The organism is Variovorax sp. 160MFSha2.1, assembly GCF_048305075.1.
Lineage (GTDB): Bacteria > Pseudomonadota > Gammaproteobacteria > Burkholderiales > Burkholderiaceae_C > Variovorax > Variovorax guangxiensis.
On record NZ_CP157624.1, the window covers coordinates 2444133 to 2500299 of the forward strand.

General features: G+C 67.1%; 49 protein-coding genes and 1 pseudogene (2 of these 50 only partly in view). 27 read left to right on the forward strand and 23 right to left on the reverse strand.

What is annotated here, in order from left to right; all coding sequences use genetic code 11:
- A protein-coding gene (locus ABL838_RS10895; RefSeq protein ID WP_418125307.1) for a MurR/RpiR family transcriptional regulator crosses the window boundary here: on the reverse strand, positions 1-19 show its beginning. 860 nt of this gene lie to the left of the window's left edge; the window shows 19 of its 879 coding nt (coding positions 1-19); the start codon lies at positions 17-19; its stop codon lies off the left edge, out of view.
- A gap of 121 nt (positions 20-140) precedes the next feature.
- Here ABL838_RS10895 and ABL838_RS10900 point away from each other — a divergent pair, with 121 nt between their 5' ends.
- The 3 genes from ABL838_RS10900 to ABL838_RS10910 are packed head-to-tail and all read left to right on the forward strand — an operon-like array spanning position 141 to position 3126.
- Complete coding sequence (locus ABL838_RS10900; protein ID WP_418125308.1) at positions 141-1487, forward strand: aspartate aminotransferase family protein; 1347 nt, start codon at positions 141-143, stop codon at positions 1485-1487.
- Between the two features lie 58 nt (positions 1488-1545).
- On the forward strand, positions 1546-2448 hold the full coding sequence (locus tag ABL838_RS10905; protein ID WP_126024232.1) for an amino acid ABC transporter substrate-binding protein: 903 nt from the start codon (positions 1546-1548) through the stop codon (positions 2446-2448).
- Positions 2449-2466: 18 nt separating this feature from the next.
- Entirely contained in the window at positions 2467-3126 is a 660-nt protein-coding gene (locus tag ABL838_RS10910) for an aspartate/glutamate racemase family protein (protein ID WP_418125309.1), read from the forward strand.
- Here ABL838_RS10910 and ABL838_RS10915 read toward each other — a convergent pair.
- Positions 3118-3999, reverse strand: coding sequence for a hypothetical protein (locus ABL838_RS10915; protein WP_418125310.1), 882 nt, complete (start codon positions 3997-3999; stop codon positions 3118-3120). The genes ABL838_RS10910 and ABL838_RS10915 overlap by 9 nt on opposite strands.
- A gap of 147 nt (positions 4000-4146) precedes the next feature.
- On the opposite strand from ABL838_RS10915, the gene ABL838_RS10920 reads away from it, so the two are divergent.
- On the forward strand, positions 4147-4974 hold the full coding sequence (locus ABL838_RS10920; protein WP_126024235.1) for an undecaprenyl-diphosphate phosphatase: 828 nt from the start codon (positions 4147-4149) through the stop codon (positions 4972-4974).
- Between the two features lie 15 nt (positions 4975-4989).
- On the opposite strand, the gene ABL838_RS10925 is transcribed toward ABL838_RS10920, so the two are convergent.
- The gene (locus ABL838_RS10925; RefSeq protein WP_418125311.1) at positions 4990-5808 is read right to left on the reverse strand and encodes an IclR family transcriptional regulator; all 819 of its coding nucleotides are present in this window, start codon (positions 5806-5808) and stop codon (positions 4990-4992) included.
- 114 nt (positions 5809-5922) lie between these two features.
- Between ABL838_RS10925 and ABL838_RS10930 the strand changes: the two genes are divergently transcribed.
- Both ABL838_RS10930 and ABL838_RS10935 read left to right on the forward strand, forming a co-directional pair.
- Positions 5923-6897: a Bug family tripartite tricarboxylate transporter substrate binding protein gene (locus ABL838_RS10930; protein ID WP_418125312.1), complete on the forward strand. Its 975-nt coding sequence runs from the start codon at positions 5923-5925 to the stop codon at positions 6895-6897.
- Positions 6898-6908: 11 nt separating this feature from the next.
- Entirely contained in the window at positions 6909-9257 is a 2349-nt protein-coding gene (locus tag ABL838_RS10935) for a cytochrome P450/oxidoreductase (protein WP_418125313.1), read from the forward strand.
- Positions 9258-9261: 4 nt separating this feature from the next.
- On the opposite strand, the gene ABL838_RS10940 is transcribed toward ABL838_RS10935, so the two are convergent.
- The 6 genes from ABL838_RS10940 to ABL838_RS10965 all read right to left on the reverse strand — a co-directional run bounded on the left by ABL838_RS10940 (position 9262) and on the right by ABL838_RS10965 (position 15101).
- Positions 9262-11166 (reverse strand): ATP-binding protein, encoded by a 1905-nt coding sequence (locus tag ABL838_RS10940; protein ID WP_418125314.1) that lies wholly within the window; start codon positions 11164-11166, stop codon positions 9262-9264.
- A complete protein-coding gene (locus tag ABL838_RS10945) occupies positions 11076-11783 on the reverse strand; it encodes a response regulator (protein ID WP_418125315.1) in 708 nt (235 codons plus the stop codon). The genes ABL838_RS10940 and ABL838_RS10945 overlap by 91 nt, the downstream gene beginning before the upstream one ends.
- Positions 11784-11853: 70 nt before the next feature.
- Positions 11854-12450: a GNAT family N-acetyltransferase gene (locus tag ABL838_RS10950; RefSeq protein ID WP_418125316.1), complete on the reverse strand. Its 597-nt coding sequence runs from the start codon at positions 12448-12450 to the stop codon at positions 11854-11856.
- 62 nt (positions 12451-12512) lie between these two features.
- On the reverse strand, positions 12513-13316 hold the full coding sequence (locus ABL838_RS10955) for an SDR family NAD(P)-dependent oxidoreductase (protein WP_418125317.1): 804 nt from the start codon (positions 13314-13316) through the stop codon (positions 12513-12515).
- 97 nt (positions 13317-13413) lie between these two features.
- On the reverse strand, positions 13414-13794 hold the full coding sequence (locus tag ABL838_RS10960; protein WP_126024243.1) for a YciI family protein: 381 nt from the start codon (positions 13792-13794) through the stop codon (positions 13414-13416).
- A gap of 53 nt (positions 13795-13847) precedes the next feature.
- Positions 13848-15101: an RNA polymerase sigma factor gene (locus tag ABL838_RS10965; RefSeq protein WP_418125318.1), complete on the reverse strand. Its 1254-nt coding sequence runs from the start codon at positions 15099-15101 to the stop codon at positions 13848-13850.
- A gap of 120 nt (positions 15102-15221) precedes the next feature.
- On the opposite strand from ABL838_RS10965, the gene ABL838_RS10970 reads away from it, so the two are divergent.
- Complete coding sequence (locus tag ABL838_RS10970; protein ID WP_418125319.1) at positions 15222-16694, forward strand: amidase; 1473 nt, start codon at positions 15222-15224, stop codon at positions 16692-16694.
- 22 nt (positions 16695-16716) lie between these two features.
- Here the strand turns inward: ABL838_RS10970 and ABL838_RS10975 are convergent, their stop codons facing one another.
- The 4 genes from ABL838_RS10975 to ABL838_RS10990 all read right to left on the reverse strand — a co-directional run bounded on the left by ABL838_RS10975 (position 16717) and on the right by ABL838_RS10990 (position 21430).
- A complete protein-coding gene (locus ABL838_RS10975) occupies positions 16717-17517 on the reverse strand; it encodes an alpha/beta fold hydrolase (protein ID WP_418125320.1) in 801 nt (266 codons plus the stop codon).
- Positions 17518-17607: 90 nt separating this feature from the next.
- A complete protein-coding gene (locus ABL838_RS10980; RefSeq protein ID WP_126024247.1) occupies positions 17608-18447 on the reverse strand; it encodes a proteasome-type protease in 840 nt (279 codons plus the stop codon).
- A 34-nt stretch (positions 18448-18481) separates the two neighbouring features.
- Positions 18482-21112 (reverse strand): DNA mismatch repair protein MutS, encoded by a 2631-nt coding sequence (gene mutS / locus ABL838_RS10985; RefSeq protein WP_418125321.1) that lies wholly within the window; start codon positions 21110-21112, stop codon positions 18482-18484.
- Positions 21113-21205: 93 nt separating this feature from the next.
- A complete protein-coding gene (locus ABL838_RS10990) occupies positions 21206-21430 on the reverse strand; it encodes an XRE family transcriptional regulator (RefSeq protein ID WP_126024249.1) in 225 nt (74 codons plus the stop codon).
- A gap of 188 nt (positions 21431-21618) precedes the next feature.
- Between ABL838_RS10990 and ABL838_RS10995 the strand changes: the two genes are divergently transcribed.
- The 3 genes from ABL838_RS10995 to ABL838_RS11005 are packed head-to-tail and all read left to right on the forward strand — an operon-like array spanning position 21619 to position 23722.
- Entirely contained in the window at positions 21619-22668 is a 1050-nt protein-coding gene (locus ABL838_RS10995) for an SAM-dependent methyltransferase (RefSeq protein WP_418125323.1), read from the forward strand.
- The gene (locus ABL838_RS11000) at positions 22668-23294 is read left to right on the forward strand and encodes a DUF6134 family protein (RefSeq protein ID WP_418125324.1); all 627 of its coding nucleotides are present in this window, start codon (positions 22668-22670) and stop codon (positions 23292-23294) included. The genes ABL838_RS10995 and ABL838_RS11000 overlap by 1 nt, the downstream gene beginning before the upstream one ends.
- Positions 23291-23722, forward strand: a complete 432-nt coding sequence (locus tag ABL838_RS11005; RefSeq protein ID WP_369658718.1) for a DUF2177 family protein — start codon at positions 23291-23293, stop codon at positions 23720-23722. The genes ABL838_RS11000 and ABL838_RS11005 overlap by 4 nt, the downstream gene beginning before the upstream one ends.
- Here the strand turns inward: ABL838_RS11005 and ABL838_RS11010 are convergent.
- Both ABL838_RS11010 and ABL838_RS11015 read right to left on the reverse strand, forming a co-directional pair.
- Positions 23685-24344: a ChrR family anti-sigma-E factor gene (locus tag ABL838_RS11010; protein ID WP_418125325.1), complete on the reverse strand. Its 660-nt coding sequence runs from the start codon at positions 24342-24344 to the stop codon at positions 23685-23687. The genes ABL838_RS11005 and ABL838_RS11010 overlap by 38 nt on opposite strands.
- On the reverse strand, positions 24344-24916 hold the full coding sequence (locus tag ABL838_RS11015; RefSeq protein WP_240650761.1) for a sigma-70 family RNA polymerase sigma factor: 573 nt from the start codon (positions 24914-24916) through the stop codon (positions 24344-24346). The genes ABL838_RS11010 and ABL838_RS11015 overlap by 1 nt, the downstream gene beginning before the upstream one ends.
- A gap of 187 nt (positions 24917-25103) precedes the next feature.
- Between ABL838_RS11015 and ABL838_RS11020 the strand changes: the two genes are divergently transcribed.
- Genes ABL838_RS11020 through ABL838_RS11030 form a run of 3 tightly spaced genes read left to right on the forward strand, consistent with a single transcriptional unit; the run spans position 25104 to position 28515 of the window.
- Positions 25104-26516: an NAD(P)/FAD-dependent oxidoreductase gene (locus ABL838_RS11020; protein WP_418125326.1), complete on the forward strand. Its 1413-nt coding sequence runs from the start codon at positions 25104-25106 to the stop codon at positions 26514-26516.
- On the forward strand, positions 26513-27301 hold the full coding sequence (locus ABL838_RS11025) for a DUF1365 domain-containing protein (RefSeq protein WP_418125327.1): 789 nt from the start codon (positions 26513-26515) through the stop codon (positions 27299-27301). Before ABL838_RS11020 ends, ABL838_RS11025 begins: the two co-directional genes overlap by 4 nt.
- Positions 27298-28515 (forward strand): class I SAM-dependent methyltransferase, encoded by a 1218-nt coding sequence (locus ABL838_RS11030; protein ID WP_418125328.1) that lies wholly within the window; start codon positions 27298-27300, stop codon positions 28513-28515. Before ABL838_RS11025 ends, ABL838_RS11030 begins: the two co-directional genes overlap by 4 nt.
- A gap of 34 nt (positions 28516-28549) precedes the next feature.
- Here ABL838_RS11030 and ABL838_RS11035 read toward each other — a convergent pair whose 3' ends face one another.
- Complete coding sequence (locus ABL838_RS11035; protein WP_418125329.1) at positions 28550-30136, reverse strand: cryptochrome/photolyase family protein; 1587 nt, start codon at positions 30134-30136, stop codon at positions 28550-28552.
- 161 nt (positions 30137-30297) lie between these two features.
- Between ABL838_RS11035 and ABL838_RS11040 the strand changes: the two genes are divergently transcribed.
- A complete protein-coding gene (locus tag ABL838_RS11040; protein WP_418125330.1) occupies positions 30298-30852 on the forward strand; it encodes a DUF2878 domain-containing protein in 555 nt (184 codons plus the stop codon).
- Positions 30853-30889: 37 nt separating this feature from the next.
- On the opposite strand, the gene ABL838_RS11045 is transcribed toward ABL838_RS11040, so the two are convergent.
- Positions 30890-32407, reverse strand: a complete 1518-nt coding sequence (locus tag ABL838_RS11045; RefSeq protein ID WP_418125331.1) for a sensor domain-containing diguanylate cyclase — start codon at positions 32405-32407, stop codon at positions 30890-30892.
- 232 nt (positions 32408-32639) lie between these two features.
- Between ABL838_RS11045 and corA the strand changes: the two genes are divergently transcribed.
- From corA to ABL838_RS11060, 3 genes are all read left to right on the forward strand, one after another.
- Complete coding sequence (corA, locus tag ABL838_RS11050; protein WP_418125332.1) at positions 32640-33617, forward strand: magnesium/cobalt transporter CorA; 978 nt, start codon at positions 32640-32642, stop codon at positions 33615-33617.
- 72 nt (positions 33618-33689) lie between these two features.
- On the forward strand, positions 33690-34163 hold the full coding sequence (locus tag ABL838_RS11055) for a MarR family winged helix-turn-helix transcriptional regulator (RefSeq protein ID WP_418125333.1): 474 nt from the start codon (positions 33690-33692) through the stop codon (positions 34161-34163).
- Complete coding sequence (locus ABL838_RS11060) at positions 34160-35692, forward strand: DHA2 family efflux MFS transporter permease subunit (protein WP_418125334.1); 1533 nt, start codon at positions 34160-34162, stop codon at positions 35690-35692. The genes ABL838_RS11055 and ABL838_RS11060 overlap by 4 nt, the downstream gene beginning before the upstream one ends.
- A gap of 47 nt (positions 35693-35739) precedes the next feature.
- Here ABL838_RS11060 and ABL838_RS11065 read toward each other — a convergent pair whose 3' ends face one another.
- Both ABL838_RS11065 and ABL838_RS11070 read right to left on the reverse strand, forming a co-directional pair.
- Positions 35740-36585, reverse strand: a complete 846-nt coding sequence (locus ABL838_RS11065; RefSeq protein WP_418125335.1) for a siderophore-interacting protein — start codon at positions 36583-36585, stop codon at positions 35740-35742.
- 56 nt (positions 36586-36641) lie between these two features.
- Complete coding sequence (locus ABL838_RS11070) at positions 36642-37223, reverse strand: PadR family transcriptional regulator (protein ID WP_418125336.1); 582 nt, start codon at positions 37221-37223, stop codon at positions 36642-36644.
- A gap of 277 nt (positions 37224-37500) precedes the next feature.
- Here ABL838_RS11070 and ABL838_RS11075 point away from each other — a divergent pair, with 277 nt between their 5' ends.
- Positions 37501-38301, forward strand: coding sequence for a DUF1266 domain-containing protein (locus ABL838_RS11075; RefSeq protein WP_418125337.1), 801 nt, complete (start codon positions 37501-37503; stop codon positions 38299-38301).
- Here the strand turns inward: ABL838_RS11075 and ABL838_RS11080 are convergent.
- The 3 genes from ABL838_RS11080 to ABL838_RS11090 form a co-directional block, all read right to left on the reverse strand.
- On the reverse strand, positions 38274-40175 hold the full coding sequence (locus ABL838_RS11080) for an ATP-binding protein (RefSeq protein WP_418125338.1): 1902 nt from the start codon (positions 40173-40175) through the stop codon (positions 38274-38276). The genes ABL838_RS11075 and ABL838_RS11080 overlap by 28 nt on opposite strands.
- Positions 40176-40270: 95 nt before the next feature.
- On the reverse strand, positions 40271-41506 hold the full coding sequence (locus tag ABL838_RS11085; protein WP_418125339.1) for a PrsW family intramembrane metalloprotease: 1236 nt from the start codon (positions 41504-41506) through the stop codon (positions 40271-40273).
- Positions 41503-42063 (reverse strand): hypothetical protein, encoded by a 561-nt coding sequence (locus ABL838_RS11090; RefSeq protein WP_126024268.1) that lies wholly within the window; start codon positions 42061-42063, stop codon positions 41503-41505. The genes ABL838_RS11085 and ABL838_RS11090 overlap by 4 nt, the downstream gene beginning before the upstream one ends.
- 96 nt (positions 42064-42159) lie before the next feature.
- Between ABL838_RS11090 and ABL838_RS11095 the strand changes: the two genes are divergently transcribed.
- From ABL838_RS11095 to ABL838_RS11110, 4 genes are all read left to right on the forward strand, one after another.
- Positions 42160-43074 carry a protein NO VEIN domain-containing protein gene (locus ABL838_RS11095; protein WP_418125340.1) on the forward strand — a complete coding sequence of 305 codons (915 nt, stop codon included), beginning with the start codon at positions 42160-42162 and terminating at the stop codon, positions 43072-43074.
- A 145-nt stretch (positions 43075-43219) separates the two neighbouring features.
- The gene (locus tag ABL838_RS11100; RefSeq protein WP_418125341.1) at positions 43220-44524 is read left to right on the forward strand and encodes a glycosyltransferase; all 1305 of its coding nucleotides are present in this window, start codon (positions 43220-43222) and stop codon (positions 44522-44524) included.
- Positions 44525-44544: 20 nt separating this feature from the next.
- Positions 44545-45498 carry a hypothetical protein gene (locus ABL838_RS11105; RefSeq protein WP_418125342.1) on the forward strand — a complete coding sequence of 318 codons (954 nt, stop codon included), beginning with the start codon at positions 44545-44547 and terminating at the stop codon, positions 45496-45498.
- Positions 45499-45897: 399 nt separating this feature from the next.
- A complete protein-coding gene (locus tag ABL838_RS11110; protein ID WP_418125343.1) occupies positions 45898-47505 on the forward strand; it encodes a beta-propeller fold lactonase family protein in 1608 nt (535 codons plus the stop codon).
- 122 nt (positions 47506-47627) lie between these two features.
- Here ABL838_RS11110 and ABL838_RS11115 read toward each other — a convergent pair whose 3' ends face one another.
- Entirely contained in the window at positions 47628-48098 is a 471-nt protein-coding gene (locus ABL838_RS11115) for a hypothetical protein (RefSeq protein ID WP_418125344.1), read from the reverse strand.
- A 469-nt stretch (positions 48099-48567) separates the two neighbouring features.
- Here ABL838_RS11115 and ABL838_RS11120 point away from each other — a divergent pair, with 469 nt between their 5' ends.
- The 5 genes and pseudogenes from ABL838_RS11120 to ABL838_RS11140 form a co-directional block, all read left to right on the forward strand.
- The gene (locus ABL838_RS11120; RefSeq protein WP_418125345.1) at positions 48568-48867 is read left to right on the forward strand and encodes a hypothetical protein; all 300 of its coding nucleotides are present in this window, start codon (positions 48568-48570) and stop codon (positions 48865-48867) included.
- Positions 48868-49541: 674 nt separating this feature from the next.
- Positions 49542-49721, forward strand: a pseudogene (locus tag ABL838_RS11125) (hypothetical protein); the annotation flags it as partial.
- Positions 49721-52597 (forward strand): SNF2-related protein, encoded by a 2877-nt coding sequence (locus ABL838_RS11130; RefSeq protein ID WP_418125346.1) that lies wholly within the window; start codon positions 49721-49723, stop codon positions 52595-52597. The pseudogene ABL838_RS11125 and the gene ABL838_RS11130, both read left to right, overlap by 1 nt.
- Entirely contained in the window at positions 52594-55680 is a 3087-nt protein-coding gene (locus ABL838_RS11135) for a TrlF family AAA-like ATPase (protein WP_418125347.1), read from the forward strand. The genes ABL838_RS11130 and ABL838_RS11135 overlap by 4 nt, the downstream gene beginning before the upstream one ends.
- A gap of 1 nt (position 55681) precedes the next feature.
- Positions 55682-56167 carry the 5' end (the start) of an AIPR family protein gene (locus ABL838_RS11140; RefSeq protein WP_418125348.1) on the forward strand. The gene runs 1305 nt beyond the window's last position, so the window shows 486 of its 1791 coding nt (coding positions 1-486); the start codon lies at positions 55682-55684; its stop codon lies beyond the right edge, outside the window.

Below are 56167 nucleotides of genomic sequence, written 5' to 3' on the forward strand. Positions count from 1 at the left end.
TCTGCTCTTTGGCGTCCATGACGATGTGTCTCCTTGGCTGAGTTGGAACAAATGTACCGGAGCAGGGAAAACACGGCAGTTGACGGAACAAATGTTCCAAACAATAATTCGCCGGAAACGTTAGTTCCAAACACCCAGCCATGACGCACGTCTTCCACCGCCACCTCCGCCAGACCCCGCCCGTTGCCGCGGGCTCCCACGGCATGTTCATTCGCGACGCCGAGGGCCGCGAGTACCTCGACGCCTCCGGCGGCGCCGCCGTGTCCTCGCTGGGCCACGCGCATCCCGAGGTCATGGCCGCGATGCACGCGCAGATCGACAAGCTGGCCTACGCCCACACCAGCTTCTTCACGAGCGAGGTGGCCGAGCAGCTGGCGGACGAGCTGATCGGCTCCGCCCCCGAGGGCATGAGCCATGTCTACCTGGTGAGCGGCGGTTCCGAGGCGGTGGAGTCGGCGCTGAAGATGGCGCGGCAGTACTTCGTGGAAATCGGCCAGCCGCAGCGCACGCACTTCATCGCGCGCCGACAGAGCTACCACGGCAACACGCTGGGCGCGCTGGCCGTGGGCGGCAACGCATGGCGCCGCGAACCCTTCGCGCCCATCCTGGTGCCGGCCACGCATGTCTCGCCCTGCTATCCGTATCGCGAGCAGCACGCCGACGAGAGCGCCGAGCAGTACGGCCTGCGCCTGGCGGCCGAGCTGGAAGCGGCCATCCTCGCGCAGGGCGCCGACCGCGTGATCGCCTTCGTCGCCGAAACGGTCGGCGGCGCCACGGCCGGCGTGCTCACGCCGGTGCCGGGCTACTTCAAGGCGGTGCGCGCGGTGTGCGACAGGTACGGCGTGCTGCTGATCCTCGACGAGGTGATGTGCGGCATGGGTCGCACCGGTTCGCTGCACGCCTGCGAGCAGGAGGGCGTGGTGCCCGACCTGATGACTGTCGCCAAGGGCCTGGGTGGCGGCTACCAGCCGGTGGGCGCCGTGCTGGCGCAGCGCCGCATCGTCGAGGCGATGTCGAAAGGCAGCGGCTTCTTCCAGCACGGCCACACCTACCTCGGCCACCCGATGGCCTGCGCCGCCGCGCTCGCGGTGCAGCAGGTGATCCGCCGCGACGGCCTGGTCGCCAAGGTGCGCGAGGACGGCCTCGCCTTCGGCCGCATGCTTGCCGACGCGCTGGGCGCGCATCCGCACGTGGGCGACATCCGCGGCCGCGGCTTCTTCTGGGGCATCGAGCTGGTGGCCGACCGCGCGAGCAAGGCGCCGTTCGATCCGGCGCTGAAGGTCAACGCCACCGTCAAGAAGGACGCCATGTCGCGCGGCCTGCTGTGCTACCCCTTCGGCGGCACGGTCGACGGCCGCCAGGGCGACCACGTGCTGCTGGCGCCGCCGTTCATCGCCACCCGGCAGGACCTGCAGGAGATCGCCGCGCGGCTCGCGGCCTCGATCGACGCGGTCACGCGTGCCGCGGCAGCGGCTACGGCGCGCTGAGCGCCACCACTTTCCCGTCCGTTCGTCTTCCCTCCACCATCGCCTCGAGGAGCGTTCCATGCCCAAGCTTCGTCCGCTGTTTTCCTTCGCCGCCGTGCTTGCGGCCGCGCTGATGCCTTTCGCCGCCGCGCAGGCGCAGGAGAACGACACGCTCGCCAAGATCAAGGCCAGCGGCGCCATCACCTTCGGCTACCGGGAGTCGTCCTTCGGCTTCTCTTACCTCGACGGCAACCTCAGGCCGGTGGGCTACAGCCTCGACATCTGCAACCGCATCGTCGAGGCGGTAAAGAGCGAGCTGAAGATGCCGGCCGTCGAGGTCAGGTACCAGGCCGTCACCTCGGCCAACCGCATTCCGCTGGTGCAGAACGGCACGGTCGACATCGAATGCGGCTCCACCACCAACCTCGTCGAGCGGCAGAAGCTGGTGGCCTTCTCGCCGGACATCTTCCGCTACAACGTGCGCATGCTGGTGAAGGCCGATTCGGGTATCAAGGGCATCGCCGACCTGCAGGGCAAGACCGTGGCCACCACAAGCGGCACCACCTCGTTCCGCCTGCTGCGCGAGGCCGACCGGGGCCGCAACCTGGAGGTGACCAATCTCGCGGGCAAGGACCACAGCGACTCCTTCCTGCTGGTGGAAACCGGCCGCGCCCAGGCCTTCGTGCTCGACGACATCCTGCTGGCCGGCCAGATCGCGAACGCGCGCAATCCCAAGGACTTCCTCATCACCGGCGAGAGCCTGCGCACCGAGAACCAGTCGCTGATGTTCCGCAAGGACGACCCGGCCTTCAAGGCGCTGGTCGATCGCGTGGTCTCGGGCATGATGAAGTCGGGCGAGATGGAGAAGCTCTATGCGAAGTGGTTCATGTCGCCCATTCCGCCCAAGGGCATCAACATCAACTACCCGCTGAATGCCGAGACGAAGGACGCCTTCGCCAATCCTTCCTCCAAGGGCATCTGAGCGCCGGCGCCTGAACTCATGACCCGCATCGCCCTGATCCACGCGCTCTCGCACTCCGTCGCGCCCATCAACGAAGCCTTCGCGCGCGACTGGCCCGATGCCGTGCGCATGAACCTGCTCGACGACAGCCTCTCGGCCGACCTGGCGCGCGAGGGCAAGGGGCTCGACGCCGCCATGCACGTGCGCTTCCAGCGCCTCGCGCAGTACGCGGTCGACACCGGCGCGCAGGGCATTCTCTTCACCTGCTCGGCCTTCGGGCCGTGCATCGAGGCGGTGGCGCGGCGGCACGCGGGCATTCCGGTGCTCAAGCCCAACGAGGCCATGATCGACGAGGCAGTGCGAGGGCTGCAGGGCAGGCTGGGCCTCATCGCCACCTTCGCCCCCACGCTGGCGTCGATGCCGCCGGAGTTTCCTTCGGAGGTCGCGCTCGAAACCGCGCTGGCCGAAGGCGCGCTCGATGCATTGAACGCTGGCGATACGCAGCGCCACGACGCGCTCATCGCCGCCCAGGCCGCCGCACTGCGCGAACGGGGCTGCACGCGCATCGCGCTGGCGCAGTTCAGCATGGCACGGGCACGTTCTGCCTGCGAGGCCGCCAGCGGGCTGCCGGTGCTCACCACGGTCGACAGCGCGGTGCGCGCGCTGCGCCGCCGCGCCGGTGGCGGCGCTTCAGCGTAGGCGAGAGAACTCGATCACCGAGAACAGCGCGGTCATCGCGATCTGCGCCGCGTCGCTGCGCCCGAGGGTGCGGGCGAGGCCGGTCTCGCGGTCGGTGGCTTCAAGCCCCTGCGACAGGCGGCGGTAGATGTCCGCCGAGGGCATGCTCGCCGAGGTGCCCAGCGCATCGCAGTAGGTGTCGGCGAGCACGGCCGCGAGCTGCTCGCTCTGCTCGTTCGACAGCTTCATCGGGTCGCCGGTGAAAACCGACGCGATGCAGTGCATCAGGTAGGCCTGTGTTTCGAGCGAGAACGACTGTTGCCGCACGTAGCATTCGACCGCTGCCCAGAAGAGCGGCTCGGAGGTGCGGCGCCAGCTTTCGAGCACCTTGCGCGCCTTGGCCACCAGGTCGGCGTGCGTGTCGCCGGGTTCTGTGGGGCGCAGCGCCAGCCCCTGCAGGGTGAGCGCGGCTTCCGGGCCGGCCGCGCCGAGGATGAAGCTCCAGAACTTCCAGCGCGCATACCACTTCTTGTCGTGCGCGGGGTCCAGCGGTTCGAGCAGCCAGAAATCGATGCTCTGCACCGCGTCGCCGCGCTGTTCGGCCACGTTGCCGTCGCCCAGGTCGAGCGCGGCCATGCCCGACTGCATGCGGTCGGCCTCGATGTGGCCCTGCGCGACGATGCCCGCGCTGGAGCCCGAGAGGTCGATGTCGCGCAGCCGCTGCATCAGCTGCCGCAGTTCGTGGGCCGACGCGCCCGTGGCCTCGGTCACGCGGCGCATCGAGGCGCGCTGCTCGCGTTCCAGGTCGAGGGCGTTCTTGCGGCGGTCTTCGCCGTGATCGTCGAAAGTCGAGGCGTGCTCTTCGAGTCTGTCACCGGGCGTGAACGTTCGCATTACCAATGGCTCCTTAGGCATCCCATGCCTTCGCACACCCTCGACTGTGTGTCAACGCGCCGTGCCTGAACATCACCGGAACAGGGGAGTCTGAGCCCTGGCTGACCAGCCCCCTCGCGATAATGGCCGCACTTGAAAGGAGTACGCGTGGATATTGTTTTGCTGGCCAAGGCCGCCATCATGGGCATCGTCGAGGGGCTCACCGAATTTCTTCCGATCTCTTCGACGGGCCACCTGATCCTTGCGGGCTCGCTGCTCGGCGGCTTCGGCGACAACCGGGGCAAGGTCTTCGAGATCGCCATCCAGACCGGCGCGATCTTCGCGGTGATCCTGGTGTACTGGCAGAAGATCCGCTCGACCGTCGTCGCACTGCCGCGCCAACCCAAGGCCCAGCGCCTGGCGCTGAACATCTTCATCGGCTTCCTGCCCGCGGTGGTGCTGGGCCTGCTGTTCGGCAAGGTCATCAAGGAGCACCTGTTCATCCCGACCGTGGTGGCGAGCACCTTCATCATCGGCGGCTTCATCATCCTCTGGGCCGAGAAGCGGCCGCCCGGATCGGTGCGCGTCGAGCATGTCGACGACATGACGCCGTGGGACGCGCTCAAGGTCGGCCTGGTGCAGTGCTTCGCGATGATCCCGGGCACCAGCCGCAGCGGCTCGACCATCATCGGCGGCATGCTGCTGGGCCTCTCGCGCCAGGCGGCGACCGACTTCTCGTTCTTCCTGGCCATTCCCACGCTGATCGGCGCGGGCCTCTACAGCATCTACAAGGAGCGCGCGGCGCTGTCGATGGCCGACGTGCCGCTCTTCGCGGTGGGGCTGGTGTTCTCGTTCATCAGCGCATGGCTTTGCGTGCGCTGGCTGCTGAAGTACATCAGCAGCCACAGCTTCATTCCCTTCGCCTGGTACCGCATCGCCTTCGGCATCCTGGTGCTGGCCACTGCGTGGACCGGCACGGTGGTCTGGGCCGACTGATCCTGGTTTGATTCTTCAGCCCGCGGCGCCCAGCAGGGCGCTCGCGGCCCTTGCTTCCTGCCGCACCGCCGCGGCGATGGGCCCGTCGATCGACGGGTCGAAGCCGCCCGTGGCGCCCAGCGCGGTGATCACGGCGCAGACCCGTCCCGCATAGTCGTACACCGGCGCCGCCACGGCGCTGATGCCACGCAGGTAGGTGTCCTTCACGCTAGCGCAGCGCGCCTGGCGCACCTCGCGGCGCAGCTCCCCGATCGGGTCCTTCGCGTCGAGCTGCGAGCGCATCTCCGGCGTAGCCTCGCCCAGTTCCTGCTCGGCCAGAGCCAACACGCGCGACTCATCCAGCAGTCCCAGGAAGGCGCGGCCCGTAGCCGACCACAGCATCGACATCACCGAGCCGGCGCGCACGTTCACCGTGACCGGCAGGCCCGGTTCCTCGAAGCGCACGATGGTCGGGCCCTTGTTGCCCATCACCGCCACGAAGCAGGTCACCTCCAGCGATTCGCGCAGGCGGATCAGGCAGGGCTCGGCAGCGCGGATCGGGTCGGCCTGGCGCATGGCGGCCAGGCCGATCTGGATGGCTTCGGTGCCCAGGTAGTAGTGCTGCGAGGCGGCGTCCTGCAGCACGAGGCCCGCTTCCATCAGGCTCGCGAGGTAGCGGTGCACCTTGGCCGGGCTCTCGGCGACGTGCGCCGACAGCGCGGTCAGGCTGCTGCGCCCGCCCAGGTGCGCCAGCCCCTTGAGCACGGACATGCCGGTCTCGGCGGACTGCACCCGCTGGCGGCGTTCGCGCGCTGGGGAGGAGAGAGAGCGATCGGATTCCGGAGGCTGCTTCATGACGGCTGGATGTTAGGTGCTCGACCGGCAGAGCCGGGTAAACCCGCGATCTGAGAATTACGCTATGCGTATGATAATTACGCAATACACAAAATTCCTCACGGAGACTCCCTCATGAAGAAGCACTTCGCCCGCTGCCTCGCGGTTCTTTCGCTGGCTGCCGTCGCCGCCGGCGCCGGCGCACAGCAGGCCTATCCCGCCAAGCCGATCCGCTGGATCGTTCCCTACGCGGCCGGCGGCGGCTCCGACTTCCTGGCGCGCACGGTCGCGCAGACGCTCTCGACCCAGGTCGGGCAGCCAGTGCTGGTGGACAACAAGCCCGGCGGCAACACCGCGCTGGCCGCTTCCGAAACCGTGCGCGCCGCAGCGGACGGCTACACCGTGCTCTCGGCCGACAACGGCACGCTGGTGTTCAACCCCGCGCTCTACAAGTCGCTGAGCTACAACCCCACCAAGGACCTGGCGCCCGTCACGCTGATGGGCAAGTTCCCGATGATCCTGGTCGTCGGCGCCAACTCGGGCTTCAGCTCGGCCAAGGACTTCATCGCCCAGGCCCGCGCCAAGCCGGGCGGCATCAACTACGCCTCGGCCGGCGCGGGCAGCCCGCACCATCTCGCGATGGAACTGCTGAAGGTGGAGGCCAAGCTCTTCATGGTCCACGTGCCGTACCGCGGCGCGGCGCCCGCGCTGGCCGACGTGGTCGGCGGGCAGCTGCCGGCCATGATGGTCGACCTGGCCGCGGGCTCCGGCTTCATCAAGGGCGGCAAGGTCAAGGCGCTGGCCGTGGCCAACCCCACGCGCCTGCCGCAACTGCCTGACGTGCCCACCTTCGCCGAGCTCGGCTACAAGAACGTCGAGGCCGCCGCGCTGGTCGGCGTGGTGGTGCCCTCGGCCACGCCCGCCGATGTGGTGACCACGCTCAACCGCCAGCTCGTCGCCGCCATCAACGAGCCCTCGGTGCGTACGCGCATGGTCGACTTCGGCGTGGAGCCGGTCGGCAACACGCCCGCGCAGTACGCCGCGCTGCTCAGGAGCGAGACCGAGCGCTGGCACAAGCTGATCCGCGACCTGAAGATCACCCTCGACTGAAGCTGTCCGCCATGCCCGATACCGCCACGTCCTCGCGCACTTCCGGCTGCCCCGTCGCGCACGGCCCGCTGTCTTCCGAGCGAACGCCCACCGGCTGCCCGGTGAGCCAGCGCGCCGCCGGCTTCGACCCCTTCGAGGACGGCTACCAGCAGGATCCGCCCGAGTACGTGCGCTGGGCGCGCGAGCAGGAGCCCATCTTCTACAGCCCCAAGCTGGGCTACTGGGTGCTCACGCGCTACGAGGACATCAAGGCGGTGTTCCGCGACAACATCACCTTCAGCCCCTCCATCGCGCTGGAGAAGATCACGCCCACGGGCGAGGAAGCCAACGCGGTGCTCGCCTCCTACGGCTTCGCGCTCAACCGCACGCTGGTCAACGAGGACGAGCCCGCCCACATGCCGCGCCGCCGCGCGCTGATGGACCCGTTCACGCCCGAGGCGCTGAAGCACCACGAGCCCATGGTGCGCGAGCTGGCGCGCGAGTACGTCGACCGCTTCATCGACGACGGCCGCGCCGACCTCGTCGACCAGATGCTGTGGGAGATCCCGCTCACCGTGGCGCTGCACTTCCTCGGCGTGCCCGAGGAAGACATGGACACGCTGCGCAAGTACTCCATCGCGCACACAGTCAACACCTGGGGCCGTCCGAAGCCCGAGGAGCAGGTGGCGGTGGCGCATGCGGTGGGCAACTTCTGGCAGTACGCCGGCAAGGTGCTGGCCAAGATGCGGCAGGACCCGGACGCACCCGGCTGGATGCAGTACGGCATCCGCAAGCAGATGCAGCACCCCGAGGTGGTGACCGACTCGTACCTGCACTCGATGATGATGGCCGGCATCGTCGCCGCGCACGAGACCACCGCCAACGCCACCGCCAACGCGGTGAAGCTGCTGCTGCAGCACCCGCAGGTGTGGCGCGAGCTGTGCGAGGACCCGGGGCTCATCCCCAACGCGGTGGAGGAGTGCCTGCGCCACAACGGCTCGGTGGCCGCGTGGCGCCGCATGGTCACCAAAGACACGCAGGTCGGCGGCGTCGACCTGCCGGCGGGCTCGCGCCTGCTCATCGTCACCTCGTCGGCCAACCACGACGAGGGGCATTTCTCGGATGCCGACCTGTTCGACATCCGCCGCGACAACGCCAGCGACCACCTGACCTTCGGCTACGGCTCGCACCAGTGCATGGGCAAGAACCTGGCGCGCATGGAGATGCAGATATTCCTGGAGGAGTTCACGCGCCGGCTGCCGCACATGCGGCTTTCCGAGCAGCGCTTCACCTACGTGCCGAACACCTCGTTCCGCGGTCCCGAGCACCTGTGGGTGGAATGGGACCCGGCCGCCAACCCCGAGCGCGCGAACCCCGGCCTGCGCGACGTGCGCGTGCCGGTGCGCATCGGCGAGCCCTCGGCGCATGCGATCGCGCGGCCCGTGGTGGTGCAGGGCGTGACGCCGGTGGCCGAGGGCGTCGTCAGGCTGCGCCTGGTGTCGCCCGATGGCAAGCCGCTGCCGCGCTGGACGGCCGGCTCGCACATCGACGTCGAATGCGGCACGCCCGAACTCTCGCGCCAGTATTCGCTGTGCGGCGATCCTGACGACGCGGGCGCCTTCGAGATCGCCGTGCTGCACGAGCCCGAAGGCCGCGGCGGCTCCGCCTGGGTGCATGCGAACGTGAAGGCCGGCGACAGGCTGCGCATACGCGGCCCGCGCAACCACTTCAGGCTCGACGAATCGCTGGAGAAGGCGACCTTCATCGCCGGCGGCATCGGCATCACGCCGGTGAGTGCGATGGCGCGGCGCGCCAAGGCGCTGGGCATGGACTACGAGCTGCACTACAGCGGCCGCAGCCGCCGCAGCATGGCCTTCGTCGATGAGCTGGCTGCGCTGCATGGCGACCGGCTGCATCTGCACGTTGCCGACGAAGGCCGGCGCAACGATTTGCAGGCGCTGCTCGCGCAGCCGGTGCAAGGCGCGCAGGTCTACGCCTGCGGCCCGCTGCGCATGCTGCAGGCGCTGGAGGTGTGCTGCGCCGCATGGCCCGAGGGCGCGCTGCGCGTGGAGCATTTCGAATCCACGCTGGCCACGCTCGACCCGTCGAAGGAACGGGCCTTCGAGGTCGAGCTGAAGGATTCGGGCCTCGTCCTCACCGTGCCGCCCGACCAGACCCTGCTGACCGCGCTGCGCGCCGCCAACGTCGACGTGCAGAGCGATTGCGAGGAGGGGCTGTGCGGCTCCTGCGAGGTGCGCGTGCTCTCCGGCAAGGTCGATCACCGCGACGTGGTGCTCACGCGGGTGGAGCGCGACGCGAACACGAAGATGATGGCCTGCTGCTCGCGCGCCTGCGAAGGGCGGCTGGTGCTCGAACTCTAAGGGCTCAGCCGGCGAGCGGCATCCGCAGCGCCACACGGGTCTCGCCGGGGCGCGACTGCAGGTGCAGCTCGGCGCCAAGGCGGCGGGCCCGCGTGCGCAGGCTGCGCAGCCCCGCGCCGGCCGTCCGGTCATCGACCGCGAAGCCGCGCCCGTCGTCGCGCACGCTGAGCTGGAGCTCGGCGCCCGCGCGCGCCACCGTCACGTCCACGTGGCGGCTCGCGCTGTGCTTGAGCACGTTGGTCAGCGCCTCCTGCAGGAAGCGCATCAGGTCCAGGCTCTGCGAGGGCGGCAATTCCAGCGTTTCGATGCCCGACACCTGCCAGCGGCAGTCGATGCCGTTGGCGTCGAGCAGCTCCGTGCTGCGGTGGCGCATCGGCACCAGCAGCTCGCCGAGCGCGCGGGCGCCGTCGTCGCGGCCGGTGGCGTCGATGATCAGCCGCAGGTCGTCGCGCAGGCGCTTGAGCATGGCGAGCAGCTCCGGCGCGCTGAGGTTCTCGGGCTTGCGCTCCAGCGTCGCGATGCTGCCCACCAGCATGCCGCCGAGCCCGTCGTGCAGGTCGCTCACCAGGTTCACGCGCTCGCCGATGCGTGCGTGCGCCAGCTCCAGCGCGTGCTGCTGGGCCAGCGTGGCGGCGAGCTCGGCCTTGGCTGCGTTCACCTCCTCGATCAGCTCGGTGTTGAAGTTCTCGATGCGACGCAGGCTCTGCGCGAAGCGCGCGGCCTGCGTCAGCGCCATGCCCAGCAGCAGCACGTACGACGACATGTTGGTGTAGTAGACGTTGCTGTCGATCACCTGCGTGAACACCAGCAGGTCGTGCGCGCCCGTCACGGCCGAGATCGCCATGAAGGGCGCGATGGAGCGCACCGGGCTGCCACGATGGCGCCAGCCGTACACCAGGGCGCAGCTGTTCACCACGATGACCGTGAGGCCGCCCACCAGCGTCCAGATGGCCCTGTGCGCCGCCAGCGACGGCTCGGGCGCCAGCCACAGGTCGAGCACACCGGCCGCCGCCACCAGCGCGGCCGCGCCTTCGAGCCGGGGCAGGCGGCGCCCGCAGTAGCGCAGCACGAACAACAGATAGGAGACGCTGAACACCAGCAGCAGCGAGGTGTTGAGCGCCTGCCAGTGATGGTTGGAGCCGAAAGGCCAGGGGCTGGTCGCGATCTGGTTGTAGGCGAAGAGCAGCCACAGCACCGACATCGCCGCGAACCAGCCATAGGCCGTCTCGCGCCGGCGCAGCCACCACCAGGCGGCGAAGAAGGCCGAGACCGCCGCGCTGACCGCGAGGCCCAGTACCTGCAGGTCGTGCCGCACCAGCCGTTCGCGCTCGAAGCGCGACTGCATCGCAGCCGGTTCGCCGATCTCGACCGGCCCCAGCCCCGCCTGGTAGGGCGCCAGCCCCGAGACGCGCACCAGCAGGGTGTTGGTGCCTGGCTTCAGCAGCGGCGGCGCCAGCAGCCAGTAGCGCGGCGTGTTCCAGGCGCGCGTGAGCGGCTCGACCAGGCTTTGGTCGCGCGAGATCGTCGTGCCGTTGAGCGAGACCTCGCCGGCCATGTTCAGGTAGTGCAGCAGCAGGCCGGCTTCACGCGCCTGCTCGGGCTGCTCCCATGTCAGGCGGTACCAGGCCACGCCATCGAAGCCGGGCCAGCGGTTGGCCCAGCTGTCGGGCAGGGCGACGGGCGTCCAGCCTTCGGCGGGCGGGGCGGTGTCGTTCCAGCCGGTGCCGCGCACGGCCTCCACGCGCAGCGCGGGAGCGGCGGTTTCTCCGGCAGCGAAGGCCGGGCAGGCCGCGAGAAGAAGCAGGACGAACGCGCCGCTCAGCGCAGCAAGCCATGCCGTCGCGCTTCGAAGACGGCCTCGGTGCGCGAACTGACGGCCAGCTTGCGGTAGATGTTCTTGGTGTGGCATTCCACGGTCAGTCTGGAAATCGAGAGCGATTCGGCCATGTCGCGGTTGCTCAGGCCCTGCGAGACGAGCTCGAGTATCTTGAGCTCCCGGCGCGTGAGCGCCGCCGGTGCCTCTGCGCAGGCCTGCGCCTGCGCGGGCGCGTCGGCCGGTGGCTGGTGCGATGCGAGCCAGGCGAGGATGTGGCGCGCGATGCTCGGGTCGATGGGCGCGCCGCCCTGTTCGATGCTGCGCAGCGCGATGCCCAGCTCGACGTCGTCGCGCTCCTTCAGCAGGTAGCCGATGGCGCCCGCGCGAAGGGCCGCGAAGATGATTTCCTCGGTGCGCCAGGCCGAGATCACCACCGCCGGTACGCCCGGGTGTTGCGCCTGCAGCCAGCCGATGAGCTCCACCCCGCTGCCGTCGGGCAGGCCGATGTCCACCAGCACCACGCCGTAGCCTCGTTCGCCCAGCAGCTGCCGGGCGCCTGCGACGCTGTCGGTCACCGAGATGCGGCTCTCGTCGCAGCCGAGGGAAGACAGCACATGGCGCAGGCGCTCCTGCGTGGCCGGATCGTCCTCGACGATCAGCGTGGGGCTCAGCGAGACGGGTTCGGCGGCTTCAGCGGGAAGAGAGGACATGCGGCGGAATCTTCGGCCGGCCTGGCGCGGCGGGTGGAACGTATCTGCCTATTTTCCCGTTTGCTGCCGACTACGGCCGAGCCGGCCTGCACATGATCAGGTACGCCGAGTTCGTGACCGGCTCCAGGTGCTCGGCCTCGCCGCGGAAGCCCAGCCGCTCGTAGAAGGCCACGCTGCGCGGCGTGAAGGTTTCCAGGAAGCAGGGCACACCCGCCGCGTCGGCCTCGGCCAGGGTCGGCGCCAGCAGTTGCGCGCCCAGCCCGCGTCCCTGCGCCGAGGGCGAGATGCCGAGGATCGACAGGTACCAGGCATGCGCCGGCACCACGGCCGGCGAGCGCGCGGCCATGAAATCGACGATGCGGCGGTAGTTGCCGTGGCCGCGCGGGCCCAGCGTGGCGGCGAGGTATTCGCCCTTTGCCGCCGACTCGGCCGCGTCGAGCGCATCGGCGCGCGGCAGCAGCCAGGCCGCTGCGCCGAGCCGGGCATCTTCGGCGGCGAGGTAGCGGCCGGTGCGCGCGGCCTCGCCCAGCGAATAGGCGAAGTAGTCGGCGAGCACCGCCTTGCGCGCCGGCATGTCGTCCTCGAAATCGACGGAGATCGCCAGGTAGAACGGATCGACGATCAGGGCGTCGGCCAGCGCGGGCGCTGGCGGGAAGTCGGGCTGCATGCGGAATCGGCTCGGTTCGGGAATGACCCGGGCGATTCTAGGGAGCCCGGTCGGGCCCGGCCTCAGTCCAGCGTGATGCCCCCGCTCAGGTTGAGCACCGCGCCGGTCATCGCGCCGGCGCCTTCCGAGGCCGCGAACAGCGCGGTGGCGGCCATCTGGTCGAGCGAGGGCAGCCGCTCCACCAGCAGCCCGGGCGGCTTGGCCGCGAGCATCTGCTCGACCGTGAGCCCCATGCTTTCCGCCGCCGGGCGGAATACCTCGCGGGCGTGCGAGCCGGCGGTCACCGCCTCGGGAATGGCATGCGAGCGGATGCACACGGTACGGATGTTGAAGGCCGCCATCTCGCCCGCCATGTGGCGCGACAGCGCCTCCACGCCCGCGCAGGCCACCGCATGGCCCAGGTAGCCCGGCCCCGGCATGCGCGAGGCCGGCGTCGACACCGACAGGATCACGCCGCCGCCGCGCTTGGCCATGTGCGGCGCCACGGCCTTCGCCGTGAGGAAGCAGCTCCGGGTGTAGGCCTGCACGGGCAGGAAGAAGTCTTCCAGCGGCAGCTCCGCCAGCGGCGTGCCCTGCACGTGCACGATGCCGATGGCATTGAGCGCGATGTCGATGCCGCCGGCGCGCCCGGCCACTTCGGCGGCGTGGCGGAGCATGGCCTGTTCGTCGAGCGCGTCGACCACGGCAGCCTCGGCATGTCCGCCCTCGGCCTCGATGGAGCGCACCGCCGCGTCGAGCCTGGCGCGGTCGCGCCCCGTGATGAACACCCTGGCGCCTTCACGCGCGAAGGCACGGGCCACCGCCGCACCGATGGCTCCGCTGCCACCGTGAACCACCACGCATTTGTCCTTGAATGTCTGCGACATCGTCTTTTCCTTGGTTTGCCGCCCGCGAAATGCGTGCGTTCCAGCCAAGGACGGGCGGCGGTGGCCCGATCCGACAACGCCGGCAGATTTTTTTACTTCAGACCTGCGGAATGCGCGCAGCAATCACACCTGGGTCGTACCAGGTGATCGGCCTGATCTCGAACACGCCGCCCTCGAAGGCCAGCCGGTGCGCTGCGTGGGTGGCTTCCTCGACCGACTCGCACTCCACGATGTAGATGCCCATGAGCTGCTCCTTCGTCTCGGCGAAGGGCCCGTCGGTGACCAGCGGATGCATGTCGCCCGCGCGGCGCACCGTGGTCGCCACATTGGGCATCAGCCGCAGCACGGTGCCGAGCCGGCCCTGGCCTTGGAGGTCCTCGCGCAGGTCGGTGTGGCGTTCGAGCATTTCCTCTTCGACACCGGGCTCCCAGGCGGCCACCGCGGATTCGGAGCCGTAGATGAGGATGGAATAAAGCATGGTCTTCCTTTTCTTTTCCGTGTTTCGTGGGTGGCGGGCGGGGTGGAATCGGGTCAGCCGGGCCTGCCCAGGCGGTCGAGCATCGCCCGGATGTGCGCGGCCTCCGCGGCGGTACGGGCCATGCCCAGGGCGCGAGCGAAGGCGGCGCGGGCCTCGTCGGGGCGCTGCAACTCCATCAGCAGTGCGCCCCGCAGGCCGTGGAAGTGAAAGTAGCCGTCCAGAGCGCCGGCCAGTGGTTCGGTCAGGGCCAGCGCGACCTGCGGCCCGCGCAGCTTGTGCACTGCCACCGCGCGGTTCAGCGTGACGACGGGAGAGGGCTGCAGTGTTTCGAGCGCTGCGTAGAGGCGGTCGATCTCGGCCCAGTCGGTGTCCCGGGCGCGTGGCGCCTGCGCGTGGGTGGCGGCGATGGCGGCCTGCAACTGGTAAGGGCCGGGCCTGCACTGCCGCAGTGCGCCTTCGACCAGCGCCAGCCCTTCGTCGATGAGCGCGCGGTTCCAGCGTGCGCGGTCCTGGTCCTCGAGCAGTACGACCATGCCGCCCGCATCGAGCCGCGCATCGGCGCGCGCGTGCTGCAGCAGGAGCAGGGCGAGCAGGCCCATCAGCTCGGGCTCGCCCCGGAACAGGCCGAGCAGCAGCCGCGCAAGGCGTATCGCTTCCTCGCACAGTGCGGTGCGCACATGCTCCTCGCCGCCGCTGGCCGAATAGCCTTCGTTGAAGAGCAGGTAGACGGTGGTGCACACGGCCGCCAGCCGCTCGTCGCGCTCGCGCCGGCCCGGCGTGTCGAAGGGAATGCCGGCCGAGGCCACGCGCTTCTTGGCGCGGGTGATGCGCTGCTCCATCGCGGCCTCGCCGACCAGGAAGGCGCGCGCGATCTCGCGCACCGACAGGCCCGAGACGACGCGCAGCGCCAGTGCGATCTGCTGCGTCAGCGGCAGCTCGGGGTGGCAGCAGACGAAGAGCAGGCGCAGCACGTCGTCGCGGTAGTGCGCCTGGTCGTGCTGTTCGACGAGGGCGGCCTCGGTGTCGTCCAGGTCTGAAACGAGCGCGTCGTCCTCCGGCAGCGGCTCGTGCTGGCCGCGCCGGCGCACTTCGTCGAGCGCCGCGTTGCGCCCGACGAAGATCAGCCAGGCCAGCGGGTCGCGCGGCGGGCCGCTTTCGGGCCAGTGGCGCAGGGCGCGCAGGCTGGCTTCCTGGAAGGCTTCCTCGGCCATGTCGAGCTCGCGGAAGTAGCGCAGCAGCGCGGCCACCGCGCGCGGGCGCGAGGCGGTCAGCGTGGTGGCGATCCAGGCGGTGTCGGCGTTGGTCATGCGGTCGCTTGTTTGTCCTTCGTTCCTGCTCACCCAAGGACGCGCCAGTATGCGTCGCGCCGACACGCTCGGCAAAATCGGACGCACTTTCCTCGACGAACAAGAAATGGAGCAATGCGAATGACGCTGGCAATGAGCTGGAGCGAATGGGCCGACCACGACGGAGTCGGCCTGGCCGAACGGGTCCGCAAGGGTGACGTGACGGCGGCGGAGCTGGCCGCGCAGGCGGCCGCGGGCATCGCGAGGCTCGATCCTCAGCTCGACGCGGTCGTCGAAGTCTTCGACGACGTGGTGGCCGATCCGCTGAAGGACGGCATGAACCCCGAGGGCGTCTTCGCCGGCCTGCCCTATCTGATGAAGGACCTGGGCCCCACGTTGAAGGGCCGCCTGCAGGAGTTCGGCTCGATGATGATGCAGGGCCACCGCCCGGCGGCCGACAGCTTCCTCACGCAGCAGCTGCGCAAGGCGGGGCTGAACATCATGGGCCGCAGCACCACGCCGGAGTTCGGCGTGTGCAGCTCGGCGGAGAACGCCTTCCACGTCACGCGCAACCCCTGGGACCTCGAATACACCACCTGCGGCTCGTCGGCCGGCACAGCGGCGATCGTGGCCGCAGGCGTGCTGCCGCTATCGCACGCCACCGACGGCGGCGGCTCCATCCGCATTCCGGCGGGCGTGAACGGCAACATCGGGCTGAAAGTGTCGCGCGGCGTGTTCTCGCTGGCGCCGGGGCTGTCGGATCTTTCGGGGCTGGTGTCGATCCAGGGCTGCCACAGCCGCACCGTGCGCGACACGGCCGCCTTCGTCGATCATTGCCGTGGCGGCGCACCCGGCGAGTTCATGCCCTTCTGGTCGCCGGCCGAGCCGTACAGCGAGCTCATCCAGCGCGATCCGGGGCGGCTGCGCATCGCGCTGTCGCACGAGTGGGGCGACTTCCGCGCCACGCCGCATTTCGTGGCCGAGCTGGAGCGCGCGGGCAAATTCCTGGAGGGTCTGGGCCACCACGTCGAGTGGGCGCTGCCGGAGCTGGACTTCCGCACCGCCTTCGAAGCCCAGACCACCTGCTACATCAGCAACTTCGCGCAGGTCATCGACGGCCACCTGCACCGGCTGGGCCTGGAGCGTCCGCCGGCCGAGCTGCTGGAGCCGATCAACATCAAGATCTGGGAAGCCGGGCTGCACACCTCTTACACCGAGCGCGCGAAGATGCAGGCGGTGTTCAACACCACCTCGCGCGCCTTCGGCGAATTCTTCCAGCGCTGGGACATCATCCTCACGCCCATCACCGCACTGCCCACGCCCAAGGTGGGCACCAGCGAGTACCTCACGACCAGCACGAACCCCTCGGTATACGACTGGTTCGCCAATCTCTGGCAGAACTTCGCGTACACGCCACTGGCCAACCTGTGCGGCATGCCGGGCATCTCGCTGCCGATGGCAGCGCAGGAAAACGGCTTGCCGCTGGGCATCCAGGCGCAGGCGGCTCAGGCCAACGACGGGCTGCTGCTGCAGCTGGCCGCGCAGATCGAGCGGGCGCTGGGCGGCAAGTGGAATGCGGGGCGCCGGCCGGGAGTGCACGTCACGCAGGCGTGACGGGGGCCGCCGGCTTGGCGGCTCAGAGCAGGTTGCGCAGCGCGGCCTCGATGGCCGCTGCGGTGGCCAGCGGCTTTTCCATCGGGAAGAGGTGCGTTCCGTCCAGCATGGCGATGCGGCCGCGGGTGACCTTCTGCGTCATCGCCATGCCCACGCGCTTCATCTCGGCCGACTGGCGCCCGCCGATGAAGGCCGCCTTGCACTTGAGCGGGTGCGCCCGCAGCAGCGCGCCGAGGTTGTGGGGCAGGGTGTTGTAGATGGCGGTCTCGACGTCGCGGTCGAAGCTCAGCGCGCGAGCATCGTCAGCATCGAAGGTGCCGTGGTCGATGTAGTCGTGCAGCACCTGCTCGTCCCACTTCGCGAAGGCCTTCTTGCTGCGGAAGTGCTCGAACACCGCCTCGCGGTGCTCCCAGCTGTTCTTGCGCTTGCGGCTGATGGCGCCGGGCGACACGCTCTTCATGAGCGGCGTGCGCTTGACCACGTTGAGCGTGTTCGCGCGCCAGCCGCCGAGGATGGGCGAGTCGATCAGCAGCACGCCGCGCGCCAGCTCTGGGTGCTGGGCGGCGCACATCAGGCTCAGGAAGCCGCCGAGCGAATGGCCGATCAGGAACACCGGGCCGCCCGCGCGGTCGGCGCGCGCCTTGGCGAAGTCGGCCAGCTGCTGCACCAGGTGCGGCCAGTTGTCGGTGACGGGGTACTTCGGGTCGTGCCCGAATTTCTCGATGGCGTTGACCTCGAAGCCGCGGTTGCGCAGGCTGTCGAGGACGACGCGGTAGGTGCTCGCGGGAAAGCTGTTGCCGTGCGAGAAGACGACGGGGGGCATCACGGCCGTCGCCGGGCCGCCCCAAGGCGGCCGAGCCTCCCCCTCGGGGGGTGGAGAAGCACACGAAGTGGCAAGCCGGGGGGCATCATTTCAGATGAGCTTTTCGTCGGGGGTCGAGATCTTGCGCAGCGGGCTGTGGCGCGTCGCGGGCATCTTCAGCGGGTGCTCGGTATGGCTGTCGTCCCACACCGGGTCCTCGATGCTGTCGAACACCTCGCGCAGCTTCTGGCCCCAGCTGTTGTGCACCATGCGGTAGTAGGGGTTGTCGGCGTCGATGCAGATCACGCGGTCGGTCTCGAGCTTGTTGGCCTCGTAGACCACCATGTCCAGCGGCAGGCCGACCGACAGGTTCGACTTCATGGTCGAATCCATCGACACCAGCGCGCACTTGGCCGCCTCGTCCAGCGGGGTCTCGGGCGTGAGGACGCGGTCGAGCACGGGCTTGCCGTATTTCGACTCGCCGACCTGGAAGTAGGGCGTCTCGGTGGTGGCCTCGATGAAGTTGCCGGCCGCGTAGACCAGGAAGAGGCGCATGCCCTCGCCCTTGACCTGCCCGCCGAAGATGAAGGACACGTTGAAGTCCAGCCCCGCGTGCTTCAGCGCCTCGGCGTCGCGATCGTACACATGGCGCACCGCCGAGCCCAGCACGCGGGCGGCGTCGAACATGCTCCTGGCGTTCCAGATGGTGATGGGGGCGCCCTGGCTGCCGTCCTCGCGGGTTTCGCGCAGTTCCTCGATCTGGAGGATTTCGCGCACCGACTGCGAGATGCTCAGGTTGCCCGACGACAGCAGCACCATGACGCGGTCGCCCGGCTGCTCGTAGACGATCATCTTGCGGAATGTGCTGATGTGGTCCACGCCCGCGTTGGTGCGGGAGTCGGAAAGAAACACCAGGCCGGCGTTGAGTTTGATGCCTACGCAGTAAGTCATGGGTTCAGGTTCATCTGGCATGAACTGTGCCGGGTCATGCGGCGCCGAGTTCACGTTTGTTCAGTTTCTGAAGGGCATACAAGGCATCGAGGGCCTCGCGCGGGCTCATCGTGTCGGGGTCGAGCGCGGCCAGCGCGGATTCTACGGCGCTGGCCATGGGGGTTTCGGCCACCGGAGGCGGAGCGAACAGGTCGACCTGTGCACGAGTTTGCGCATGCTGCGATTCAAGTGCCTCCAGCGCCTGCCGCGCGTGGTTGACCACCGCCGCGGGCATGCCCGCCAGCCGCGCCACCTGGATGCCGTAGCTCTTGCTGGCCGGGCCGGGCTGCATTTCGTGCAGGAAGACGATGTCGCGGCCCGCCTCGGTGGCGCTCACGTGCATGTTCACCGCGCCGTGGTGCGTGGCCGGGAACTCGGTCAGCTCGAAATAGTGCGTGGCGAACAGCGTGAAGGCCTTGCTGCGGTCGTGCAACTGGGCCGCGATGCCGGCGGCCAGCGCCAGCCCGTCGAAGGTGCTGGTGCCGCGGCCGATCTCGTCCATCAGCACCAGCGACTGGGCGGTGGCGCTGTGCAATATCTGCGCGGCCTCGGTCATCTCCAGCATGAAGGTCGACTGCGCGTTGGCCAGGTCGTCCGCCGCGCCGATGCGGGTGTGGATGGCGTCGATGGGCCCGAGCCGGCAGGCTGCCGCCGGCACGTGCGAGCCGATGGAGGCCAGCAGCACGATGATGGCCACCTGCCGCATGTACGTCGACTTGCCGCCCATGTTGGGGCCGGTGATGACCTGCATGCGCTGCTGCGGCCCCAGTTGCGTGTCGTTGGCGATGAAGCCGCCCGACGACTTCTCGGCCAGCCGTGCCTCCACCACAGGGTGGCGGCCCTGCTGGATCTCGATGCATGGGTGCGACACGAAGCTGGGCGCGCGCCAGTGCAGCGTGTGCGAGCGCTCGGCCAGCGCGCACAGCGCGTCGAGCGTGGCGAGGCCGCCCGCCAGCTGCGTGAGCGCGGGCACCGAGGGCTGCAGCGCGTCGAGCAGTTGCTCGTAGAGCCACTTCTCGCGGGCCAGCGCGCGGTCCTGCGCGCTCAGGGCCTTGTCCTCGAAGGCCTTCAGCTCGGGCGTGATGAAGCGCTCGGCGTTCTTCAGCGTCTGGCGGCGGCGGTAGTTGTCGGGCACCTTGGAGAGCGCGCTCTGCGTCACCTCGATGTAGAAGCCGTGCACGCGGTTGAACTGCACCCGCAGGTTGCCGATGCCGGTGCGCTCGCGCTCGCTGATCTCCAGCTTCAGCAGGAAGTCGTCGCAGTTCTCGCTGATGGCGCGCAGCTCGTCGAGCTCGGCGTCGTGGCCGGTGGCGATCACGCCGCCGTCGCGCACCAGCGCGGATGGGTCGGGCTTGATGGCGCTGGTCAGCAAGGCGGCGCAGCCCGGCGGCGGGGCGAGCCGCTCGGCGATCTGGCCGAGCAGGGCGGACGCCGCGGGCAGCATCGGCGCCAGCTGTTCCGCCTTCGACAGCGCCAGCTGCAGCGCCAGCAGTTCGCGCGGGCGCACCTGGCGCAGCGCGATGCGCGCGGCGATGCGTTCCACGTCGCTGGTGTTCTTGAGTTGCTCGCGCAGCGTGCGCCAGGGGGCGGCCGTGGCACCGGGCGCCGTGGCCTGCAGCGCGCCGATGGCTTCGAGCCGGCCTTGCGCCTCGGAGCGGTCGCGCCGGGGCGAAAGCAGCCAGCGCTTGAGCAGGCGGCTGCCCATGCCGGTCATGCAGGTGTCGAGCAGCGAGAACATGGTGGGCGAGTCTTCGCCGCGCAGCGTCTGCACCAGTTCGAGGTTGCGCCGCGTGGTGGGCGGCAGCTCGATCAGGTCGCCGTCGCGCTCCACCGAGAGGCGCTGCACGTGCGAGAGCGCCCGGCCCTGCGTGTGCTCGGCGTAGCCCAGCAGCGCGGCCGCCGCGGCGTGCGCGTTGGCGAGCGATTCGGCGTTCCAGGCCGCGAGGCTGTTGCTGCCCATCTGCTCGGCCAGCTTGCGCTCGCCGAGGCCGCCGTCGAACTGCCACGCCGGGCGCAGCGAGAGCGTGAAGGGCGTGGCGGCGCGCGCGGCCTTCAGGCGCTGCTCGAAGGCGGGCGTGACTTCGGCGCTGTAGAGCAGCTCGCTGGGGCCGATGCGCGCGATCCAGGCTTCGAGCGCGTCGGAGGGGCACTCGGCCAGCCGCAGCTCGGCGCCGGTCACGCTGAGCCAGGCCAGGCCGCAGACGTTGCGCGTGCCCGCGTGCACCGAGAGCAGCAGCGAATCGGCCTTGTCGTTGAGAAGCTCGGAGTCGGTCAGCGTGCCGGGCGTGACCACGCGCACCACCTTGCGCTCGACCGGCCCCTTGGCGGCGCCCACTTCGCCCACCTGCTCGCAGATGGCGACCGATTCGCCCAGCTTGATGAGGCGGGCCAGGTAGGTGTCGACCGAGTGGAAGGGCACGCCGCACATCACCACCGGCTGGCCGGCGGACTGGCCGCGCTGGGTGAGCGTGATGTCGAGCAGGCGCGCGGCCTTCTCGGCGTCGGCCCAGAAGAGTTCGTAGAAATCGCCCATCCGGTAGAACAGCAGGGTGTCCGGATGGTCGGCTTTCAGGCCCAGGTACTGGGCCATCATCGGCGTGTGCCCAGAGAGGTCTGTCTTGGTCATTTCAATCAGTTGCTTGCGATCCATGCCGCCGGCGCGCGGGGCATGGGGGGCAGGTGGGGGACGTTCCTAGGCATTTTCCGCGCGGCGCTCCGTTCAGCCGGCCCGGTGGCCGCCCTCGAGCGGCCACTGCCTGGTCTTGAGCATGAACAGCTCGAAGAGGCCCGGCGCCATCGAACGGTCGCCGGCCTCCCACTGCTGCCATCCGCGCAGCGAGGCCTGCACCGTCTGCGCGGCCTCGGTCTGCGTGAGGCCCGCGGCAATGCGGGCGTCGCGGACGGCGGCGGGCGAGGGGCTGGAGTGCTTGTTCGGGGAGGGCATGGGAGGCATGGCGCATGACGCCTGCGCGCACGGGTGAAAGTGCCGCGGGCATTCTACGTTCAATGCGCGTATCGCCGGCCTGCGCGCGGCGCCGTGTTCGCCGCCGGCCTGAAGCGGAATTCGTCGCGCGGTGATCCGTCGCGCCCGGCCTTGCGTACCACGGGACCAACCACTGCCGACGTCCCGCCATGCCCCGAGCCTCCAGCGCATCCGCCGCCATCCACTGGGTCGAACAGGGGCTGGTGCCCGACGGCGCCGTCCGCATCGGCGTGCGGCGGCTGCTGCGCCAGCGCCTGGCCGAACTGGACAGCGGCAACCCCGAGGCCGTCGCGCGGCACTCGCAGGCATTCTTCGACGAACTGCGCAACGCCCCGCTGGCCCTGCTGCCCGAGAAGGCCAACGAGCAGCACTACGAACTGCCCGCCGACTTCTTCGCCGCCGTGCTGGGGCCGCACCGCAAGTACAGCTGCTGCTGGTGGCCCGAAGGTGTCGAGACGCTGGAGCAGGCCGAGGCGGCCGCGCTGGCCGAGACCTGCGCGCGTGCGGGCCTTGCAGACGGGCAGCGCATCCTCGAACTCGGCTGCGGCTGGGGTTCGCTGAGCCTGTGGATGGCCGAGCGCTTTCCGGGCTCGCGCATCACGGCGGTGTCCAACTCGCATTCGCAACGGATGTTCATCACCGCCGAGGCCGCGGCCCGCGGCCTGGGCAACCTCGAGGTGATCACCTGCGACTTCAACGACTTCGAGACGGCCGGGCGCTTCGACCGCGTGGTGTCGGTGGAAATGTTCGAGCACCTGCGCAACTGGCCGCGCGCTTTCTCGAACGTTGCGCGCTGGCTGAATCCGCAGGGGCGCTTCTTCATGCACGTGTTCGTGCACCGCGAGGCGCCGTATCCCTTCGAGGTGCGCGACGCGAGCGACTGGATGAGCCGCTATTTCTTCTCGGGCGGCATGATGCCCGGCGACGACCTCGCCCTGCGCTGCCAGGACGACCTGCGCCTGCTGAACCAGTGGCGCTGGAACGGCCGCCACTATGCGAAGACCTCCGCCGCCTGGCTGGCGCGCATGGACGCCCGGCGCGACGAGCTCATGCCGCTCTTGGCTTCCGTCTACGGCGAGAGCGAGGCGCCCATCTGGTGGACGCGCTGGCGCCTTTTCTTCATCTCGGTGGAAGAGTTGTTCGGCTACGCCGAAGGCGGCCAGTGGTGGGTCGCCCACTACCTGTTCGAGAAGCGCTGATGCCGGCGCGCGCCCTGGCTCTCGCCCTGGCGATGGCCGCCTGCATGGCCTTCACGGCCTCGGCGCAGGAGGGCGCGACCGAGGAAGGCGAGTGGAACTTCACCGCCACGCTCGACGGCAAGCCCATCGGCACGCATCGCTTCGCGGTCGGCGGCAGCGCGGCGGCGCGCAGCGTCGACAGCCGCGCCGACTTCGTCGTGCGCATGCTCGGCGTGCCCGTCTACCGCTATCGCCATCACGCCGGGGAGCGCTGGGCCGGCGACTGCCTGCGCGAACTGCGCGCCGACACCGACGACGACGGCACGCGGCAGCAGGTCGCGCGCCGCTTCGAGGACGAGTGCGTGATGACTTTCGCCTACTGGAACCCCCGCCTGCCGAAGCAGCAGCGCCTGGTCGATCCGCAGACCGGCAAGCTGGAGCCGGTGCGCTTCGAGCCGCTGCCCGACACCAACATCGAGGTCCGCGGCCAGCCCGTGCGGGCGCGGGGCTGGCGCCTGCAGGCCGCGCAGCAGCGCATCCGCATCTGGTATGCCGCCGACAGCGGGCGCTGGATCGGGCTGGACGCCGAGACCAAGGGCGACCGGCAGCTGAGTTACCGATTGACTTCTCCTACTGGCGCACCATGAAACCTTCCGCCCGCACCTTGTCCATCGCCTACCTGTGGGCACTCTTGAGCTTTCTCGTGCTGGACGCCGTGTGGCTGTCGCTCATGGGCCCGCGCCTGTACAAGCCGGCGCTCGGCGACCTGATGGCGTCCGACGTCGACTGGCTCGCGGCGGTGCTTTTCTATGCCATCTACCTGGCGGGCCTGCTGGTCTTCGCGATCGCGCCGGCCTTGGCAGAAGGCTCGGCCGGCGTGGCGCTGCGGCGCGGCGCCTTCTTCGGGCTGGTGGCCTACGCCACCTACGACCTCACCAACCAGGCGACGCTGCGCGACTGGCCCTGGGCCATCACCATCGCGGACCTGGTGTGGGGCAGCTTCGTGAGCGGCGTGGCGGCCTGGGTGTCTGCCCGCCTCACATCCCGACGAGCGAACCCAGCACGCGCGCGATAGCGCTTTCGAAGCGCAGGCGGCCGTCCAGTGAGGCGAGGCAGATGCACTCGCTGCCGTCCTGGACCACGGGCTGGTGGTGGATTTCTCCATCCGCCGCGTCGAAATCCCCGGGGCCGAACAGGGCCCGCCCGTCGTGGAAGCGGCCGTGCAGCACCTGGGTCAGCTCCAGCCCCTGGTGCGTGTGCTGCGGCAGGTACTTGCCGGCCGCGATGCGCAGCAGGAAGACGTTCGCATCCGGCGCCTCGGGCACGCTCACGCGGCTCCAGCGCATGCCGGGACCGATCCAGCGCCATGGCGTGGCGCTGCAGTGGGCGAGGGCGCGTGGCCAGCGCGCGCCGGGCGGCAGCGGCGGCGGCGCGCTCACCCGCACCGTCCCGGCAGGCGCGTTCTCGAGCGCGTCGATCGAGGCCCAGGTGCGCGCCAGCGCATCGTCGGCCATCGGCACGGGCTCCAGTTCGTCGAGCAGGATGCCGCCCAGGGCATCGAGCGTGCGCGCGCGCTCGCGGCACAGCGGGCACAGTTCGAGGTGGCTGGCCAGTACCAGCCGCGTTCCGGCCGGCAACTGGCCGGAGGCCCGGGCCAGCAGCAGGTCGTCGTCGGGGTGGTGTCGGATGTCCATCATCAGCGTTCCAGCAGGCGGCGCAGCTGAGCGACCGCCAGGCGCACGCGCGACTTCACCGTGCCCAGCGGAATGCTCAGCTGGGCCGCGATGCGGGCATGCGGTTCGTCTTCGAAATAGGAAAGGTGCAGCACCTGCTGCTGCTCGGGCGGCAGCTGCCGGAAGGCGCTGCGCAGGCGTTCGTTCAGGCGCGAGGCGTGCAGTCCGTCGTCGAGCGAGGCGCCGTCCGCCTGGAGCAGGTCGAAATCGAACTCTTCCTCGGCCGACTCCACGCCCTGGCGCCGCCGCAGCGCGTCCACGCGCAGGTTGCGCGCGATGGTGAAGATCCAGGTCGAGACGGCGGCCTGCGCCGGGTCGAACAGCGCGGCCTTGCGCCACACGCTCACCAGCGCTTCCTGGGCCAGCTCCTCGGCCTGCAGTTCCGGGCAGCCGATGTGCATCAGGTAGTGCTTGACGCGCGGCGCGAAGTGCGAGAAAAGCCGCGCGAACGCCTCCCTGTCCTGCCGTTCGGCCACGGCCGCCAGGGCCTGCGCCCAGAGGTCGTCGGAGCGGCGCGGCTGCTTGAAATCGGTCACAACAACAGTCAAGTTGGGCGCTCGGCGGCCGCGGGGCACCGGAATGCCCGCAGGTTGGGTGGATGGGTCGGGAACGGCGGCCATGCTAACCCTTACGCAATCCGGCCGCGATCGGATCATCGCCGCAATGCGCCATGGTCCAAATGGTGGTTTCCTGCGTACAAGCTCCAACACTTGGATACGCACCATGCCGCCCTTCGACCCCCAGCCCGCCCAGCCTACCGTCCTCGCGACACCCACCTCGCCGGGTCAGGGCCAGCGCATCGCCGTCGTCGGCACCGGCATCTCGGGGCTTTCCTGCGCCTGGCTCCTGTCCCAGCGGCACGAAGTGACGGTGTTCGAGAGCGAATCGCGCCTCGGTGGGCACAGCAACACGGTGGACGCGCCCGGCCCCGAAGGCACGGTGCCGGTGGATACCGGCTTCATCGTCTACAACGAGCCCGCCTATCCGAACCTGAGCGCCTTGTTCCGGCACCTGGGCGTGCCGACCACGGCCTCCGACATGTCCTTCGCTGTCAGCCTCGATGCCGGCCGCCTCGAATACGCCGGGACCGACCTGCGCGGCCTGTTCGCGCAGAAGCGCAACCTGGCGAGCCCGAGGTTCTGGTCGATGCTGCGCGAGCTGCTGCGGTTCTACCGCGAGGCGCCGCGCGATGCCCAGGCCGCCGGCGACCAGGCGCTGGACGACTACCTGGACGCCCGCGGCTACGGCCGCGCGTTTCGCGACGACCATCTCTATCCCATGGCGGCCGCCATCTGGTCGGCGCCCGCAGCGCGGGTGGGGCGCTATCCGGTGGCGGCCTTCGTGCGCTTCTGCGAGAACCACGGCCTGCTGCAGATCAGCGACCGGCCGGTCTGGCGCACCGTGGCAGGCGGCAGCCGCGAGTACGTGCAGCGCCTGAGCCGGCCTTTTGCCGACCGGGTCCACCTCGACGAGGCCGTGCTCGAACTGCATCGCGAGCCCGACGGCGTGCGCATCCGCACCACCGGCGGCTGGTGGCCCGAGCGCTTCGATCACGTCGTGCTGGCGACCCACGCCGACCGGTCGCTGGCGCTGCTGCCCGACGCCTCCAGCGCCGAGCGAGCCCTGCTGGGCGCATTTCCCTACAGCCGCAACCTGGCCGTGCTGCACCGCGACCCGGCACTGATGCCGGCGCGCCGCGCCGTGTGGTCGAGCTGGAACTACCTCGGAACGCGCGGCAGCGGCGCCGCCCCGACGGTGACCTACTGGATGAACCGGCTGCAACCCCACCTGCCGCAGGGCTCGCGGGCCGAGCCGATCTTCCTGACGCTGAACCCCGTCGCCGGCCCGCGGCCCGAGCACCTGATCCGCACGGAGGTCTACGACCATCCGCTGTTCGATGCCGCCGCCATGGCCGCGCAGCGCCATCTCTGGAACCTGCAGGGCCAGCGCCGCACGTGGTTCTGCGGCGCGTACTTCGGCTCCGGCTTCCACGAGGACGGGCTGCAGTCCGGCCTGGCGGTCGCCGAGGCGCTGGGTGGCGTCCGCCGGCCCTGGAGCGTGCCGCAGGAGTCCGGGCGCATCCACCTGCCTCAGGCCGCGCAGGCAGCGCAGGCGGCGAGGGCGGTCGCCCCATGAGCGGGCAGGGCGGCTCGGCGCTCTATGTCGGGCGCGTCATGCACCAGCGGCTGCGGCCCCGGCGCCATCGGCTCGCCTACCGCATCTACAACGTGCTGGTCGACATCGACGAGCTGCCGCAGCTGCACGAGCGGCTGCGCCTGTTCTCGGTGGACCGCTTCAACCTGTTCAGCTTCCACGCCGCCGACTACGGCGACGGCTCGGGCCGCGACCTGCGCGCCCAGGTCGAGGCGCGGCTGCGCGAGGCCGGCCTGCCCACGGGCGGGGCGATCCGGCTGCTGACCATGCCGCGCCTGCTTGGCCACGTCTTCAACCCGCTCAGCGTGTGGTTCTGCCACGCCCCGGGGGGTGAGCTGCAGGCGATGGTCTACGAGGTCAACAACACCTTCGGGCAGCGGCACAGCTACCTGATCCCGGTGGCCGACGCCGCCGCCCCGGTCATCGACCAGCGCTGCGACAAGCAGATGTACGTCTCGCCCTTCAACGGCATGGACCTGCGCTACCGCTTCCGCATCGCGGCGCCGGGCGAGTCGGTGTCGATCGGCGTGAGCGTGCACGATGCCGACGGCGCCGTGCTCAACGCGCGCCAGGACGGCCGGCGCACCGCGCTGAGCGACCTCGCGCTGCTGCGCGTCTTCCTGACCCATCCGCTGCTGACCCTCAAGGTCGTCGCGGCCATCCACTGGCAGGCGCTGCGCCTGTGGATCAAGCGCGTGCCCCTGCATCCGCGTCCGGCAGCCCCGGAGCGCGACATCACCATCGTTTCCACGAGCGAGACTCCATGAGCCTGACCACGCCCTCCGCCCCCGTTCTCGACGCCGTGCCGTCCTTCTCGCCGCTGCGGCGCCTGCTTGCGCGCACCCGCTTCGGCCGGCTGGCGCTGACGCTGCCCGGCGGGCGCAGCATCGAGGTGGCCGGCCGCGAGCCGGGCCCGCATGCCAGCCTGCGCCTTTCGAGCTGGCGGCCGATCGTGCGGCTGCTCATGCAGGGCGACCTCGGCCTGGCCCTGAGCTTCCGCGACGGCGAATGGGACAGCCCCGACCTGCTGGCCCTCTTCGAATTCGGCCTGGCCAACGAAGCCGCCTGGGGCTCGCTGCTCAAGGGCCGCGGCCCTTCGCGCTGGCTGGCCCGGCTGCTGCACCTGGCGCGCAGGAACAGCCGCAGCGGCAGCCGGCACAACATCTCCTTCCACTACGACCTGGGCAACGAGTTCTACCGGCACTGGCTCGACGACAGCATGCTGTATTCGAGCGCGATCTTCAGCGACGAGCCCGACGACACTCTCGAGGCCGCCCAGGCGCGCCGCCTCGATGCCATCCACCGCATGCTCGACACCCCGCAAGGCGCGAACGTGCTCGAAATCGGCTGCGGCTGGGGAACGCTGGCTGCGAGCCTGGCCCGCCGGCACGAGGCGCGCGTGACGGGGCTCACGCTGTCGGCCGAGCAACTGGCCTTCGCGCGCGAGCGCGGCCAGGCATGGGGCGTGGCCGAGCGGCTCGACCTGAGGCTGCAGGACTACCGCGACGTGCAGGGCCGGTTCGACCGCATCGTGTCCATCGAGATGATCGAAGCCGTCGGCGAGGCCTACTGGCCCGCCTACTTCGCGACCCTGCGCGACCGCCTCGAGCCCGGTGGCGTGGCGGTGCTGCAGGCGATCACCATCGCCGACGAGCACTTCGACGGCTACCGGCAGGGGGCCGACTTCATCCAGCACTGCATCTTCCCGGGCGGCATGCTGCCCAGCCCGCGCGTGCTGCAAGAGCAGGCACGGCGCGCGGGGTTCGTCATCGAGACTTCGCACTGCTTCGGAATGGACTATGCGCGAACGCTCGCCGAGTGGCGCCGGCGGTTCCTGGCGGCCTGGCCGCAGATCGAGCCGTTGGGCTTCGACGCCGCGTTCAAGCGGCTGTGGACCTACTACCTGTCGTACTGCGAGGCCGGCTTTCGCTGCGGGCGCATCGATGTGGGGCTGTACCGGCTGCGCGCGGCCGATGCCTGAGGAGGGCGCCGGCGGCAGACGGCCCAGCGCAGTGTCAGGGCGTGTAGCCGCCCGCCTTTTCGAGCGCGTCCCTAAGTGCGGCTGCCTGCGCCCTGATCGCCTCGGCCTGCTGCCCGGACAGCCGCGAGAGGTTGCGCACCTGCGCGCCGATGCGCTGGTGCTTCGCGAAGCGCTCGCGGTGCCTGAGCAGGAAGTCCCAGTACAGCGTCGTGAAGGGGCAGGCCTCGGGCCCCTGGCTGACGCCGGGCCGGTAGCGGCATTGGGCGCAGTACTGCCCGCCGCTCATGCGCTCGATGTACTTGCCGCTGGCGATGTAGGGCTTGCTCGTCATCACGCCGCCGTCCGCGTACTGGCTCATGCCCGCGGTGTTGGGCAGCTCCACCCATTCCACCGCATCGACGTAGATGGCGAGATACCACTCGTGGACCTCGCGCGGCCGCACGCCGAGCAGCAGCGCGAACAGGCCAGTGATCATCAGGCGCTGGATGTGGTGGGCGTAGCCCAGGCGCAGCGTCTGCCGGATCGCGTCCGACAGGCAGGCCATCGGCGTGTCGCCGGTCCAGTAGAAGGCCGGCAGCGGCGCCCGCGCATCCAGCGCGTTCGACTCCACGAGGCCGGGCATGGAAGTCCAGTAGACGCCGCGGACATATTCGCGCCAGCCCAGCACCTGGCGGATGAAGCCTTCGGCGCTCGCCAGCGGAACGCGGCCCTCCTGCCAGGCGCGTTCCACCCGCGCGACCACTTCGCGCGGCTCGATCAGCTTGAGGTTCATCGCCGCCGAGAGGTGGGCGTGCCACAGCCAGGGCTGGCCGGGCCAGATCGCGTCCTGCCAGGGGCCGAAGCCGGGCAGCCGCTCGTCGACGAAGCGCTCCAGCGCCAGCAGCGCCTGCTCGCGCGTCACCGGCCAGGCGAAGCCATCGAGCTCGCCCGGATGGCGTTCGAACTCCCGGGCCACCAGCGCCAGCACCTCCTGCGTGATCGCGTCGGGCTCGAAGCGGGCGGGCTCGGGCACGATGCCCGGACCCTCGGCGCCGAAGGACTGGCGGTTGTCGGCATCGAAATTCCAGCGCCCTCCAGCGGGCCCGTAGCCTGGCGTTCCTTCTTCGCCCTCCATCAGTACGCGGTGCTGGCGGCGCATCTGCCGGTAGAAATTTTCCATGCGCAGGGTGCGGCGGCCGCGGGCATGGTCGGCGAACTCGCGCACGGTGCAGAAGAAGTGGCGGTCGTCGCGCAGCTCCACCGCGAGGCCGGCCTCGGCGGCGGCACGTCGCAGCGCGCGCAGCACGCGCCAGTCGCCCGGCGCGGTCATCACCAGCCGCCCGGGCCGCAGCAGCCGGATCGCACGCGCGAGTTCGCCGGCCAAGCTGCCGGTGTTCGCGGGATCGTCCAGGCGCACGTAGTGCAGCGGCCAGCCGCGCTCGCGCAGCAGCCGCGCATGGTGGCGCATGGCGGACAGGAACAGGGCGATCCGGATTCGGCTGGAGGCGACGTGCGTGGACTCCTCGCGCACCTCGGCCATCCAGATGCCGTCGCGCGCGGGGTCGAAGCCGTCGAAGGCCGAGGCCCGGCCGTCCAGCTGGTCGCCCAGCACCAGCACCAATTGGCGGATCGGCGGCGTCATGAACGGCTCTCCCGCATCGGGGCGGGCGTGATCGAAGCTGGCATCGTGACTCCCGGAAATGCGGCGGCCCGGGCCGAACGTCGCCGGCCCCGCAACTTCCCTACGCCGCAGGGCCGTGCCCGGATCACCGCCGCAGCTTTCGCCGAACAGGCCCGGTCCGCATGAAGACACTGCTGCGCCAGTACGGCCCCACCGTTCTCAACCTCGTGGTCTTCCAGGCCGCCTGGTTCGCGTGCGTGCTGGGTGCCGCGCGCGGCGCGCCCGGCTGGGGCGTGGCGGCCTGCATCGGCGCCGCGCTGCTGAACCTGTGGTTCAGCGATGCGCGCCGCGACGAACTGCTGCTGGCGCTGTGCGCGATGCTGCTGGGCCTGGCATGGGACACCGGCATGGCGCGCGGCGGCGTGCTGGTCTATGCCTCGCCGGGGCCCTGGCCGGGCGTGGCGCCCGCGTGGATCCTGGGGCTGTGGGCGCTCTTCTCGACCACGCTGCGCGGGCCGCTGCGCTGGCTGCACGGGCGCTGGCTGCTCTCTGCCGTGATCGGGGGCGTGGGCGGTGCCTTGTCTTACGCGGCCGCGGTGCGGATGGGGGCCGGCCACTTTCCCGACCCTAGCCGGGCGATGCTGGTGCTGGGTGCCGGCTGGGCCGTGATGACGCCGCTGCTCGTGGAACTGGCGCGCTGGCTGGGGCAGCGCGCCACCCGCCGCATGCTGCGCTGATTCCGCCCGGCCCGCCTGCTTCAGAGCCGCATGAGGCTCAGCCCGCCACCCATTCCTCCTGGCTGACCCAGCAGTTGCGTCCACCCTGCTTGGCCTTGTAGAGCGCGGCGTCCGCCGCCTCGACGAGCCGCTGCTCCGGCGCGTGCGACTGCGGGTCCTGCAGGGTCGCCACGCCGATGCTGACGGTGACCTGCCCATGCGGGCTCTCGCTGTGGGTGATGCCGAGCGCGCGCACCTGTTCGAGCATGAGTTCCGCGACCTTGCGGGCGCCCTGCAGGCCGGTGCTGGGCAGCACGATCGCCAGCTCCTCTCCGCCGTAGCGCGCGACCAGGTCGCCCGGGCGCCTGATGCTGCGCCTGAGCGCCATCGCGACGGCCCTCAGGCACTGGTCGCCGGCGACGTGGCCATAGGCATCGTTGAAGCTCTTGAAGCAGTCCAGGTCCAGCAGCAGCAGCGACAGGGCCGTGCCTTCCCTGGCCGCGCGGCGGGATTCCTGCGCCAGCACTTCGTCGAAGCTGCGGCGGTTGGCCAGGCCGGTGAGCGGGTCCTGCGTCGCCAAGATCTCCAGCCGGCGGTTGGCCTGCAGCAGGTCCTCGCGCGCGGCCATCAGCGAAGCCTCGGCCCTGATCCGCCGCCCGATGTTGATGATCAGCTTCCAGCCCACCGCCGCCACCGCGGTCAGCAGGGCGCCGACGACGGCGAGCGTCAGCAGTGCCTGGTGCCTCCAGGCCTGCAGCGCCTGGTCGCGGCCCACCGCCACGGTGGTCAGCACCGGGTAGCGGTCGCTCTTGCGGAAGGCGTAGAGCCGCTTCGTTCCATCCACGCTGGAGCGGAACGATGCGGTACCCGAAGTGCCCGAGAAGTGGCGCTGGAAATTGACCGACTTCGAGAAGTCGAGGCCGACGTACTTCTCGCGGTAGGGGTAGAGCACCAGCATCTGCCCCGTGTTGGTGCTCAGGCCGATGGTGCCGGTGTCGGGCAGGGCGATGGTTCCGAATGCGCGCAGGAAGTTCTGCAGGCCCAGGCCGATGACGACGACGCCTGCGAACTGGCCCTTGTCGTCTTCGAGGCGTCGGCTGACCGTGATACCCCATTCGCCGGTGAACGGATTGCGAAGCGGCGGGCTGATGAGGACATCGTTGGAGCGCTTGTCTCGGTGATGCACGAAGTAGGGCCGATGGGCGCTGTTGGTGCCCGGCGGAACCTGTCCCTTGGAGTAGATCAGCCAGTCGCCCCTGGCATCGAGGACGGCGACGCCGTCGAGCGGGTCGAGCAGGCGCTTCTGCCGCTCGACCAGCGACTGCACGCGCTGCAGGTGCGCGTGCGGGTGACCGTCGGCCTTCAGCGTCTCGGTCACGCCCTGCAGCAGCATGTCGCTCTGGGTGAAGATGCCTTCGGCGTAGATGTTCAGCGCCTGGGCAAGGTTGAGGTTGTTGGTGTCGGCTGCGGCCAGCGTCTGTTCGCGCGATATCCAGAGCTGCCAGCCGGTGGCTGCCGACACCGAGATCATGACGGCCGCGAGCAGGGTCTTCGCAAGGCGAACGTCCCGCTTCACTTGAGCGACTCCTCGAACAAGCTTTTTCTCATCGACTTCCTCCCTTTTCCCCATCTTGTGCGTTGCGGCGTCTGCGCTGCGCCGCTGGACTGCGTTCACCGGTCTCGCGCCGGCCGGACCATGGCGAACTCTAGCCGAGCCGGCCGAAGCCCCGGCGACAGCCCCACCGGCGGCAGCGGGAGGCCCGTGGCACCATCGAAGGCTTCCACCAACGTGAACTGCGAGGGCATCGATGCTGATCAACTGCGTCGCCTACGAAAACGGCTCCAAGCTCGCCGACATATCGGTCGAGGACATCAGCGAATACATCAGCCGGCCCGGCTGCTTCGTCTGGGTGGCGCTGAGCGATGCCTCCGACGAGGAACTGCGCGAGATGCAGAAGGAGTTCGGCCTGCATCCGCTGGCGGTGGAAGACGCCCACCACGGTCACCAGCGCCCGAAGATGGAGGAATACGGCGACTCGCTCTTCGTCGTCATGCACCTGGTGGAGCCCTCGGCCGAGGGCGAGCACTGCATGAACGTGGGCGAGGTCGACGTCTTCGTCGGCGCCAACTACGTGCTGTCGGTGCGCAACCGCAGCAAGCAGGGCTTCCTGGGCGTGCGCGAGCGCTGCGAGCGCGAGCCGGAGTTGCTGCGCCACGGCGCCGGCTTCGTGCTGTACGCGCTGATGGACGCGGTGGTTGACCGCTACTTCCCGGTGATCGACGCGCTGGAAGTGGAGCTGGAGTCCATCGAGCAGCAGATCTTCGGCCAGGGCGGCGCGGCGCGCGACAAGATCAAGCAGCTCTACGACCTGAAGCGGCGCAGCATGGTCCTCAAGCGCGCGGTAGCGCCGCTGGTGGAGGCCGCCGGCAAGATGCACGGCGGGCGCGTGCCGCAGATCTGCATGAGCTCGCAGGAATACTTCCGCGACGTGGGCGACCACCTGGCGCGCATCAACGCGTCGATCGACGCGATGCGCGACACCATCGCCACGGCGATCCAGGTGAACCTGTCGATGGTCACCATCGAGGAGAGCGAGGTCATCAAGCGCCTCGCGGCCTGGGCCAGCATCTTCGCGGTGTGCACCGCCTTCGCCGGCATCTGGGGCATGAACTTCGAGAACATGCCGGAGCTGAAATTCCGCTACGGCTATGGCATCGCGCTGGGGCTCATCGTGAGCACCTGCGGCTATCTCTATTACCGGTTCAGGCGAGCAGGTTGGCTCTAGAGACTCCCAAGAGCCTCGGACGCGCTCGTTGCTAATGCTCAACTAATAAACATGTAGACAATCAAGTCCCTTATGAAAAGGGACTTCACGCAGCGCTTCGGCTTCCTCGTCAAGAGCGTGGGCAAGCTCTACAGCGAGGAGTTCGACCGCCTCGCGCGCGAGCGCATCGGGCTCACCAGCGCGCAGTGCCGCCTGCTGGGCGCGCTGGCGATGCACGGCGACGAAGAAGAGCCGCTCTCGCAGGCCGAACTGGCGCAGCGGCTCGACCTCACCCCCATGGCCGTGGCCGGCCTGTGCGACCGCATGGCCGCCGCCGGCTGGATACGCCGCGAGCCCAGCCCCACCGACCGCCGCGTCAACAGAATCCACCTGGAGCCCAGCGCCGAGAAGGCGCTCGACAGCGCCCTGAGCATCAGCGACGGGCTCAACGCCCGCGTGATGTCGGTGCTCTCGCAGGCCGAGCGCGCCCAGCTGCTGGGCCTGCTCGCGCGGGTGCACGGCAGCCTCGTGGAGATCGCTTCACCGGCCGGCCGCAGGTCGTCATGAGCGTCGCGCCCGGAACCACCGTGCCGCACCGCGGCATGATCACCATCTCGATCATGCTGGCGACCATCATGCAGGCGCTGGACACCACCATCGCCAACGTGGCGCTGCCGCACATGCAGGGCAGCCTGCAGGCCTCGCAGGACCAGATCACCTGGGTGCTCACCTCGTACATCGTGGCCTCGGCCATCGCGCTGCCGCTCACGGGCTGGCTTTGCGGGCACTGGGGGCGCAGGCGCGTCTTCATCATCTCGGTGATCGGCTTCACCGTGGCTTCGGCGCTGTGCGGGCTGGCGACCTCGCTGGTGGGCATCGTGGCCGCGCGGCTGCTGCAGGGCATCTTCGGCGCGGCGCTGGTGCCGCTTTCGCAGGCGGTGCTGCTGGACATCAACCCGCGCGAGAAGGTCGGCCAGGCCATGGCCATCTGGGGCGCGGGCATCATGGTCGGGCCCATCCTCGGGCCGCTGCTGGGCGGCTGGCTCACCGAGAACTTCGACTGGCGCTGGGTGTTCTTCATCAACCTGCCGGTGGGCGTGTTCGCCTTCTGGGGCATCGCGCGCTACCTGCCCGAGAGCCGGCCGCAGGGCGAGCGACTGGACATCTTCGGCTTCGTCACGCTGAGCATCGCCATCGGCATGCTGCAGCTCTTCCTCGATCGCGGCGAGCAGCTCGACTGGTTCGAGTCGTGGGAGATCAAGCTCGAAGCCGCGGCCGCGCTGGTGGCCTTCTGCTTCTTCGTGGTCCACACCTGGATGGTGCAGGGCGTCTCCTTCTTCGACCGCGACCTGCTGAAGGACCGCAACTTCGTCACCGGCCTGCTGTTCGCGTTCATCGTCGGCATGATCCTGTTCGCGACCATGGCCTTGCTGCCCAACTTCCTGCAGGGGCTGATGGGCTACCCGGTGATCTACACCGGCGAGGTGACCGCGCCGCGCGGCGTGGGAACGATGATCGCGATGATCATCGTCGGGCGGCTGGTGCAGCGCATCGACGTGCGCGCGATCATGGCGCTGGGCTTCGGCCTCACGGCCTTCTCGCTCTACCAGATGACGCGGCTCACGCTGCAGATGGACAGCACGCTCATCGTGGTCTCGGGCTTCATCCAGGGGCTGGGCATCGGCTTCACCTTCGTGCCGCTTTCCACCGCCACCTTCGCCACGCTGGCGCCGAGGCTGCGCAACCAGGGCACGCCCATCTTCAGCCTGCTGCGCAACATCGGCAGCAGCGTGGGCATCTCGATCGTGCAGGCGTTGCTGACCGAAGGCTCGAGCAGGGCGCATGCGCAGATCGCCTCGACCGTGGCGCCGGGCAACGCGGCGCTCGCGACCCTGCCGCAGACGATGTCGCCCGACACCGCCACGGGGCTCGCGTTGCTCAACGCCGAGGTGACGCGGCAGGGCGCGCTGATCGGCTACCTCGACGACTTCGCCATCATGATGATCATCACGGTGCTGGCGATTCCGCTGCTGTTGCTGATACGCAGCCCGAGGCGCAGCGCGGCGGCTTCAGGCCCGGCTGAAGTGCCGCACTGACCCCCGACATTTCTCCCTCCCCCAGCGGGGGGAAGGAGCAAGCCCACTCACTCGTCGTGCGAATCGTGCGTGGCCACCGCACCGCGGCGCCAGTAGCCCGAGGCCCGCGTCCATTTCGGGTTCGCGCCGCGCTCGCCCACCAGATGCGCGCGCAGCGCCTTGGCGATGGCCGATTCGCAGCCCACCCACGCGTGGAAGTCGCCGGCAGGCAGCTTCATGGCCTTCAGCGTGTCGACAAGCACGGGGCTCAGGCCGGGCTCGGTGCCTCGGCGGTGCGCCCATTTCAGGGTGAGCTCGGCCTGCGTGTCGAACGCGATCTCGTCGGCTTCGCTGTCGACTTCCGCCAGCACCACCGCGCGCGAGCCGGCGGGCAGTTCGGCCAGGCGCCGCGAGATCGCGGGCAGGGCGGTGTCGTCGCCGATCAGCAGGTGCCAGTCGAATTCGGTCGGCACGATGAACGAGCCGCGCGGGCCGCCCACGCCGAGGATGTCGCCGGGCTTCGCCTGCTCGGCCCATTGCGTGGCCGGACCGGCCTCGTGCAGCGCGAAGTCGATCTCGAGCGTGCCGGCCTTCGCGTCGTGGTTGCGCGGCGTGTAGTCGCGCATGGTGGGGCGGCCTTCGGGCCACACCGGGCCTTCGGGGCCCATGGTGGGCAGGCTCAGCTTGCCGGTGGCGGCGTCGGGAAAGAACAGCTTCACGTGGTCGTCGAAGCCCGGGCTGTAGAAGCCCGCGAGGTCGTCGCCGGCGAGCGTGACGCGGATCAGGTGCGGCGTCACGCGCTGCACCGTCTTCACCGCGAGCCGGCGAAAGCGCAGCTCGTGGCGCACCCGGCGGGGCGTGCGGTCCGGCACGATGGGGGCCGTGGACGCTGGTGATGTACTGAAGTCAGTCATTGCGGAAATCCTGTTGCGAGACAGGGTTGGTTGGGATTCGGGTTGCCCTCGGCCCTTCAGATCCTTTCGATCTGCTGGGCCGCGGCGTCGAGCACCGCGGCAAATTCGTGCGCCTGCTGATCGGTCAGCGGCGCGCCCGTCAGGCGCATGCGCATCGCGAGCTTGAGGTTCTCGATGGCGCGCGTGACCTGCGGCGGGCGTCCGCCGCGCGGGCCGGCGCCGTCGACGCCGCCGCTCATGCGGGCCATCATGGCGTCGGCCATCTCGCGGTTGGCCGCGAGGAACTCGCGGCCGCTGCCGGTGATGCTGTAGCTCTTGCGGCCGCTGCCGTCGGCGGTGTCTACGCTGAGATAGCCCATCTCCTCGAGCAGCGTGAGCGTGGGGTAGACCACGCCGGGGCTGGGCGCGTAGCTGCCGCCGAGGCGCTCTTCGATGGCCTTGATGAGTTCGTAGCCGTGCGAAGGCTTGTCGGCGATGAGCTGCAGCAGCACGAAGCGCAGGCCGCCATGGCCGAACACGCGCCCGCCGCCGCCACGTCCGCCGCGATGACCGCGGCCGCTGCCGGAAAGGCCGTCGTCGTGCTCGCCGCGGGCGACGCTGCAGTGGTGATGGCCGTGGCCGAAGTGGAAATGTCTCATGGTGGGGATCCTTCTTGAGGTATGTCTGAATTATTTTAGATATATCTAAAATTTAGTCAAATCGATACCCGGAACGAAGGGCGTGCCTCTTCCTGGCCAAGGCCCGAATTCATCGGATGTCCGGACGTCCGTTCTGGTTAACATCTGCCCTTCCTCGGGGCTGCGGCGTGCCTGCCACGCCAATCCGGCGCCAGTTCGCCGCGCGTGCGGCCCCACCATTTGTCAACCTGCCTGGCATCCGCTGGATGCATGGGCGCTTCGAACACAGGGAGTTTCAATGGGGATGATGGACACGCTCGGCCACGCGATGATGGACAACGACAAGCTTCACTTCGACGCCGCCGAGGCGCTCTCGGGCCAGGAGCAATGGCTGGTCACGCTCAGCGCGCCCTTGTCCGCCTTCAACGGCGACTTCGTGAACGCGGTGGCCACCGGCAAGGACAACGACGTGCTGCGCGAAGGCATCGCCGACGTGTGGAGCGTGCACGACCGTGCCAGCTTCGAGCAGACCGCCCGATGGCTCGTCGAGGAAGGGCAGCGATCGGCCTACCGGTCCCTGTGGAACGCCATTGCCGCGATCGACACGGCAACGCAGGAAACGCCAGCGGTCCTGCGCATGGCGATGGACGCCTTCTTCCCCTCGTTCTTCCAGATCAAGGCGCGCAAGAGCCTGGACTACCGCGAGCTCTCGGCGCAGAGCGGCAAGCCGATGGCGGACCTGGCCCAGTTGATGGCGGGCAGCCGCAGCTGGGTGGACGAGTTGCGCAAGCACTTCAAGGCCTCGCCCGCCGACATATCCAGCCTGGTCGCGTGGGACGCCGTGCGCCTGGCCAGCCTGTCGCGCTGGGCGGTGCAGCTCGGCTACATCGAGCGCGCGGAGTTCGCGGGCTTTGCCGGCGGGCTCGCCAGTCAGGTGCGCGAGGCGTACGGCAGCTGGCCGCAGGTGAGCGCTGCCTACATCGCCGGCGGCCTGATCTGGAAGTATTCCGATGCGCGCGAAGAGCACCTGCTGCGCACCAACCGCCTGCTGCTGAGCGACGCGCGCAGTCCCTATCGCAGCGTGCCGTTTGCCGGCTGAAGCGGCGGCCGGCCCGTTTCCCGCCCGGGCTCGCCCGGCGTCGTCGATGCCGCCGGTACCGGCAGGCGCAGCAGCAGGCTGGTTTCGCCGGGCTTCGAGCGCACGGTGAGCGTGCCTCCCAGCGCAGCGGCGCGCGTGCGCATGTTCGCGAGGCCCTTGCCGGCGAACGCCGCTTGCGTGTCGAAGCCGCGGCCGTTGTCCTGCAGTTCGATCTCGATGGCGCGTTCCCCGGAGCCTTCCAGCAGCCTCGCGCCAAGGCCGGCCTGCGTCGCCTGCGCATGCGCCATCAGGTTTCCGAAGGCTTCGAACAGCAGCATCTGCAGCTGGTGCGATTCGCGTGCGGTCCAGCCCGTCATCGTGGGCAGGGAACCGACGTCCCACCGAAGCTCGATGCCGGCAGCCTGCAGGCGAGGGCCGAGGCGGTAGCGCACGCTGCCGAGTGCGGAGGCCACGTCGCCTTCGCAGCCGTGCATGGCGTCCACCGTGAGCTTGAGCTGGTCGACCGCGTCGCGCAGGTGCAGCGCCACGTCGTTCATGGCGGCGCCGGGCTGCTGGGCCATCTGCAGCAGGCCGACCAGCTGGCCGCCGAGGCCGTCGTGCAGGTCCTGCGTGAGGCGCTGGCGCTCTTCCAGCGCGCCGCGTGCCTTCTCGCCTTCGCGTTCGCGCGCGAAGACGGCTTCGAGCGCCGCGTTGCGCTCGGCCAGCTCGGCCTCGAGCGATGCGTTCATCTGCGCCACGGCGCGCACGTCCTTGCGCATGCGCTCGGCGATCACCCAGGCCAGCGAGATCGCGAAGCCCACCCACGCGAAGCGGATCCACGGCACCACCGCATAGGCCTCGGGCGAGGTGCGCATCACCCAGTTGTCGCGCGCGGCGCTCAGCACCACCAGCACCACCGCCACGCCCAGCACGCGGTGCTCCAGCACCGGGCTGCGCACCGCCACCCGCAGCACGACCACGACCATCGCCAGGCCGGACAGGAAGAAGAGGATCTGCCACGCCGGCATCAGCCACAGCAGCGGCACCGTGATGCCCAGCGTGGCCGTCACCGGAGACAGCAGCGCGAGCAGGCCGAGAAAGCGCGCAAGCCGCGAGTCTCCCTTGCCCACCACCGACAGCGCGAAGCGGCACAGCAGCGGCACCGCCGCCTGGAAGGCCGCCAACGGCACCACGCCCCACCAGGGCCACGGCAGCGGCGCATGGGTGAAGAGCACCCGCGCCGTCTGCACCGACCAGAGCAGCTCGCCCAGGCCGTAGTAGAGGTACAGCGACTCGCGTTGCCGCAGCCACACCAGCAGCGACAGCGCCCCGAGCACGCCGCTCACGATGGCGATGAAGCGCCCGCCGCTGATCTGCCAGAAGAGCGCGTCTTCATACAGCGGCCGGATCTCCGCCTCGGTGCCCGCCACCACTGGCGAGAGCCCGCCCTGGCGTGCGGCCTGCGCGGCGACGACGATCTCCACGCGCCGCACCGGGGCCGATGAATCCGGCAGCGCGAAGTACTGCGGCGTGAACGAGGCATCGTCGTACGGCCCCGGCGGAAAGGTGCCGAATCGCGCCAACTCCCGTCCATCGACCAGCACCCTGAAGCTGTTGCCGATGCGCGGCACGAACAGCGCGTGCGGCACGCTCGGGTCGTTGACGGGAACGTCGAACGCGAAAGCCGCCTCGCCATCGACCGCGCCCTGCCGCTGGTCCCAGTTGTAGGGCAGCTGCACCGCGTGCGGCTCGGGCGGCTGGTCCGTGGGGTGTTTGCCATGCAGCGTCAGCGTGAGCTGAGCCTGTTCGACAAGCTTGACGGCCCTGGCGGGGAAGCTCCAGCCGGTGCCCAGCAAGAGGAGCACCAGCAGCGCCAGCAGGCGCAGTCCAAGCATTTCTTGTTGTTGTCGTCGCATGACGCGTACGACTTTAGCAATCTTTTTTAACAATTCGGGGCAGGAATTGCCCGTCATCGCGAGAAACCAACGCCTCAGGTCTTTGCCGTGATTCCTGCCGCGATGATCGGGTCGAGCTTGGCCCGCAGCCGCCTCACCGCCGTCTCGTGCTTCAGCGTCTGCGGCCCGCGCCCGTAGGTGGCGGCCTTGCGGATCAGCCGCAGCTGCTCGCGCTGCAGGTGCGTCTTCAGGCGCCTTGCGCGCCAGCCGTAGGTCCAGCCCATTTCGCGGCGCACCCTGTAGCGCTGCATGGGCGCGCCCAGCCGCACCCATTCGTCGTCCTGGATCAGGTCGCGCTCGGGCACGAACCAGGCCGCCAGCGCATGCAGGTAGGTGCCGTTCTCGCGCGCGGCAACATGCCAGAAGAGGGCGGCCACGATGATCGCGGGCAGGCCCTTGATGACCAGCATCACCGCCATCTCTCCATAGCCGCCGTCGAACAGGTCTTCGAGGAAGGGCGAATTCCAGATGAAGTGCATCGCCCACGCGAGCACGAAGCACAGCACCGCGACCGCGACGCGCACCACCATCGGCCGCTGCGGATGCAGCAGGAACCAGGCGACGCCGAAAGACGCGATCGCCGTGTAGGCCGCGTGGCTCCACAGCCCGCTCAGCAGCCCGCGCGTGAACAGGTTCAGAAGCACCGGATAGACCTGGTTCTCCAGCGGAAAGTGCACCGCCGACTTGACCGTGTAGCTCAGGTTCTCGACCACCTGGAAGCCCAGCCCCACCATCGCGCCGACGATCAGCACCGACAGATATGTCTGGAACTGGTTTCGCGCCACCAGCACCAGCAGGACGACGCCCGCGAGCTTCAAAAACTCTTCCGTCACCGGCCCCGCAATGGCCGGCCCCCAGGTGGCAACGAACTCCGGCGAAATCAGCTTGGCGCACAGGCTCTGGATGGCGACATTGGCCGGCGCCGCGAAGTACACGGCGCCCATGCCGCCCCATGCGAACGCCAGCACATAGGCCTCCGTCGGGTGCTGCTCCAGCAGGTCGAGCGTGCGGAAGGCCTGCACGAAGAGCATCGTGTAGATGCCCCACACCGTCAGCCCCAGGAAGGCGGTAACGGGCACCACCCGCACCCCCAGCGAGAACATGTAGACCGTGTAGAACAGCCCGTTCAATATCAGCGCCGCCAGCACCCAGAAGGCCACGCGCCGGGGCTGGAAGAAGGAGTCGGTGCCGACGGGCCAGCCGGCCACCTCGGTCACCTGCTGGCTGCCTTGGCCGCTTTGGTCGCCCTGGTCGAACACCGGCATGTTCATTGCGGCGCCTCCAGGTCCATCGAGTCGAGCATCGAGCGCGCCTCCTGCAGCGCGTCGTCCATGCCGTCGCTGGAGCCCCAGAAGTCGATTTGCACCAGCGACTTGCGCCGCACGTCGACCACCTGCCAGAACCGGCCCGCCAGCTTCGAGCCGTAGTAGGCGAAGGTCTTGCCCTGCAGGCCCCAGGAGGTGATGAAGTCCGACACGTCGCCGTCGATCTGCAGGCGCTGGCCGCGCTCCATCAGCCGCTGCTGGCGCACGAGAGGGCCATCGGGCCCGCCCGCCCACGGGAAGGTCGTCACCAGGAACTTGTGGCCGCCCTTGAAGAGCATCAGCGACTGGCCCGCCTTGGAGCGCGAAACGTCCATCTCCCAACCCTCGGCCGGCACGAACCTGGCCTGGCCCGCCTCGACCGTTTCGCCCGGCTGCAGCGGCCGGTTGCCCGGCGTGTGGCGGTCCCACCAGGTGAGGCCGCCCACGTAGGCGGCAATGGCGAGGAGCACCGCCAGCGCCCCAGGCCAGGTGCGATACGGTATGCGGCGTGAGGGCTCGTTCATCCGTTGATCGTGCCATACGATTGCCTGCGCACGGGCGTCGGCGCCGGGCGATGCGGCATACTCCCCACCCCCTCAAACTCAGCAGAATTCCACTGAATGGACAAGGAAGTCGACCCCCGCGTACTCACTGTGATCGACGAGATGCGGCTCAAGGGCCCACGGCTCACGCCGGTCGAGATCGTCGCCAAGATGGGTGTGTTCGACGCGCGCGACAAACCATTCGAGCACGCGTGGCTGGCCACCGGCGACAACGTCATCGCCACCATCTGGGCCGAATGGGTCAACGTGTCGGCCAGTGGGCGCTGGTTCTATCTTGAATCGCTCGACGCCCACCACCGCGCCGGCGGCGGCGAACGCAACGCCCAGCAGTTGCAGCGTGCAAAAGACAGGCTCGCGCTGCTCAAGCGCAGCTACGACGCCGGCAACGGCTTTCGCGCCGTAGTGCAGACCAACCGCATCGCCATTCTCGAAGTCGAGAGCAACAAGGACGCCAAGGTGTCCACCCGCGTGCGCGACGACGACGAATGGCATGTGGCCAGCTGGGAGCCCGAACAGAAACTCGCCGTGCTCGTGCGCGGCCCGCGCGGCTGGGCGCCGAGCGAAGCCGAAGTGCAGGCCGCAAGGGAGCGCGGCAACATTCCGCAGAAACTCTCCGCCGCCGCCAAGGCCGCCGACGACGAAAAGGCCACGCCCGAAGCCGTGCAGGCCGCCGCCCTCGAATACGTCGTCAAGCATTTCACCGGCTACGGCTACAAGGCCGAGAACATGACCGGCAAGGGCTTCGACCTCGAAGTGTCCAACGCCAAGGGCCAGACCCTGCTGCGCGTGACCGTCAAGGGCACCGCGCCCGGCGTGCCCAGCTTCAAGCTCAGCAAGGAAGAAAGCGACTGCTCCGTGCGCGAGCCGCTGTGGCGCCTGCTGGTGGTAACAGATGCCGGCACCGGCATGGCGCAGCACAAGATCTACAAGCCGACGGAAATCAGCTCTGCGCCGGGCTACGACCCCTCGTGATCTGGCCCGCGCGCCCCGATCCCCGACTGTTGTAAACCAGCCCTGTGGGCGTAACCAGACTATTCATCGCCTCCGCAGAAGATTACATTTTGCGGAATTGTCACCAGGCGATATGACCCAGAGCAGCCCAAGAACGTCCCATTCGATGATCTACCTGCCCGTATCGGGCAAGTTCTTCATCGCGTTGGTCGGCTCGGTTGCCTGGGTTGCTTTCTCCATATGGGCCGCCCAGGCCTGGCTGACTGAGCTGACCACCCATGTCGGCATGGTGCTGGCGGTTTTCCTGGTCTATGGCATCGCCATCGTTCCGGGGTTCATGAATGCCTTCCTGGCCATCAGCCTGCTTCTGGACAAAAGGCCGCCGCGTACCGCGCTCTCCGTCTATCCCCCGATATCCATCCTGATTGCCGCGTACAACGAGGAAGCCTCCATCGAGGAAACCCTCGTCAGCATCGAGCGGCAAAACTACCCCGGCGAATTGCAGGTCCTCGTGATCAACGACGGCTCCAAGGACGGCACCGCCACCGTCGTCGAGGGCGCCTGCGCCCGGTATCCGTGGATCACTTTTGTCGACCTCAAGCAGAACGGCGGCAAGGCGCGCGCCCTGAATATCGGCTTCAAGCAGGTGCTGCACGACATCGTCATCACGGTCGATGCCGATTCATTCCTCTACAAAGGCGCGCTCACCAGCATCGTCGAGCGCTACCACTCCGACCCGCCCAATACGCGCGCCGTTGCCGGAAAAATCCTGGTGCGCAACTCGCGCTACAACTGGATCACCCGCTGCCAGGAATGGGACTACTTCCACGGCATCGCGGCCATCAAGCGCGTGCAGTCGCTCTTCCAGGGCACGCTGGTGGCGCAGGGCGCGTTCTCCCTCTACGACCGCGACGCGCTCGAAGAAGTCGGTGGCTGGCCCGAATGCGTGGGTGAAGACATCGTGCTCACCTGGGCCCTGCTGAAAGCCGGCTACCGCATCGGCCACAGCGAGGACGCCTGCCTCTTCACCAACGTGCCCACCAGCATCCGCCAACTGGTGAAGCAGCGCCAGCGCTGGGCGCGCGGCATGACCGAGGCCTTCGCCAAGCACCCGGGCATTCTTCTGCAGCCGCGGCTTTCGACCTTCTTCATTTACTGGAACCTGCTTTTTCCGTGGCTCGACCTGGCCTACACCATCGGATTCATTCCGGGGCTGGTACTCGCGCTCTTCGGCTATTTCTGGATCGTCGGCCCGATGACCCTTGCGCTCATACCGGCCGCATTCGCATTGAGCCTGCTGATGTTTTCCATCGAGCGCCGGATGTTCAAGCAAACCGGGCTCGTCGTGCGAAAGAACTTCCAGGGCTTCTTCATCTACGTGCTGCTCTACAGCCTGATTCTTCAGCCGGCCAGCGTTCTCGGATATCTGGACGAGCTCTTCAAAAGGCCCAAGTCCTGGGGCACCAAATGACCCAGGCATCGATGAAACCGATGAGACGAAATTCGGCCACCGCTTCTTTTCTTCTTGTTCCGGCGCTCGCACTGCTTGCCGCCGCTTCCTGCCAGGCGCAGGAAGAAGAGAAGCCCAAGACCATGGCCTTCGGCCCCGAGTTCTACCTGACCAACGACAGCGACCATTTCCAGTCACGCCGCGTGTCCGTCGAATTCTTTCCTGCCTTTGAAAATGCCGACCGTTTTCTCGGCTTCAGGCTCGGCGACTACCGATACAAGCAGGACAACTGGAAAAGAAGCGGCCAGAAGCTCACCTTCCTCGCGCGCGACATAGAAACCCGAACCGCCGACGGCGGCTCCATGGAAGCCGGCGTGTTCGAGCAGGGCGGCCACACGCTGCTCACGCTCGACGGCAGCTACCGCATATCGCCCACCAAGAGCACGGCGGTCGAATTCCTCATCACGCGCGACTGGGTCGAAACCCCGAAGTCGCTCGACAGGGGCATCGACTTCACCTTCGTCGGCGTCGCGGCCGACCAGCGCCTGGGCGAGCACGTCACCCTGGTGGGCCTCGTCGCGCAGCAGTACTTTTCAGACGGCAACCGGCGAGACCACGGACGCCTGCGGCTCATCTACCAGCCCTCGCTCGACCTCGGGCTCACGCTGCAGGCGCGCTACCGCACATACCGGAGCACCCACGACGACGTCGACAGGGCCTACTTCAACCCCACGAGCTACAGCGAGTCGATGTTCGCCATCGGCTGGCGCCACCGCTTCCAGGGATGGACCGCCTCCGTGACCGCAGGCCTCGGCAACGAGACCATCAACCACGACATGAGCCAGCCCACGAGGCTGCTCGACGTGAGCCTGCAAAGCCCCGTGAGAGGCGCGCACGTGTTCCGCTTCGGCGCCGGCTACAGCCGCAGCACCACCTTCGCGGGGCCGAGCTACCAGTATCGGTATCTGCGTGGGGAGTGGATCATCCGGTTCTGAGATTCGATCGGGCAGCGCGGCATCAAGCTGGACTTGGACATTTACGCTGCGGAAATAGCTCGCTGATCGTCGCGTTCAGATGGCGCCCATTCGCGCCCCCGAATACTCCCAGGGATACGCCAAAGTCAGAGCTTTGTATCTCGCTGCAGGGAGTAGAGCAGGCCAGCTTTTCTGGCGCAGATACACGTCAAATAGGATTCGCGTGAAATAGAAAAGGGGCATTATTTGAAATCAGGGTCAAATGCGATGCCGCCCTGAATTCAATGCTTCTCTACAAATAGAGCAATCCAGCAATTTCACTGAGAGGCGGCTCTTTATTCAAGAGCCGTCTACCAGTTTTCGGGTATGGCGCAATTGGTGGACGCTTGACACACTTGGAAACGCCTCGCGCAAATCCTCATGTTCAAGAAAATCACCCATATGTCCGCACCTCTCCCGCCCCATAGCTCTTTCAATCAGCGCCGGCGCTTTCTGCCCATGCCGCTCGCAGGCGTTCTTCGGGAGTGGCGCACTGCCGATAGCGTGCAGTCCGTGTGGAGTTCTCGGCCCGCCCGCCTGAGCCGGGCCGCGCTGGGCGGCTTGATGATCGCCGGCGTGGCAGCTTGCGGTGGGGGCGGAAATGGCGGTGGTTTTGTCGCAGCTTTCCCGATGGCAACCACTGCCCCGGCACCCGCTCCGGCTCCCGCTCCTTCCGCGTCGCCAGAAACACCGGCACCCGCTCCGGCACCCGCACCCACGGGACCGGCGCCGACCTACAAGGTGAGCGGCACGGTCAAGGGCCTGCTCGGCACGGGCCTGGTGCTGCAGAACAACGTTGGCGATGACCTCGCCATCGCCGCCGACGGCAGCTTCAGCTTCGCCACCGAACTGGCCAGCGGTGTGGGTTACGCGGTCACGGTCAAGAGCCAATCCAGAGTCCTGACCAGAACCTGCACCGTCAGCAATGGCTCCGGCACGGTCGCGAATGCGGCTGTCGTCAACGTCGACGTGGTCTGTGCCGCACCCGCAGTGCGCTTCGCCTATGCGACGAATGCAGTGTCCAACAACCTGTTTCCCTATACCGTCGACACCAGCACCGGCGTGTTGGGATCGATGGCCGCGCCCATGTCGGGGACAGGGAGCACGCCAATGGCCATCACCGTGGATCCCGCTGGCCGCTTCGCTTACGTGGCGAATCGAGGTGACAACACCGTGTCGGTCTATTCCATTGGCGCAGGCACCGGCTTCCTCACTCCGGTCGCAACTATTGCCACAGGGTCTGCACCCCTGTCCATCGTCGTGGACCCCACGGGCCGCTTTGTCTACGTGGTGAATCAGGGTATCGACAGGGTGTCGGCCTACAACATCGATGCCGGCACCGGCAACTTGACCCCGATGGCTGTGCCGCAGGTGGCAGTGGGTTTGATCCCCAGCGCCATTGCCCTGGACTCCTTGGGCCGTTTCGCCTACGTGACGAATCGAGGCAACAACACCGTGTCGGCCTTTTCCATCGATGAAAGCTCCGGCGCCTTGAGCCCGCTGGCAGTGCCAACCGTGCCCACGGGGAACAACCCCTTCGCGATTGCCTTGGATCCCCTGGGCCGGTTTGCGTACGTGGCGAACTCGGACGACAACACCGTGTCGGCCTATTCCATCGATGCAGGCTCCGGCGTCCTGACCCCTATGGCAGCGTTCGCCACTGGGGTCCTTCCCCGAGCAGTCGCCGTGGACACCACCGGCCGTTTTGCCTACGTGGCGAATACTGCGGAAGACACCGTGTCGGCCTACAACATCGATTCCAGCACCGGCGCCTTGACGCCAATGGCCATTCCGATGGTGGCCGCACGGGTTTCCCCCCGCGCCATCGCCCTGGACCCCACGGGCCGCTTTGCCTACGTCACGAACTCCGATTCCAAAGACATATCTGCCTACACCATCGATGCAAGCACAGGGGCCTTGACTCCCATGTCCGTGCCGACGGTGGCGACCGGGGGGATCGGCGCATGGTCACTGGCTTTGTCTCGATAGCGCTTCCAGACAGACTGTCTCGTCGCGAGAGCGTCTGCCGCTGCCGACTTATCCGCCGGTGCAGCACGTCGGTCAGTGCAAAGGTCAAGATCGACACTCCCTGCCCGAAGCCCAGAGTGTCGTCACCATGCATCCGGGCACTCTGGTGGCCGGTTTTCCTCCGGCACTTCGCCTGCCTTGCATTCCCAGGTCATCCCGGTGGCTTCAATTGTGGGATTGAGAAAGAAGGTTCTGGTAGGCGAGGGGGCCCATCCCATCAAGACGATCTTCAAGGCTCCGCTTTCGGGGTTCACACGAATGCTCTCGACAGGTTCGGGCAAGGGCGCATCGAACTGCGCCGCCGTCAAGCTGGACGGGAACTCCTTGTGTTTCGCGAAGTAGCTTTCGACTGTCTTCGCGGCAACTCGTCCAAAGGCAATTCCAATCGTCGCGTCCGAACGTGACTCCGATACGGTGGGGCGCTTCACCTCAGGCTCGAATGCTGCATTGAGCAGCTTCGAGCCGATCTTTGAGGCAGACGAGATGGCGCAAAAGATGACGATCCAGCGTAGCCACTTCCGGCGGGGGCGACCGGTCGATGATGCCTCCGACATGCTCCAACCTCCTTGTAGATCGCCTCGGTCAATGGTGGCGATGACGATCGTTTTTTTGCTTGCGGGCGATGGTAGCTGGCACTGAAAACCAGCAACTCAGACGGCCGATAGCGACGCAATCTGCGCCCAAACGTCAGAGCTTTGTGTCCCGCCACAGCACCCCGGCAGATATCCCGCCGATTCGAGAAATCCTCGACGAAATCTTTTCTCTTGCGCGGCTTCGCTTCTCTAAAGTGAATGCCCCTGTCGCAAGACGCCCCTCCTTGTGGGCGACGACCACCGATCGTGAAAGGAGCTCCCCCAACAGCTGACCCACTGACCTGATGAACCGCCTACCTCACGGCGGGTTGCCGGTGCTCCTCGGTGCACTGGTGCGAACGTGAGGCACAAAAGGCGACGGCCAGGGTGCGTGAACACCCTGACCGTCTGACCACATGACGTGCAACACCTTGGAAAGAGAGCACACCAAATGGCTACGCGAATTATGGCCGGGCGTCCCACGCCCAAATCTTCCCGCCGCAGCAGCAACAGCAGCACCACGCGCGGCACCACCACCAAGCCGACGGCGCCCACCCCGACGCCCGACGAGGCAAGGGAACTACTCGAAATCAAACTGGCGCAGCTGAACTCGCTGCTGTGGTGCTGTTATGGCGACGGCAATGGGTGGTTCGAGGAGGCGGGGGAGAAGCATCGGGACAACATGCTCTGGATTGCTGCGGATTTGGCTATGGAGGCGGAGATGTTGTTGCAGGTGAGTAGCAGGGAATAGGGAAGTTAGGCCTATGGGCATCCCATAAAGACGGGATGCTCTAGGGCTTTCCCCTCGGCTACTGTGGCGCCCAATTACAGCGATGTGTGGGGACTTCTGCTATGCAGCGAATAGCGGTCTGCGGGGATCGGGCGCCGAACGTTCGTTCTGCGCCACGGTGCGGAAGTTCAGAACTCCGCGATATCGGTCGACTGCTTGCGGGAGGCGAGGTCGTCGCTAGACTGCCGCAATCTTCCGGCTGCCTACAGCAGCCACACCGCGCGCGCCTCCTCGCCGTCAATATCCTGCTCGGCCAGCCGAGTCTGGCCCATCTCCTTGACCAGAACGCCCAGGCGCGTGAGCATCTACATGAACCGGGCGATGACGGTCTGCAGCAGCGCGTGCAACTCTTCGTCGGTGGACGCAGCAGCCTTGATGAGGTGGGTGCGCCATCGGCGCCGCACCGGTACACCCCGTCCAACAGCAAGCAGTGCAGGGCCTTACGTAAGATTGATGAGTTTTGCTCGCTATGAGTACGACTCGCGAAAACAGAACGGAGGCAGGGGAATGGTCTCAGAAGCGGATTTCGCTGCGGCAACGCGCCTGCGTCTGCCGACAAGATATGCTTTCCGGAACCGGGACGGCGTAATCGACGCCTCATGCAGCGGACGTGCGAGTGCGGTCTATCCGGCCAGCCGTTCTCGATTTCCGAGATCGAGGTTGCTTGCCCGGGGGGGAACCGAGACATGGCGCGGTTGGTGCTGCGGGCGATGAAGTCAGAGGGAGTGATCGAATCCATGGGCAAGGGGCAAGGGGCAAGGGGCGAGGAGCGACGATTGAAGTGGAAGCAAGTCAAGATAGACGGAGGAGACTGATGCAACAGCCCCTTACGTTGTATCAAAGCCAGTACTACGCATGGCTTCTGACGCGCCGCGCGGCAGGCGACTCCGTGGAGTCGCTGGCATCAACGCTGGTTGACTCACAGGTTGATCTCAATCCGCATCAGGTCGATGCGGCGCTCTTCGCATGCCGCAATCCCCTTTCGCGCGGTGTGCTCCTCGCTGACGAAGTGGGTCTCGGCAAGACCATTGAAGCGGGCTTGGTGATCTCACAACGATGGGCGGAACGGCGCCGCAAGATTCTCATCATCGTCCCGGCCAACCTGCGCAAGCAGTGGCACCAGGAGTTGCAGGATAAGTTCGGCCTGCAAGGGCTGATTCTCGAAGCCAAAAGCTATAACGCAATCCGCAAGAAGGATCGACAGAATCCGTTCCTCTTTGCCTCTGGCCCGGTCATCTGTTCCTATCAGTTCGCCAAATCCAAGGCTGATGAGGTTAAGAGCATCGACTGGGACTTGGTCGTCCTTGACGAAGCGCATCGCCTGCGCAACGTCTACAAGACCAGCAATGTCATTGCCAAGACTCTCAAGGAGGCGCTATCGCACGTTCACGCCAAAGTACTACTGACCGCAACGCCGTTGCAGAACTCATTGCTCGAACTCTATGGACTGGTCAGCTTCATCGATGACCGCGTGTTCGGAGATCTTGACAGCTTTCGCTCGCAATTCACTGGCCGAGAACAATCCTTCAGTGGCCTGCGTGACCGGCTGGCGCCCATCTGCAAACGCACCCTGCGCAAACAGGTTCAGCCCTACGTGTCGTATACGTCGCGCAAGGCCATCATCCAAGAGTTCACGCCATCGAGCGAGGAACAGGAACTGTCCGGGCTGGTCGCCGACTACTTGCGCCGTCCCAATGTGAAGGCCATGCCTGAGGGGCAGCGCCAACTGATTTCACTGGTGCTGTGGAAGTTGCTCGCGTCCAGCTCGCACGCGATCGCAGGTGCGTTGGAGACGATGGCCAAGCGCCTCCAGGGAGTGCTCGACGAAACCACTGAAGTTCCCGATCTGACCGAGGAACTCGACGACGACTACGAGTCGCTGGACGAAACCGCCGATGAGTGGAGTGACCAGGATCCAGACGCCACGGCACCGAGTCGCATGGAACGTGATGCCATCGCACAGGAAATCGAGGAGCTTCGCCGCTTCAAGACGCTTGCAACCAGCATTCAGGACAACGCGAAGGGCAAGGCATTGCTCACCGCGCTGGATCGTGCCTTCGCTGAACTGGACCGGCTCGGCGCGGCCAGAAAGGCCATCATCTTCACCGAGTCCAAGCGCACACAGGAGTACCTCCTCAGCTTGCTGGCTGACACGCCATACGGCGATGACGTCGTGCTCTTCAACGGCACCAACAGTGACCAGCGTGCGCAGGCGATCTACAAGGACTGGCTCGAACGCCACGAAGGCACCGACCGCATCACCGGCTCCAAGACCGCCGACACCCGCGCGGCACTGGTCGAGCACTTCAACAAGCGCGGCAAGGTCATGATTGCCACCGAAGCCGGCGCCGAAGGCATCAACCTCCAGTTTTGCTCGCTCGTCATCAATTACGACCTACCGTGGAACCCGCAGCGCATTGAGCAGCGCATCGGGCGCTGCCACCGCTACGGCCAGAAGCACGACGTGGTGGTGGTGAACTTCGTTGACCTCGGTAATGAGGCGGACAAGCGCGTCTACGAATTGCTGGCGCAGAAGTTCCAGCTTTTCGAGGGCGTTTTTGGCGCCAGCGACGAAGTGTTGGGCGCCATCGGTTCTGGCGTCGATTTCGAGCGGCGCATTGCTGATATCTACCAAAATTGCCGAGAGCCCGAGGAAATCAGATCCAGCTTCGAGCAACTCCGAGTTGATCTTTCGGGAGAGATCAGCGAAGCCATGGTCAAGACGCGCCAGCTCCTCTTGGAGAACTTTGATGAGGAAGTACAAGGCAAGCTCCGCGTCCGTGCGGAAGACAGCCGCAGCGCCCGGAGCCGTTTCGAGCGGATGCTGATGGAGCTGAGCCGGGCGGAACTGCGCGAATTTGCCAGCTTCGATGACCACGGCTTCCTCCTGCAGCGTGTACCGGACGGCATTGATGCCAGTGCACGCGCTGGAATCGAGCTGGGACGTTATGAGTTGCCCCGTCGCTCCGGCGACGCACACCTGTACCGAATCCATCACCCGCTGGCTTCATGGGTCGCCGAGAAGGCCAAGACCCGTACGCTTGAAGGTGCGAAGCTCGTCTTCGACTACGACGCATACGGTACCAGGGTGAGCACCCTGGAGCCTTATCGCGGCAAAGCGGGATGGCTCACACTGAAGCTGATCGAAGTCGATGCGTTGGGCAACCAGGAGCAGCACCTGCTGGTAACGGCCATCACGTCGGATGGCATCACTCTGCTGGAAGACGATCCCAGGAAGCTACTGCGCCTACCCGCCGTTGCCCAGCCGCCCAGCCTGCTCAGCAGCTCGGCCGACTCCGCACTGGCGTCCGACGTCGAAGCCCGCAAGGCCGAGTTGCTGCGCGAGATCAGTCAGCGCAATCTCGGTTACTTCGAGCAAGAAGTACAGAAGCTGGATGCGTGGGCTGACGACCTGAAGTTGGGCCTTGAGCAGGAAATCAAAGAGATCGACCGGCAAATCAAGGAGGTGCGCAGCACTGCCGCCACCGCGCCGACGTTGGAAGAAAAGCTGTCCTGGCAGAAGAAGCAACGGGAGCTTGAGGGCAAGCGAAGCAAGCTCCGCCGCGATCTGTTCTCCCGACAGGACGAAGTGGAAGCACAGCGCAACGGGCTCATCGGCCAGTTGGAATTGCAGCTTCAACAGCAAGTGGAGGAGCACATGCTGTTTACCATCGAGTGGGAACTGAAATGATGACAAAAAGAGAGATTTCTCGGGGAGCAATCTGGAGGCAATGGGACCTGCATGTCCACACGCCCGCATCGTTCCATTGGTCGGGAGATAGGTTCGATGTCGATCTCTCTTCTGCAAAAAGCAAGAAGCTGGTCGATGAAATGATCGAAGCGATGAACAATGCCGAGCCGGCTGTGTTCGCGATCATGGATTACTGGACCTTTGACGGCTGGCTTGCACTGCGAAGACGCCTCAAGGACGAGGATGCCCCCGCCCTAAAAAAGCTCGTCCTTCCAGGGATCGAACTTCGGCTTGCCGCGCCAATGAAGGGACGACTGAATGCACACGTACTGTTCTCGAACGAGGTCGATGAACAGGTGCTCAGGGATTTCATTTCTGCCTTGCGCATTGAGTTAGTGGACAGGCCACTTTCTGAGCCTGCGTTGAGAGAGCTTGCCAGGAAGGTCGGCGAGGACAAGTTGAAGCATCACGGCTTCAAAAAAGCCGATGTTGATGCTTCCGACGAGAAGGCTCTGCTCGCTGGAGTAGTGATTGCCGAGATCAATGCTGACTCGTACAGGGAAGCGATTCGGAAGGTTCCGAACGAGCACGCGATCGGCCTTATGCCGTTCGATACGAATGATGGACTGGCAGAGGTCGGATGGCAAGAGCACTACGCCTATGCCATGAACCTCTTTCAAACCTCTCCGATCTTCGAGACACGAGACGCCGATCTGCGCGGCGCATTTGTTGGCGAGCAGACAGCCGGCAACGCCAAGTGGTTCAAAAACTTTCAAGCGGGTCTGAATAACATTCCGCGCTTGGCAGTCTCAGGAAGCGACGCCCACTGCTTCGTTGGAACACCTGGCGACAACAACAAGCGGGGCTATGGCGACTTCCCCTCTGGGAAAAGGACGTGGATCAAAGCCGACCCAACGTTCCATGGCCTCAAGCAAGCCATTCTTGAGCCGGCGAAGCGCTCCTTCATTGGTGACAGGCCCCCCAAGGTTCAAGAAGTCGAGTCCAACAAGACCTTCTACATCGAGTCTATCGAGATCAGCAAAACAGGGGGCAAGGCCGGCGTCGGGCGGTGGCTGCACGGCTGTGACATCCCGCTGAATCCCGATCTTGTCGCCGTCATTGGGAACAAGGGAAGCGGCAAGAGCGCTTTGGCAGATGTAATCGCGACGCTCGGCAACTCCAAACAATCCAAGCACTTCAGCTTCTTGAAGAAGGATCGATTTTGGGGCAAGACCGGCGAACCCGCACGTCACTTCACCGGAACGCTGACCTGGCGAGACGAAAGCACCGAGTCCAGGCCGTTGAATGAGTCGCCATCAGAGGAGAAGGCGGAGCTTGTTCGCTACATCCCGCAGGGCTACTTCGAAGAGCTTTGCAATGAGCACGTATCGGGCAAGTCGAACGCATTTGAGAAGGAACTGAGGTCAGTGATCTTCTCACATGCGAGCGAAGAAATGAGGCTTGGCGCGCTCGACTTCGATCAGTTGACCGAGCAGCAGGAGCAGTCGCTCAGGAATCGATTAGGTGAGTACCGTAAGGAGCTGGCATCGACCAACGCAGACATCGTTCGCATCGAGGAGCAGCTTCAACCCATTGAGCTGAAGAAACTCACCGATGTGCTTTTGCTTAAGGGCAAGCAGATCGAGGAACACGACAAGCTGAAGCCTGCGGAGGTCGCGGCGCCGACTGAAGCAATGAGCCCCGAGCAAAAACAAGCGGCTGAAGGCTTGGCTGCAGCAACTCAACAGGCGGAAGCTGCCAGAAAGCGCAGCCAAGAGATCGCTGGCGAGACCACTGAACTGGCCAAACGCCAGAAGGCCATAGGGAATATTCGCGAGCAGTTGAGGTTGCTTCAACGATCTTTCGATCAAGCCGAAAAGGCAGTTTCCGATGATGTCAAACTTCTCGGCTTCGTTTGGACCGATCTCGCTGCCATCGAAATCAAGACCGCCGTTCTTGACCAAAGATCGACCGATTTGGCGACGAAGCAAGGCGAGATAAAGATCGAGGCCGAAAAGCTGGCTGAAACCCTCAATGCCGTCACCGCAACTCAGCAAGGTTTCACCGCAAAGTTGAACGCTCCGCAACAGCAGTATGAGGCCTATCAACGCCAGCTTGCGGAATGGAACACAAAGCGCGACGAACTCATCGGCTCAATCACCGAGCCTGAGACCAAGGTCGGATTGGAAACCAGGATCGAGCAGATCAAGGAGCTTCCGCAGCAGCTCAAGGATTTGGAAGCAAGACGTTTGCAGCTGTCCGGGGAAATCTTCGACACCCTCGATGCACAGCGGCGTGCGCGCGCGGAACTGTTCAAACCGGTGCAAGATTTGATCCAGAAGAACGTACTGATACGTGAGGACTACAGGCTGCAGTTTCAGGCAACACTGGCGGCATCCGCTGATGCTATCGCCGACCAATTGTTTGCTCTGATCAAGCAAACCTCGGGTGACTTTCGCGGGCAGGACGAAGCGCTGGCGACCATCAGAAGGTTGTTCGATGGCCATGACCTGAACACCAAGGATGGGGCGCTAGCCTTCATTGCTTCCTTGCAGGAGAAGGTTTTGGCTGCGGCGAAGGCTTCCGGCTCGGATGCTGGGATATTCAGCTTGCTGAAGAAGGGGCAGCCGGCCGCGGCCGTCTATGACCTCATCTTTGGTTTGAACTTCCTTGAGCCTCGCTACTCGCTGCTCTTCCAGGACACGCAGATCGAGCAACTGTCCCCTGGTCAACGTGGCGCGCTCTTGCTGATCTTCTACTTGCTGGTGGACAAGGGAAAGACCCCCATAATTCTCGATCAACCGGAAGAGAATCTCGATAACGAGACGGTGTTCCGTCTACTCGTTCCCGTTCTCTCCGAAGCCAAAAAGCAGCGGCAGATCATCATGGTCACGCACAACCCCAACCTGGCGGTTGTTTGCGATGCAGAGCAGATCATCCATGCGAGGTTCGACCGAGCGTTGGACTCCACCATCAGCTATGAATCGGGAGCCATCGAGAACACAGGGTTGAACGAAGTCGTCGTGACCATACTGGAAGGTACGAAGCCCGCATTCGAGAACCGATACGGGAAATACCATTGACATGGCGGCGCTCGAACCTCAGTACATGACCATCCTGAAGCAGGCGCTCGCCGCCCGCTTCGTGCCATTCCTGCCCCCGTTGCTCGGCAACGCCAATCCTACCGATCAGGCGGCAAAGCAACTCTCACGAGCCTTCAGCGCCTTCGCCCTGCACAAGCTGCTCGACATCACGCCGCAGGCGGCCGCCGCTTCGGTCGTTGACGACTTCAACGACAAGGGCATCGACGCGATCCACTATCACGCGCCGTCGGAGACGCTGTACCTTCTGCAAACAAAGCTGAAAGAATCTGAGCAGTTCAAGCAGGAGGATGCACTGCCGTTCTGCGAGGGCATTCGCCTGTTGCTCAAACAGGACTTCATCGCGTTCAACGGCAACGTCCAGAATCGGAAGGCCGATATCGAGAGCGCACTCGATACGTGCTGCCATATCAAGCTGGTCGTGCCTTACACCGGCGATGGTGTGTCGCAAACGGCACGCGATGCCTTG

Bases quoted from the DNA above. Each gene is read 5' to 3' on its own strand.
- ABL838_RS10900 (WP_418125308.1), top strand. From the start codon at position 141: ATGACGCACGTCTTCCACCGCCACCTCCGCCAGACCCCGCCCGTTGCC.
- ABL838_RS10905 (WP_126024232.1), top strand. From the start codon at position 1,546: ATGCCCAAGCTTCGTCCGCTGTTTTCCTTCGCCGCCGTGCTTGCGGCC.
- ABL838_RS10910 (WP_418125309.1), top strand. From the start codon at position 2,467: ATGACCCGCATCGCCCTGATCCACGCGCTCTCGCACTCCGTCGCGCCC.
- ABL838_RS10915 (WP_418125310.1), bottom strand. From the start codon at position 3,999: ATGCGAACGTTCACGCCCGGTGACAGACTCGAAGAGCACGCCTCGACT.
- ABL838_RS10925 (WP_418125311.1), bottom strand. From the start codon at position 5,808: ATGAAGCAGCCTCCGGAATCCGATCGCTCTCTCTCCTCCCCAGCGCGC.
- ABL838_RS10930 (WP_418125312.1), top strand. From the start codon at position 5,923: ATGAAGAAGCACTTCGCCCGCTGCCTCGCGGTTCTTTCGCTGGCTGCC.
- ABL838_RS10935 (WP_418125313.1), top strand. From the start codon at position 6,909: ATGCCCGATACCGCCACGTCCTCGCGCACTTCCGGCTGCCCCGTCGCG.
- ABL838_RS10940 (WP_418125314.1), bottom strand. From the start codon at position 11,166: ATGCCACACCAAGAACATCTACCGCAAGCTGGCCGTCAGTTCGCGCAC.
- ABL838_RS10945 (WP_418125315.1), bottom strand. From the start codon at position 11,783: ATGTCCTCTCTTCCCGCTGAAGCCGCCGAACCCGTCTCGCTGAGCCCC.
- ABL838_RS10950 (WP_418125316.1), bottom strand. From the start codon at position 12,450: ATGCAGCCCGACTTCCCGCCAGCGCCCGCGCTGGCCGACGCCCTGATC.
- ABL838_RS10955 (WP_418125317.1), bottom strand. From the start codon at position 13,316: ATGTCGCAGACATTCAAGGACAAATGCGTGGTGGTTCACGGTGGCAGC.
- ABL838_RS10960 (WP_126024243.1), bottom strand. From the start codon at position 13,794: ATGCTTTATTCCATCCTCATCTACGGCTCCGAATCCGCGGTGGCCGCC.
- ABL838_RS10965 (WP_418125318.1), bottom strand. From the start codon at position 15,101: ATGACCAACGCCGACACCGCCTGGATCGCCACCACGCTGACCGCCTCG.
- ABL838_RS10970 (WP_418125319.1), top strand. From the start codon at position 15,222: ATGACGCTGGCAATGAGCTGGAGCGAATGGGCCGACCACGACGGAGTC.
- ABL838_RS10975 (WP_418125320.1), bottom strand. From the start codon at position 17,517: ATGCCCCCCGTCGTCTTCTCGCACGGCAACAGCTTTCCCGCGAGCACC.
- ABL838_RS10980 (WP_126024247.1), bottom strand. From the start codon at position 18,447: ATGACTTACTGCGTAGGCATCAAACTCAACGCCGGCCTGGTGTTTCTT.
- mutS (WP_418125321.1), bottom strand. From the start codon at position 21,112: ATGACCAAGACAGACCTCTCTGGGCACACGCCGATGATGGCCCAGTAC.
- ABL838_RS10990 (WP_126024249.1), bottom strand. From the start codon at position 21,430: ATGCCCTCCCCGAACAAGCACTCCAGCCCCTCGCCCGCCGCCGTCCGC.
- ABL838_RS10995 (WP_418125323.1), top strand. From the start codon at position 21,619: ATGCCCCGAGCCTCCAGCGCATCCGCCGCCATCCACTGGGTCGAACAG.
- ABL838_RS11000 (WP_418125324.1), top strand. From the start codon at position 22,668: ATGCCGGCGCGCGCCCTGGCTCTCGCCCTGGCGATGGCCGCCTGCATG.
- ABL838_RS11005 (WP_369658718.1), top strand. From the start codon at position 23,291: ATGAAACCTTCCGCCCGCACCTTGTCCATCGCCTACCTGTGGGCACTC.
- ABL838_RS11010 (WP_418125325.1), bottom strand. From the start codon at position 24,344: ATGATGGACATCCGACACCACCCCGACGACGACCTGCTGCTGGCCCGG.
- ABL838_RS11020 (WP_418125326.1), top strand. From the start codon at position 25,104: ATGCCGCCCTTCGACCCCCAGCCCGCCCAGCCTACCGTCCTCGCGACA.
- ABL838_RS11025 (WP_418125327.1), top strand. From the start codon at position 26,513: ATGAGCGGGCAGGGCGGCTCGGCGCTCTATGTCGGGCGCGTCATGCAC.
- ABL838_RS11030 (WP_418125328.1), top strand. From the start codon at position 27,298: ATGAGCCTGACCACGCCCTCCGCCCCCGTTCTCGACGCCGTGCCGTCC.
- ABL838_RS11035 (WP_418125329.1), bottom strand. From the start codon at position 30,136: ATGACGCCGCCGATCCGCCAATTGGTGCTGGTGCTGGGCGACCAGCTG.
- ABL838_RS11040 (WP_418125330.1), top strand. From the start codon at position 30,298: ATGAAGACACTGCTGCGCCAGTACGGCCCCACCGTTCTCAACCTCGTG.
- corA (WP_418125332.1), top strand. From the start codon at position 32,640: ATGCTGATCAACTGCGTCGCCTACGAAAACGGCTCCAAGCTCGCCGAC.
- ABL838_RS11055 (WP_418125333.1), top strand. From the start codon at position 33,690: ATGAAAAGGGACTTCACGCAGCGCTTCGGCTTCCTCGTCAAGAGCGTG.
- ABL838_RS11060 (WP_418125334.1), top strand. From the start codon at position 34,160: ATGAGCGTCGCGCCCGGAACCACCGTGCCGCACCGCGGCATGATCACC.
- ABL838_RS11065 (WP_418125335.1), bottom strand. From the start codon at position 36,585: ATGACTGACTTCAGTACATCACCAGCGTCCACGGCCCCCATCGTGCCG.
- ABL838_RS11070 (WP_418125336.1), bottom strand. From the start codon at position 37,223: ATGAGACATTTCCACTTCGGCCACGGCCATCACCACTGCAGCGTCGCC.
- ABL838_RS11075 (WP_418125337.1), top strand. From the start codon at position 37,501: ATGGGGATGATGGACACGCTCGGCCACGCGATGATGGACAACGACAAG.
- ABL838_RS11080 (WP_418125338.1), bottom strand. From the start codon at position 40,175: ATGCTTGGACTGCGCCTGCTGGCGCTGCTGGTGCTCCTCTTGCTGGGC.
- ABL838_RS11085 (WP_418125339.1), bottom strand. From the start codon at position 41,506: ATGAACATGCCGGTGTTCGACCAGGGCGACCAAAGCGGCCAAGGCAGC.
- ABL838_RS11090 (WP_126024268.1), bottom strand. From the start codon at position 42,063: ATGAACGAGCCCTCACGCCGCATACCGTATCGCACCTGGCCTGGGGCG.
- ABL838_RS11095 (WP_418125340.1), top strand. From the start codon at position 42,160: ATGGACAAGGAAGTCGACCCCCGCGTACTCACTGTGATCGACGAGATG.
- ABL838_RS11100 (WP_418125341.1), top strand. From the start codon at position 43,220: ATGATCTACCTGCCCGTATCGGGCAAGTTCTTCATCGCGTTGGTCGGC.
- ABL838_RS11105 (WP_418125342.1), top strand. From the start codon at position 44,545: ATGAGACGAAATTCGGCCACCGCTTCTTTTCTTCTTGTTCCGGCGCTC.
- ABL838_RS11110 (WP_418125343.1), top strand. From the start codon at position 45,898: ATGTTCAAGAAAATCACCCATATGTCCGCACCTCTCCCGCCCCATAGC.
- ABL838_RS11115 (WP_418125344.1), bottom strand. From the start codon at position 48,098: ATGTCGGAGGCATCATCGACCGGTCGCCCCCGCCGGAAGTGGCTACGC.
- ABL838_RS11120 (WP_418125345.1), top strand. From the start codon at position 48,568: ATGGCTACGCGAATTATGGCCGGGCGTCCCACGCCCAAATCTTCCCGC.
- ABL838_RS11130 (WP_418125346.1), top strand. From the start codon at position 49,721: ATGCAACAGCCCCTTACGTTGTATCAAAGCCAGTACTACGCATGGCTT.
- ABL838_RS11135 (WP_418125347.1), top strand. From the start codon at position 52,594: ATGATGACAAAAAGAGAGATTTCTCGGGGAGCAATCTGGAGGCAATGG.